The organism is Pseudomonas sp. GM80, from assembly GCF_000282515.1.
GTDB lineage: Bacteria > Pseudomonadota > Gammaproteobacteria > Pseudomonadales > Pseudomonadaceae > Aquipseudomonas.
This window is the reverse complement of sequence record NZ_AKJD01000167.1, coordinates 1-56,167: the sequence shown is the minus strand read 5'-3', so window position 1 is coordinate 56,167 and position 56,167 is coordinate 1. Positions and strand designations below refer to the sequence as shown.

The window sequence follows — 56,167 nt, the reverse complement described above, 5'->3', positions numbered from 1 at the left end:
GAGAGAGGCCGCAGGTGTGCTGTTTGAACACGCCAACCGGTCAACTCCCTCCCAGTGAGCAACGCGCGCAAATAGATAGCGGCGTGCTCACAAAATTCATTGTTTTTGATGGCTGGCGCTGCGGCTGACCGTTCGTCAGGCATGCGCTGCAATCAATTGAACATTGGTTCCTGGCTTCCTGACAGATAAGTCTGAGCAGACGAGATTTTTCTTCGTTTCGCTAACGGGAGAACACCATGAAAGCGATCGTCTACGACGGCCCGCACGGTGGCACCCTGAACCATGTCGTGCCCATAGCCTGAGTCATTCATGCCTTTGCCGGCAGCCTAACAGCCGGCAAGTTTCTTTCACCGTGGACGCTGGCTCACCGAGCGGAGTTACCCAAATGAATGACCTTCCAGTAATCAGCGCTACTTCCAGGCCGTTGCCGTTCGAGCCGTCCTTCGAGCAGATTGCCGACGACGAAGCCCAGACCAGCGAAGAGCTGGTCAAAGCGCTGCACGCCATTTCAGAGACCACGTTCAAGGACAATGCACACGCCACTCGCAGCGTCCATGCCAAGGCTCATGGCCTGCTGCGAGGGCGCATTACCGTGCTCGACAACTTGCCCGCCGCACTGGCCCAAGGGGCATTCGCCACGCCAGGGACATTACCGGTGGTTCTGCGTTTCTCGACCAATCCCGGTGACATCCTCGATGACAAGGTGTCGACCCCAAGAGGGTTGGCGCTAAAGATCATTGGAGTCGAAGGCCCTCGTTTGCCGGGCAGCGAAGGAGCGGTGACTCAGGATTTTGTGATGATCAACGCCAAAGCCTTCACGTCCGCCACCCCCAAGGCATTTCTCAAGTCACTCAAGCTGTTGGCGAAAACCACGGACAAGGCGCCGGGTTTAAAGAAGGCTTTTTCTGCATTGCTTCGTGGTGTGGAGGCAACAATTGAAGCCGTCGGCGGCGAAAGTGGTACGTTGAAGAGTCTGGGCGGCCACCCGCAAACGCATATCCTTGGCGAGAGTTTCAGCACCGTCGTACCGGTGCTTTATGGCCCTTACTACGCAAAAGTGGCCGTTTTGCCGGTGGCACCCTCGCTGACAGAATTGACTCATCAGCACGTGGATTTTGGCGACAATCCCGATGGTCTGCGAGAAGCTGTAAAGGCCTATTTTGATCAGCACTCCGGAATCTGGGAGATGCAAGTGCAACTCGCCACCGACCTCGAAAAAATGCCCATCGAGGATGCCTCGGTCGAGTGGCCGGAGGCGCTCAGTCCTTATATCACCGTGGCGCGAATCGAGGTCGAGCCACAAACCGCGTGGAGTCGCGAAAACATTCAGGAGATTGACGATGGCATGGCGTTCAGTCCATGGCAGGGTCTCGCGGCTCATCGGCCGTTAGGTGGAGTCATGCGCGTGCGCAAACCCGCCTATGAAATGTCTGCCGGATTTCGCGGGGAACACAATGGCTGTCCGATTCATGAGCCGCGTTGAATTAAAGTCGGGCAGTCGCGAAGCGTTATGAGCGTAGCGACCTTCCCTAAACACAGCGAGTCATCACCGCGCCCCGTTGGAAAGATCTCCCTCAGCGATCATGCGCTTCAAACGTTCACGCTCCCGTTCACCGGGTAGCACGCCGGTTGTCGTTGCTTTCAGCACGAGGATGCCGTCTGCGTTGATAACGCTGACTTCGGCTTTCGCATGACCGCGTTCATCAATGTGAGTAATGAGCCAATCGCAGGTTATCTGCTCGCCGGGGTACACCGGGCGTTTGAATTCGAAACTCATGCCGGTTGCCAGCCAGCCGATCTGCCCACCGATTTGCGTGATCAGACTGGCCGTCAAAAGCCCGTGGGCGATGGGCGATTTGAATCCGCGCAGTTGTGCGTAATCCGCGTCGCAGTGAACCGGGTTGTAGTCCCGGGAGATCTGCGAAAATTGCAGGATATCGTCTGCGCAAAAGCAGCGAACCACGGTGAAGCGGTCCCCGACGTTGAGGCCTTCGGCAGCGCGTTCTCTTGGGCTTTTCATGGAAGATTCCAGTGGGCAGTGGACAGAGAATAGATCAGACACGCCACTGTCCGATCAGCAACACCAGCGCAATGACAATCATGATCAAGCCAGACAACCGACAGACCCAACGCGCAGCGGCAGGACGTGCCCGAAGAACGACTTGCGAACCGAAACCGACCAGCAAATACACCACGCCACAACTGATGGTGTGCACCAGGCCGAGGGCAATCATTTGCAGCGGCACGGGCCACGGCGCAGCGGTATCGGTGAACAGTGGCAACAGCGCGAGAAACAGCAGAAAGACTTTCGGATTGAGTCCGCTGACGCACAAGCCCTTGAAGGCCCAACGGGCCCACGAATCGCTTGCCTGACCCTCGTCGGCGTGTGGCGCGGCAGGGCGGGCAAGCAGGTTGGCGCCCAGCCAGAGCAGGTAGCCGGCGCCGGCCACGGTGAGCGCGGACAAGGCCAGCGGATGCCTGGCGACCAAGGTGCCGACGCCAGCGGTGACGATCAGGGTTGCGAGCAAGTGGCCGGATAACAGCCCGGCGACGGCGGGCAAGACCACGCGATGCTTCAGGCCGGCGGAGATCGCGTAAGCCCAATCGGCGCCCGGCGTGATGACGAACAGGATCGACACCGCCCAGAACGCGGCGAACACACTGAGGCTCATGACGTCACCCTAGACGGTGGATAGCAGGTTGTTTTTTTCATCATTGCGTCCTGAAACAGATTTTTGGATACAGGAAGAATAATGAAAGTCCGCTAGAATCTTCTCTCGAAGATGGTCGTAAAGACGCTGCTGATTGGAAGGTTTTACTGCGTGGATAGAATTGATCGGAAGATTCTTGCTGAGCTGCAAAAGGATGGACGCCTGTCGGTCACCGAACTGGCTGACCGAGTGGGCTTGAGTCTCTCGCCGTGCCATCGCCGTGTGCGGGCGCTGGAAGAGTCGGGGGTGTTGCTGGGTTATCGTGCGCAACTGGACCCGGCAGCGCTCGGCCTCAACTTCTCCGCCATGGTTTTTGTCACCCTGCGCGAAGGCGACCGGCAAGCGGTCGAGGCGTTTGAGACGGCGCTGGTCGACATCCCCCAAGTGGTCGATGCGCAACGATTGTTCGGTGAGCCGGATTACTTGCTGCACGTCATCACTGAGGATTTGCCGGCGTTCCAGCGCCTGTACGACGACAGTCTCTCGACGCTGCCGAATGTCCAGCGCCTGACCTCAACGCTGGTGATGAAACGGGTGGTGCAGGATCGTCCGTTGCCGTTGTGATGGCGCCGCGTTTCGGGTCAGCGCCGGTAGCGATTACCCGGCCGTTCCAGGCCCAAATGATCGCGCAAGGTGCTGCCGCTGTATTCCTCGCGGAACAGCCCGCGCTGCTGCAGTAAAGGCACCACGCCGTCGACGAAGTCATCCAGACCTTCCGGCAGGAACGGCGGCATGATGTTGAAGCCGTCGGCAGCCTGGCCGACGAACCATTCTTCAAGGGTGTCGGCGATGGTTTTCGGCGTGCCGATCACAGTGTGATGGCCGCGCGCACCGGCAACTTTCAGGTACAACTGGCGAATCGTCAGGTTTTCCCGGCGCGCCAGATCGATGAACAACGCCTGACGGCTCTGCATCGAATTGCTCGGCGGCAGCTCCGGCAACGGGCCGTCCAGATCATATTCGGACAGGTCGAAACCACCGGCCATGCCCGCGAGCATCGCCAGCCCGACACGCGGCTCGACCAGATCCTGTAGCTGTTGGTATTTATCTTCCGCCTCGCTTTGAGTGCGGCCGATTACCGGTGAAATCCCCGGCATGACTTTCAACTGATCAGGGCGGCGCCCATAGCCGGCCAGGCGACCTTTGACGTCGGCATAAAAGGCCTGGGCATTGCTGAGTGTTTGTTGCGCGGTGAACACCACTTCGGCGGTGCGCGCGGCGAGTGCCTTGCCAGGTTCCGAGGAGCCCGCCTGAATCAGCACCGGGTAACCCTGCGGCGTGCGCGGAATGTTCAGTGGCCCGCGCACCCGGTAGGTTTCGCCGTGGTGATTGAGCACATGCAGTTTGTCCGGCTGGAAAAACACGCCACTGGTTTTGTCGCGGACGAAGGCATCGTCTTCAAAACTGTCCCACAGCCCGGTCACCACATCGATGAACTCTTCGGCGCGCTGATAACGATCACCATGCTCGAAATGCTTCTCGCGGCCAAAATTCAGCGCTTCCAGATCGGTCGCCGAGGTCACCAGATTCCAGCCACTGCGCCCGCCACTCAGGTGGTCGAGGGAGGCGAACTTGCGCGCCAGTAAATAGGGTTCGTTGTAGCTGGTAGAAACCGTCGACACCAGACCGATGCGCTCGGTCACCGCTGCCAGCCCCGAGAGCAGCACCAGTGGATCGAAGACATCGCCAGCGGTGGTGAACTGGCCCAGTTCCGGCGAGCCCATCAAGGCCAGGTTGTCGGCGAAAAATATCGCATCGAACTTGCCGCGTTCGGCGGTGGTGGCGAGTTTTTTGAAGTGCTGGAAATCCAGTCCGCCGCCAGCCCAGGCACGCGGATGGCGCCAAGCGGCAAGGTGGTGGCCGCTGCTCATGAGAAACGCGCCCAGGCTCATTTTTGCTGTTGTCATAGTGTCCTCAGAAGTCATAGCGCAAGGTCACGCCGGCAGTGCGCGGCTGGCCTGGCGAGGCGGTGTAAAGACCGTTGGAACCACTGCCAACGGCCAGGTAATACTCGCGATCGAAGGCGTTTTTCACCCACAGCGAGGCGTCCAGCAACCCGTCGCCGTAGTCGACGCGCGCGCCCAGCGAGAAGTTGGCGAGGCCGTAACCGTCGATCTTCGCCAGATCAGAGTTGTCGAGGGTGCCTTCGCTGGCCGAGCGATAGGCGTAGCTGCCGGTGGCGTAGGGTTCAATGCCATCGATGCGCGGCCATTTGTATTCACCGTTGACGTTGCCGATCCAGCGCGAGGCGCCGGCCACACGCTGGCCGCTGAGGTCGCAATTGGTTTGCCCTGGATTTTCCGAAGGGCAGGGCGCGTCTTTGAATGACAGGTAAGTGACGTCGTTGAACGAGCCGTTGACGTTCAACGTCAGGCCGCGCACCGGTACGGTGGTCGCTTCGAACTCGACGCCGCGCGAGCGCACGGTGCCGGCGTTGGTCAGCAACTGGTAACCGGTCAATGAACCGGGCGGCTGGTAGTAAGTGGTGGCTTGATAGCCGTTCACGCCGGTCCAGAACAGGTTCGCGTTGAGCTGCAAGCGCTGGTCGAACAACTGGCTTTTGATCCCCAGTTCTGCATCGTTCGCCCGCTCCGGGCCGACCAATAACGACTCTGCGCCAGCGCTCGGCGCCGAGCCGACCGCAAGGTTGACGCCGCCGGATTTCTCACCGTGGGACAGCGAGGTGTAGCCCAACACATCGTCGCTGAAGTGGTAGCTCAAGCTGGCCAGAAACGATGGCGCCGCGTTGTACAGGTGCAGGTCACCGGTGTCGTAGGCGCCGACCTGGCTGGCGCGCACGGCGTTGCCATCGACCACCCCCGGAATGACGACCGGCGTACCACCGCCGATGGGGGCGAAGCGCTTCACGTTGGCTTCTTTTTCTTCGTAGGTGCCGCGTATGCCGGCGCTGAAATCCAGGCGCTGCGTCATGTGCCAGGTGCCTTGGGCGAACAGCGCGTAGCTCTCGGTGTCGATCTTGCCGTTGACCTTGCTGTTGACGTTGTTCAGCGCATTGAGATTGGTACCGATCAGGTTGAGGTCCGCCAGCGGCCCGAGATTGGTGAAGATGCGGTTGCCGAGGTCTTGCTTGAACGCGTAGGCGCCAACCACGTAATCAAAGAACTCGCCTTTAGGCGAAGCCAGACGCACCTCTTGGGAGAACTGACGGTCGTGGACTTCGTAGCCGAAGTCGTTGATCACCGGGACTTCGAGCTGGTCGGCATCGTTGGCCGGGTTGAAGTGCCAGCTGCGGTAAGCGCTGATCGAGGTCAACGTATAGCCGCCGGCAAGGTTCCAGTTGGCTTCAACGGAACTCGCATTCTGGTGCACGCTGACGTTCTGCCGGCCGTCGATGTTGCTTTCGCCCACCTGCGGATTCGCGCCAACGAGTGCCGCGCGGCGCCAAAACACGGGCCCCGCGCCGTAAATCACGCTGCTGCCGCTGCTGGAGTTTTCGCTGTTGTATTCGTTGATCCAGCGCAGGCTGAAATCGTCGTTGGGTTTGAACAGCAATTGCCCGCGCAGGCCTTCGCGCTCACCGCCGAGCAGCGTTCGGTCGTCATGGTGATTGTTCAGATAGCCGTCATCGCGTGTGCGATAGAACGACAAGCGCCCGGCGAGGGTATCGGTCAGCGGCCCGGAGACCGTGCCTTTGCCCTGAAAGTAGCCGTCCTGCCCGCCCGACACTTCGAGGCTGCGCTCGGGGGTGAACGTCGGGCCACGGGTGGTGATGTTGAGCACGCCGGCCGTGGTGTTTTTGCCGAACAACGTGCCTTGCGGCCCGCGCAGCAGTTCCAGTTGCTCGACATCGAGCATGTCAAACGCGGCCATGCCGGGGCGACCTAGATAAACGTTGTCCAGATAAATCCCGGCACTGCCTTCGAGGCCATCGCTGGCCGGGTTGTTACCAATGCCGCGTACCGCAAGGCTGGAAACACGGGCGTGAACATAGGCGACGTTGACGCTGGGCAAGGCCTGTTGCAGATCCTGAATCTTGTAGATGCGCTGGCTTTCCAGGTTGGCGCCGCTGAGGGTGGTGATCGGCGTCGGCACGTCTTGCGACTGTTCTTCGCGACGGCGTGCGGTCACGGTGACCTGTTCAAGCCTGGGCGCCAAGTTGTCGGCCTGAGCTGACGTCGCTGCAGACGATTCACTTTCTTCAGCGGCGAAGCTCTGGGTCGAACAGAGGACACCGGGCAGCGCCAGCCATAAGGAAAAGCTCAGGGGCTTGAGGCGATGGGCCGTGGTGGCCGAATAACGTAAAAGCATGGACGCAGAGCTCCTTTTATTGCCGCGCGACGCTATCGGTCGGGCTCGGTAGGCGTGCCATGCTAGAGCGTGTGAAGGAGAGAAAAGGGGCCTGCGCGGACAACCTGTGGTCCGCCGCAGACAAGTGACTCAAACCGCGATCGACAGTGCTCGCTCAGCCGCGAAAACAGTGGGCCGTGGCACGTAACGTTGAGGTTGCAACGGCAGATCATCACGGCGCCATTTACCGGGACTTGCGCCGGTCCAGCGACGGAACGCGCGATTGAAACTGCTCGGCTCATTGAAGCCCAATCGGTAGCAGACTTCGTTGATTGAACAGTCGGTCTGGCGCAGGTAACTGAACGCCAGTTGCCGCCGGCAATCGTCGAGCAACGTCTTGAAGCTGCTGTCGTGCTTGAGCAAGTGCCGATGCAGATTGCGTACGCTCATGCCGAGTTCATCGGCAACCCGACTTTGCTGAACCTCGCCTAACGGCAGGTAACGGATAATCGCCGCGCGAACCCGTTCTGGCAGATTCAGGCGTCGTTGCCGTTCGAGATAGTCGTTGAGCACGCCGTCGAGTCCCTGAGCCACGGCGTGATTGGCTGTGTTCAGCGGTGCATCCAGCCAGCGGTTGCTGTACTCAATGGCGTTTTCGCCGGCGTCGAAGCGGATCGGGCAACCGAGCAAACGCGTCCAGCGCTGCGGATCTTCTGGAGCAGGGCGCGCCAATCGCACACCGTCCACGATGGGCAGATCCACCCAGGTTTGCCGGGTGAAGCGCACCGCGCAGGCAATCGACGCTTCGGTGGCGATTTGCTCCACTTCCGCGCCGTCGGCCACGCCGTAAACCATGCGCGTGGTGTGCGGCCCGCGCACCAGGCTCATTGCCGCCGACGTGGTGATCACCGGGGCGTAACGCACGCCCCGTTGCAACGCTTCAATCACCGTCGAGCTGCTTTGCGCGGCGAAAAACAACCCGTGAAAGTCGGTCGGATAACTGTACTGCGCCACTTGCAGGCCGAAGCATTCGTCAGCACTGATACGCCGCGCCGCCCGCCAGAACGCACTCATGGCGGGGAGGGCGATGCGCTGATCGGGGTCATGCAGATGACAGCGACTGATACCGGCCTCGTGCAGCAACGGGGCGGCGTCGATGCCCCGTGCTTCCAGCGTGCGGGCGATGACTTGGGCCCAGGTGGCAATGGTATCGGTGCTTGGCATGGTGATTCTCCGGCGTGCTCGGTTATCCGTCCTCGGGGTGACTCAGGCGAGGCCTTCGGCGCTCAGTGTGTGCACCACCGATTCTCGGGCGCGGAAGCGACCGAGCGCAGCTTGCAGCGCAGGGAAATCGTTGAGCACACCGACGCGCGCGCTCCAGCCGAGGAACACGCCGAGGTAGGCGTCCGCCACGGTGAAACGATCGCCGACCAGATACTCGGTCTGCGCCAGTCGTGCTTCGATCGGCTTCAGTGCGTTGGTCAGCTGTTCCAGTGCTCGCTGGCGAATGCCGGGGAATGCTGTTTCATCGGCGCTGTAACGCTCGGGCCGATTGATCGGGCGAAACGCGGCGACGTGTACTTCGGTCGCGACGTAACCGAGCCAGCCCTGAATCTGCGCGCGCTCGACCGAACCTGCCGGGGCGAACAATTGTGTGCCGGGTTTGAGATCGGCGAGGTACGGCATGATTGCGGTGTTCTCGGTGAGGAGCGTCTGGTTATCCAGCAACAGCGCCGGCACGCGACCGGTCGGGTTGATCTGGCGATACGGCGAGTTCGGGTCGCCGAAGGTCACGCGCTCGACGCTGATCGGCAGTTGCAGTTCGTGAATCACGACATGGGCGGCGAACGAGCAGGCACCGGGAAAAATGAACAGGGTGGTCATGGGCATTCCTTGTTTTAGCGGCTGGCTTGTGGGGTTTGCGAAGCGGTGTCGGTCTGTTGCAATGCGGCCTCGATGAAGCGCGGTTCGGCCCAGCTCTTCACGTCGAACCCTTTGCGGATCAGCTTCGCGTTGAGCGCCAGATCGACGCTGCGCTGCAAGTTGTCGAGGAAGGGTGCGTCGAGTTGCGGGGCGAAAATTTTCACCAGCGATTGATCTTTGGCATCGGTGGTGAGGATGTCTGCCGGGAAGCTGGCGAGCTTGGAAACGAGGTTGATGTAGTCCTGTTTATGCTCGTCGTTGCGCAACCAGGTGATGGCGGGTTGTTGCGCCTTGATCAGGCGCGCGACCAGTTCCGGGTGCGCATCGACGAAAGCGCCACGCCCCAACAGCACGGCTTGCATGCTACCGGCGCCATCAAGGTCGACGGTGGTCAGCGGCAGCTCGGCGAGGCCGCGCGCCTTCAGCGCAATCACCCCGGCGCCGGACCAGGTGGCGTCAATCTGCTTGGCGGCCAGTGCCGCGTTGGCGGCGTTGTAATCGAGGTTGACCACTTTGTAGTCGCTTTCTTTCAAGCCCTGATGCGCCAGTGCCGAGGCAAACGAAAGCTGCGTGGCAGTCCCGCGAAAGATCGCCACGCGTTTGCCTTTCAGTGCTTCGAGTGTGGTGATGCCCGAGCCGGGCTGCACCGCGAGGTAGAGTTTGACGTCACGCGCGGTTGCACTGAGCAGGCGCGTGTCGAGGCCACCGGCCTTGCCGATGATCGCCGGCAAATCGCCGAGGTACGCGAAGTCTTCCTGATTGTTGGCCAGTGCTTCGTTAATCGCCGGCCCCGCGCCTTTGAAGAAGTCCCAGCGGACCTTGATGCCGTCTTTCTCAAACTCCTTTTCCAGTGCCTGGCGATCGCGCAGCACATCGACAATCCCGGCGCCGCTGGGCGTCGGGCCCGCGCTGATGTCCGGCACGGCGATACGGATTTCCTTGACCGCATCGGCCATGACGGCACTGCTGACCAGGACGGCAGCGAGGGAAAGCGCCGCTGTGGCGAGGGAGATTGTGCTTGACGACGTCGTTCGAATCACGCGGATGCTCCTGCAAATTCCAGCGAGGTGCCGGATCGGAGGCGCAGATATAGCGGCGTGTGGTTGGAGAAATAAAATACTTAAAAATATGCGCTTTATTCGATTGCGGAATATAAGCGGTGGGGCAAAGCCTGCGCGTGCAATGCTTTGCGGGCATAAAAATTATGCGGGGCTGGCAGGCGCCGAAAAGTCCTTACCAGCGGGCTGAGCGGATGGCTGAAGTCCGCCCGGTATGACGCAGCAGGGGGGATCAGCTCTGCGCAGAATCCTGCGACTCGGGCGTTTCTTCAGTCGCCTGTTTCGCCCGGTCAGCCTTGCTGATGTATTTAGGTTTTTTCGGTGCCAGTTTGGCGCTGGCCTTTTTGGCCTTTTCCTTGAACAACTGCTTCAGCTTTTTTTGACGATTCATGGGTTCTGCTCGGTTTGAAATTGTTGAATTAAGGCTGCGATTTGCGCATGAAGCCTACGGGTTGAGGTAGGGCTTGACGGTGTCTTCGAGCAGGTCCACCAGCGCCGGGTCCATGAACGGGTAATCGTCGGGGATGTCCAGCGAGTAGATGCGCTTGTGCTCAAGCAGACGGGCGTATTCGGCCTGCAGGCGATTGAGGTGTTTGCGTTCCATGACGAAGATGAAATCGGCCCAGCGAATATCCGCCGGGCCGATCGTTTTGCGTGCGTTCGGGCTTGTGCCGGCGGAGCGGGCATTGAAGCCCTCACGGCGGCGCCAGATGGCCTCTGCCGTGGGGCTGCGCCACTGGTTGCGGCTGCAGACAAACAGAAGATTGGTCACGCTTGATCCAACAATTGGCGAGTGGAGCGAATGGGGTAGCTCATGCCGAGTTGGCGTGCCCTGATCAACTTGTCGCCACGGGTGTACATCAGCTTCCAGTTCTTGGGCGGCTTGAACTTCAGCGGATCGGCCGCTTTGCCATTGCCGTGTTTACGGGCCTGCTGACGTCGCCAGGCGCGGGTTCTGTTCATGGTCATTTCCTCGTGAATACCGGGTTCAGCAGCCGCGGTAATACGAGTTGTGGCTATGGTAAGCGTGAATCGGTGCAGTGGCTAGGCGGCGATGGCGAATATTGATCAGCGCAAGGCGTACACGTTGGCTTCGATCAGCGTGCCGTCGGCCAGCGTCACGGCGGTCACAACCCGCTGGTACTCGGCGCCTTCAAACGCGTCGAGGTCGGCCCAATGGGCAGGGAAGTTCTGCGATGAAAATACGAAACCCTCGATTACGTCGCCATCATCCGCAATTACCAGCCCCGGAAAGCCCATCTCGGCGCCCCAGCCCGCCTGCGTCAGTCGACCTCTGAGCGAGGCCGGCTGCCAGGTGCCACCGACGTTCTGCATGACATGCTCATTCGGCCGCCCCGGGCCCAGGGTTCCATAAACGAATAGACGCTCCACGTTAGCTCCTTGCGATCAAAAGAGTGGAATCCTGACGCATGGCGCGGGGCGCGGCAACGGCAAATCCTCACATCGCGATAAAGTCTCGAACGGCCTTGATCGTCGGCGCCGGCGCTTCCTCCATCAGCCAGTGTCCCGCTGCCGGAATCACCACCTCCGTGACGTTGTCCGCAGCGTTGCGCATCACGATCGCTTGGTTATTGCCGAAGGACTTCTCACCGCCGATGGCCAGCACCGGCATGGGCAGTTTTTGCTGCAGCACAGGTGCGTTGTCGATGGCGTCCTGGCGGATGCTGCGGAACTGCGCAAACGCTGCATGCATGGCACCTGGCCGGGCATAGAGTCTGGCGTAGTGTTGGCGAGTGCCTTCGTCGATTTTAGCGGGGGTGCCGGCGAACTCGTTCCAGAAACGGTCGAGGTAAATCCGCTCGCGTCCGGCCACCAGACGCTCCATGTCCGCACCGCCGAAATCGAAATGCCAGAGCATCGGCGAGCGAACAATGTCGTTCCACGGCGTGATGCCGGGAACGGGCGCATCCATCACCACCAGCCGATCGGTGAGCTGCGGATAGCGCGCTGCATAGGCGAAGGCGACCATGGTGCCGATGTCATGGCCGATGACCACCGAATGTTCGATCTTCAGCGCCGCCAAAACGGCGCGAATGTCCGCCGCCTGAGTCTTCTTGTCGTAACCGTCTTGCGGGATCGACGACAACCCCATGCCGCGTAGATCGGGCACCACCACCGTGTGATCACGCGCCAGATCCGCCGCGAGCGGCGCCCACATATCACCGGTATCGCCAAAACCATGCAACAGCACCACGGCCGGGCCTTTGCCGCCGACACGCACATGCATCGTCGCCCCGTCGGCCTTGATCTCCTGCGTGTGGAAGGTCGCGGGGAAGGGCGTCACGTCGGCGTGGGCCGGCAGGCTCAGGGCGAGCAAGGTGAGAGCGGCAAGCAGTGGGCGCGTCATGTCGATGGTTCCAGGGCGGGGGGCGGTGGAATGAGCGTAGACGCCTGCGCGAATTCCGACAGGGCTGTCAGATCCACACGTCATTATCGGCGGTGCGTTCGCCCCCCTCATCGCCCGTGTTCAACACACCCCGAGGCTCGATCATCATCACGCGGGCCTCACCTTCGGCGGCCGTGCGGTGCTCAACGCCACGCGGCACGACATACAGCTCGCCCGGTTTTACGTAGACACAGCCTTCGCGCAGGTCAATGCGCAGCGTGCCCTCGATCACCAGAAACGCCTCGTCGGTGTCGGCGTGGGTGTGCCAGATGAATTCACCTTCGATGCGCACGACTTTGAACTGGTAGTCGTTCATTTCGGCGACGACGCGCGGGCTCCACTGTCGATCGATCAGCGCGGCTTTGTGCGCCAGGTTGACGGGTTGCAGGTCGGGGGTGGCGGGGGTGGTGTGCATGACGAATCCTCTAAGAGTCGGGAATCGTCAGCCTAGCGAAGGGGTGGGTTGCGTGGCTTGTACGATCCTGCAAGTGGACGGTGCGCGCGCATGCGCTCCAGCCAGCGCGATGGCGATACGCCGTAACAGCGGGTGAAGTGGCGGGTCATGTGGCTTTGATCATGGAAGCCTGCGGCCAGTGCGGCGTCGACCAGGCTGAAGCCGTCGAGCGCCAGGGCGCGGACTTGATCCAGACGGCGCAGGGTCACGAATCGATAGGGGCTGGTGCCAAACAGCACCCGGAAGTCGCGCGACAGGCTCCAGCGCTCGCGGCCGCTGGCGTGTTCAAGCATCTCCAGGGTAATCCCCAGGTCGAGGTGCGCCAGGATGAATTCCCGGGCCCGCTCGGCCGCCCGGTAGTCCAGCAGTTTGCGCCCGCGCGGTTTGCCGGCGACGGCTCTCATGGCGGTGGCCAGATCAAACAGCGCGTCCTGTTCTTCCAGCGCGTCGAGCGGATGGTCCATGGCCTGGACAAACGTTGCGCTGGCCCGGTACAGGCGCGGATCGCTCGACAAACCGCCGGCAATGTAGGGCAGTGGCTCGCCGCCGAGGACCTGTTGAATCAGGGCCGGATCGATGTAGGCCATGCGATAGCGAAAGCCCGCCGCTGTGCCGGCGCTGCCGTCGTGCAGTTCATCGGGGTGCAGGATCAGCGTGTTGCCGGGTACGCCGTGACGCAGCGAGCCCTTGTAATGAAAGCTTTGCACCCCCGCCAGCGTGCGGCCGATGGAGTAGGTGTCGTGCCGGTGCGGGTCATAGCCATGCCCACCGAACCAGGCCTCGATTCGCTCTACCTGACCGGGTTGGGCATTGCGGATGACCCAGTCGGTGGCGGGGGAAGATTCGCGTCGATCCATTGTTTCAATGTCCGGTAGGGAAGGGCTGCACGGGAGGCCAGCGCCGAGCTGCCAATCAGTGATTGTGCCACCTGCACGCCTTGCCGATTGAACGAGCAGTCAGCTGTCGTGGTGCCAATCTCGATCATCCCACCATTGGGACATGCCCCAGAGTCCGGCGTAGAAGACAAGCAGTCCGAGGATGACCCACACGATTCGGCTTCTGCGGGTCATGACAAGCGCAGGCCCATCTCGATGGCGCGCTGCTCGAAGCCGAACTCCGCGTAAATCCGTATGGCGCGTTCGTTGAACGGCCAGACTGTCAGCCGCAAATCCTGGGCGTCGTGTTCGATGGCCCAGTCCTTGACGCGTTGCATCAGCCCGCGACCGATGCCTTTGCCCCAGAACGGCTCGGCGACACACACCGAGCCAATGCGCACGACATTCTGCGGCTGCATCAGCGGCCCGGCGCTGGCCGACAGGTTGGCGGTAATGAACGCGGCGGCTTGACCATCGACAGTGGCGAGAAACGCCACTTGACCGGGTTTCTCGAAAATACCGGACCAGTGCGGTAAGTCACGGGAATAGTCTTCAGTGGCGGCTGCGTAGATGTCGGGGCGGGCGTCGTGGTGCACCGAATTGAGCAGTTGGCCCAACTCACACATCGTCAGTGCATCTTGCGCCGTGGCGATTCGGTAAATGATGGTGGCTTCCATGGCGGATAACGCTCCTTGAAGTTGGGGTGATCGTCGAGCGGTGTCTCAGCCAGGACAAATGGTTCGTTCGCCCAGGCGTTCAACCAATCGGACGAGATAGCCATCCGGGTCCTGGACGATGAATTCGCGCTGGCCGACCTCGACACTGTCAGCCCGATACCAGGTGTCCTTGCAGGCACGGAAAAGGCCGAACCCTGCCTGCTCCAGATTGTTGAGGATGGGAGCAACTGCCACCACGTCGATCTGCAGGTTGATGCCCCGCCCAAACGGCTTGCTCAGCGCTGCAGTCAACCACTGCTCGGCGCTCGGATCAACCTGTTCAAGCATCACTTGCGCGCCATTCAGGTCGAGGTAGGCAAAGCCATCTTCGGCGCGTTGGTAGGCGATATTGAATCCCAGGCAAGCCACCCAGAATGCCAGGCTGGCTTGCAGGTCGCTGACCATCAGTTCCGGAACCAGTGTGTTGCGTTCGAGCATGAGTAGACTTCCGTTTCAAAGTTAATCGCCCGTCGCGAGGTACGCGTCTTGGGTGTCATGCAGTACGTGTGCCGTGTCGAGTGCGTGGCGGACGATGCGCAGTTCTTCGCCCGTGAAGCGTTTTCTGCCGATTTGCTGATACATGCCGCCGGGGTCGCTGTGCAAGGAGAAAAAACCGAAAATCTGCTCCTCGGTGACCTCAAGAATCAACTCCATAAACGCTTCGTGTCTGGCGCTCGCGTTCAGGTAGGTCAAGCCGTCGACGACAGCACTGCCACACGCGGTCAGCTCCTGCCACGCCAGCGCATTGTGCTGCAAATGCCATGCGCCTGAGCCCTCCGGCAGTGCGCGCAGCGTCGAGAGCAGGTTCTCGCGGGACAGAACACTGAGTTCAAAGCGATGTTTGCCCATGCTCAGATGCATCGAGGACGCTGAAGATGGCACCGGCCTGACGACGCGGGCTTGCAACAAGTAGCTATGGGCGATTTCCGAGGGTTGTTCACTCCAGCCATTCAAGTCCGAGACGGGCGGGCACCAGATGAGCTGCAGGGTTTCACCGATGTGCAGCGTGTCGTGGTGGTCGAAATACGCGAAGGTTGTTTGACCCGCGCGCGGCACAATGTCCGCGAGGTGGATAATCGGCGCGCTGTAGTCAATGCCTTGGTCGAGAGACCAGAACATCGGGCAGTAGATTTTCATCGTCGAACACTCGGGTTACTGCGGGGAGTCCGATTGAAGCGCCGCCCAATGCCTCATCTCTTCAGCAATGAAATGGTTGACCAGATCGCTGTACATTTTCTCGATGGCATCCGGGTTCAAGCCCTCGGCCTCAGCCCATTCACGACGGGTCGCCAGCATGGCGTTGAAGCGCTCCGGCGCACGCACCGACGTTGCCGAAGTCTTGAATTTCGAGGCCGCCAGCACGTACTGAAAGCGCTGGCCCAGCAACTCGATGACCTGGTGATCGAGTCGATCGATTTCTCGGCGAATGTCCTGCATGTTGGCGCAGTCGGCGGGGGGGATTGGCTTGATGACGTCCATGTGCATTCTCTTTAAAAGTGCGCAAGTGTAAATCAAACACTTGTCGATTTTTCCAGGAATCGTTGCGGACGGCACGGCACCAGCGCCGCTGCGAGCACTCCATCGACGATCTCTTCGCTGACCAGACGACCCACCGTCGCCGCCAAAGTAACGCCGGGATGCATGACGCAGACGTAGGCGCCGTCGATGCCGGGCAGATAACCGACAATGGGCACGCCGTCTTCAGGCATGGGCCTGAGTCCGATGCACGCGATGTCCGGCTCGATGGCGGTGATCGCGCCAAGTTCGTGCTGAATGGCTTTGGCGGTTTGCAGCGCGATGGCCATCGGTTGATGGTCGGGCGCATCGCTCACGTAATCTTCTGCGGCAAGCAATGTTCCATCGGCGCCTTGACGCACTTCCATGGCAGGGCTGGAGATGATGCCGTTGATCAGATCCGCCTGAGCCTTGTAGCGGATGAACAGCGCAGGGGAGGCTGCCAGTGGCAGGCTGATGTTGAGCATTGCTGCCAGAGCGCGGATGCCGGTGCCCGCTGCGAGAATCACCGTATCGGCAGCGATGCTGCCCGTTGCGGTCTCGACGCCGGTCACGGTGGCATTGTGCGTTGTGAAACCCGACACCGGGGTCTGCGTCAGTAATTTCGCGCCAAGCGCCTGAGCGGCGGCGATCAGCACATGGGTCGCCTGTACCGCGTCCAGCGCACCTTCTTCGGCTTTGTACAAAGCCTGCTGCGTGGGATGTTTGAGGTTGGGCTCAAGGCGCTGAATCTCGGCGCGCGATAATAGCGATACTGACGCCGAGGCGCCGCAAGCCTTTATCACGTCTGCAGAATAAGACAGCGCACCGGTCCAGCGAATGTTCAGCGCTGGCAGCTGTGTTTCGAGACGGTGGTACGCGTCGATCGCCGTGCCACGCAGCAATGCGATCGGGTCGTGCCCGAGGTGGGTGGTGTTGATCCATGCAAATGAACGCCCGGTGACACCGCTCGCGATCTCACCGGCCTCGATCACCGTAACCTGCGCGCCTTTCGCCGCCAGGTGATACGCCAGCGAGGCGCCGACGATGCCGGCGCCAATCACCACGATGCGCTTGTTTGCTCCCTTGCCCATGCCCACCACCTCCGTGTTGTCGACCGATGACGGTACTACAACCGGAGTTCAGGGTGGTTGGCAATATCAGGCAGAAGTGTGGCTGACATGCTTGGGCCCGGCCAATGCCCACGCAATCAAGCCGAACAGCGGTACAAACACGATCAATACGATCCACACGCCCTTGTTACTCGATTTCCCCTCGCTCTTGCGCACCCGATTGATGGCCCAAAGCTCGATAAGCAGAAGAACTGCCGCCAGTACGATCCACACGGTTTCGATATGCATTGGCTACCTCCTGATGGTCTATGCGTTAGGTGGCGTGTGGCGGGGCGGGTTCATTTATTTTTATCGAGCGCTGCGAGTTTGCGCGCCAGATCGAGCGCAACCCGCCCGCTGTTCAGCGTGGGCAGCAAGTGGGTAAAGGGGATGTCGATCAGGCGGTTCTCGCGCACGGCGCGCAGTTGCGACAGCACCGGATCGTGGCTCAGCAGATAGCGTTTGCGGCGGGCCGGTGACCATTCGGCGTCGGCCAGCAGGATCACGTCCGGGTCGCTGGCGAGCAGGGTTTCGCGGCTCACCGTCACCCGGTACAGGTTAATCTCGGCGAAGACATTGCGGGCGCCGGCAGCGGCCAACAGCGGGGTGACGAAGCCGCGCTGGCCTTCGCTGTCGAGGCCTTTGACTTCGCTGTCGAGATAGAACACCGACAGCGGTTTTTCCGTGCCGACCAGCGCGCGCACGCTGGCGAGGTCCGCGTCCATGGCGTCGATCAGTTGCCGAGCCTGCTGCTGTTTGTCGAGTAACTGGCCCAGGGTCAGCAGGTCGTTGCGCACATGCCCGAAGTAATCCAGTGAATGCCCGGCGCAGGCCGACTCCAGCAAGTACGAGCCGACGCCGTTGCGCGCCAGCCCCGAGCGCGATGTCACGCCGTGACCAAACGCGGTGGCGAAGCCGCCGATCACCAGGTCCGGCCGCTGCGCGTACAACACTTCGCTGGCCGGGTACTGACGGGCGATCACCGGCACGCCGAAGTACTCAGCCGGACGCTGGCCGGCATCGGTGTCGTCCAGATACGCCACGCCAACCAGCGCAGGGCCGGCCCCCAGCGCCAGAACGATGTCCGCCGCGTGCTGATTGAGCGCGACGATCCGTGACGGCGGCGCGGCGTTCCAGGTTTCGCCGCAGTTGCGGTAACTGTCGGCCAATACCGGTGCTGCGCCGAGCAGGGCTGCCAGGCATAACCCAAGCGTTTTCATGGCCGCGCCCTGATCAGCAAATCCTCGACCACTTCACCCCCGACCAGATGCACCTCGACCAACCGCTGCACGTCAGCCTTGCTGTGCACGCCATACCAGCACGTCTCCGGGTACACCGTCAGCACCGGCCCCAAATTGCACGGGAACTGGCAATGCGTGCGGGTCAGCAACACGCCGCCCGGCGTCTCGATGCGGTCATGTTCCAGCAAGTGCCGGCGCAGGGTTTTCCATAACTGCTGGGCACCGCGCTGGGTGCAGCGCGGGCCGGTGCAGATGAACACGTGGCGGGCATGCGCCGGCACGTGCGACCAGTCCGGGTGCGTGTCGACGCCGTCGATGGTTTTGATCTGACTCATCAGAAGCGATACGTGTAGCGCACTTCGGAGGTGAACGGCCGCCCGAGGTTGTCGACGTTGCTCGAACGGCTGGTGACGTAATTGCGGTCGAACAGGTTTTCCACCAACAGGCTGACGCGGTGCTGATGGGCGCTGTCGAGGTAGCGATAGGCGTCGGCATCCACCACCGAATAATGACCGTACTCGACCTGCTTCGAACTGGTGATGTCGCGGATATAACGGATCGCCCCGCCAGCGCCCCACAGGCGATTTTCCGACTCATAACCCACGCGCGAGCGGGCGAAGAAGCTCGGAATGTCATTGATGGTCACGCCCGTGCGCGACTCGGTGAGGTTGCGGGTCATGTCCGCCTGCACACTCCATTGGTCATTGAGCGCCAGTTTGGCGTCGGCCTCGAAACCGCGCATGCGGATCTGCCCTTCACCGTTGACCCACTGAATGTCGTCGAGGGTAATCAGGTCGTCGATCTTGCGTTTGAACAGGGTCACGCTGGCGCTGAATTCGCGGTCGAGCAAAAAGCCTTTGTAGTCGAGGCCCAGCTCGGCATTGCGGCTTTTTTCCGGTTTGAGGTTGCGGTTGCCAAGCTCGTCGCCCGGTTCGTTGACGAACAGTTGCTCGGCATTCGGCAGCTTGTAGGCGCTGCCGTATTGACCGCGCAGCGACCAGTTGTCGTTGAGGTCATACAGCGAAGTGAGCATGCCGACCGTGGCGCTGTCGCCGCCGCCCATGGCTTCGTGACGGACGCCGATGCTGGGATGCCAGTCGGGCAGGGCGTCGATCTGCGGGCGCAATTGCGTATAGATCGCGTGAGCCTCGGCCTTGTCGTTGTCAATGATCAGCACATCGTCCTGACCCTTGAACCATTGGTTGTCGCTGCCGAACACCAGCACATGGCCGCCGGGCAGTTCAGCCTTGCCTTCGGCCTGCACGCCCCAGTCAGTGAAACCCCAGTAGTCGTTGTGATTGATGACTTTGGTGGCGCCGCCCGCGACATTGTTGACGCGGGTGTAACGCGTATCCCAATCGTTGATGTGGCCTTTGACGAAGTAGCTGAAGCGCTCGTTGAGGCTCTGTTCGAACGTCGCGGTAGCGATCTGCTGCACACGGTCGTTGGTGGTGTTGTGATTGTCCACCGGGCGGGCGAAATCGAGGTTGGCGTCGGCGTATTGATAAAACAGCTCCAGCCGCGAATCGTCGCCGAACGACTGGATCGCCTTGCCACCGAACGTGGTGACTTCGTAGGCACGGTTTTTCTCGGTGACGTTTTTCAGGTCGCGGTTGCGATACGGTTGATAACCGTCGGAGACGTTGTGGCTGACGTACGCCAGCAAACCCAGATCGCCAAAACCGTTGGTGAAAATGTTCTCCACTCGCGCGTCTTCGGTGGTGCCGCCGAAGGTATCGACGCCCAGGTTCACTTCGCCCATGGCTTGGCGCGACTGCGGGCTGCGGGTGACGATGTTGATCACCCCCGACACCGCTTGTGTGCCGAACAACAGGCTCTGCCCACCCTTGAGCACTTCGATGCGCTCGATCGCGTTGGCCGGCAGGGTGTCAAGATAGAGGCCGCCGTACAGGCGATTGTTCAGGCGCACGCCGTCGAGCAGGATCAGCGTGTCGTCATTGCGCCCGCCCAGCTGCGAATAAGTGCCGTAGTCGAACGGGCCGTTTTTCGGCGCGACGTAGAGGCCGGGAATGAACATCTGCATGACCCGGCTGACGTCGGCACTCGGCCCGGCGCGTTCGATCTGTTCGCGGCTGACGATTTCGACTTTGCTGCCGTAATGCGCCATGTCGGCGACGGTGGTGGACTCCACCGACGGGGCGGAAACGATTTGCTGATTGAGTTCCAGCGCCGTGTCGTCGGCCAGCAACAGAGGGCTGAACAGGCAGCCAAACAGAAGGGTTGGAGCAGAGGTGTTGAAAGGTCGAATCATTGTCTTCTCGAAAAGGATCTTCGCAGAAGAGCATGCAGGAGAAGGCATCGCGCACAGCCAATACCGGCCCATGCCCGCCCACCGCAGGATTTTGCCAAACAGACATTTCGGGCCGGTCTCCGGGCTCGCGCGTATCGAGGCTTTCACCTTCCCATGGCCGTCTGGCCACAGTGGTTTGTTGAAAGCATCACGCGCCTACCGTTGCGGGGGCAGCACCGGACTTGTTCGATTCGAACGTACCGGTTTCCCGTTTCACCCCATGCACGGCGGCATGGGACACCTGAAACAGGGCGGCATCTGAACATTCGAAAGACCGTTCGTCAACTTCTGCGCACCTTCGGCAACTACTACGGTGATCCACGCAACTTCATGGTCTCGGTCAAGGCGCGCTTCTGACCTCAGGCCACACCCTCCAGCGCCGCATGGTCGATGACCACGTTGGCGCGCATTCGATAAAAGCGCAGAAACTCCTCGGCCGGCATCGGTTTGCCGAACAGCCAGCCCTGGCCGTAATGCACGCCGTGGTCGCGCAGGTAATCGCGTTGCGCCGCGGTTTCGATGCCTTCTGCGACGATCTTCAGGCGCAAGCTTTTGGCCATTTCGATGATGTGCCCGGTCACGGAACCGGTCGCCGCATCCTGATCGATGTTGTCGACGAACGACTTGTCGATCTTCAGCACGTCCAGCGGCAACTGCTGCACATGCTGAAGGCTGGAAAACCCGGTGCCGAAGTCGTCGATGGCCGCCAGATAACCGAGCGAGCGCGCCTGATTGACGGTGGCGCGGGCGGCGTCGATATCGACAAAACCGCGTTCGGTGGCTTCCAGCCAGATCTGCTTCTGCTGCACGCCGGCGTTGCGGACAGCCGCTTCCAGACCCGGCAGGAAACGACCGCTGCTGACATCCCTGGCCGCCAGATTGATCGCCACGTGCAGTTGCCGTTCCTTGACCAGCAGCGGACCGAGGTCGCGCATCACCGCATCGATCACCTGATCGGTGATCGGCAAAATCAGGCCACTGTCCTCGACCAGCGGAATGAACGCATCGGGGCGCACCAGCGTACCGTCCGGATGGCGCCAGCGCACCAGTGCTTCGGCGCCGACACAGGCGCCATCGCTGAGGTTGACGATCGGTTGGTAGTGCACGATGAACTCGCGATTGCGCACCGCCAGTTTCAGCTCAGCCAGCGGCGACAAGCGCTGCCGGGTGCGGCGGATGATCAGCAACACCAACACGCCGGCGAGCAAGCCGCCAATCGGCAACAGCAGCATTTCCCGACGAACCAGCCCCTGCATCAATTCATGGCGCGACAGCGTGGCGATGGCTACCCAGTCGCCGTTGTGCACGAGGGTGTACAGATAACCGTCTTCAAGGCCTGCGTGAGGGCCGGAGTGCACTCGACTCAGAAAATGCTCGGCCCCCGGGCGCGAGGCGCTGACCAGTTGGCCGGTCGCGGTCGCGACCGCCAGATGCAGATCGTCTTCGAGCATCACCTGGAGGAATTGCTCAGGGTCGACCAGCACATTGAACGCTGCATATTGCAGGGCCATCATCGGTTTGGCCGGGACGATGCGTGACTGCACACCGAGCGACACGCGCACGCCATCGGCGCTGGTGAAGTCTTCGCGCCAAGGGACGGCGTGATGGCCGACCGGCCCCCAGGAACCGCAGGCGTAAATCTCTTCTTCGACATAGCCGACTGACTTCACCGAGAAGGTGTTGATGGTCAGCAGGCGCATCTCATCGATGCTCTCGGGCGTGCACGGTACCAGGTGGGAACCGGCGATGGCTTTCAGCGCCCCGGCGGCTTCGTTGAACGTGCCATTGGCGCGGCTGGAGGCCACGGCGGCGAGGGTTTCCAGACGCTGTTGAGCAGACGCCAGATTGAGCATCCAGGCGAGGTAGCCCATCAGAATCACTGGCAGCAAGACACACGGAAACCCCAGGAGAATGCTCCCCCAGACGATGCGTTTTTTGTTCATTTGTCGCCACCTTGGCCACAGGCCTGTGACGTGCGCACAGCACGGCTGTATCCAGCAAAGACAGAGTACGGCGGCAGCGGTTTACCGATATTGCTGCAGATCAATGTCGGTGATGAATGGACTGAGCCTCGGTCGGTTTTGCTCCTTCTTTGGAAATAACTACTAAGGTCTATAGCTGTGATCAGCAGGCAACATTCAAGTGGCGCCGAGCGTGGCCCGTTCGCCGTGGATAACACCGGACAAGGAGGTTTTCATGCAACGTGTTTGCGAGCACTCCATCGGCGGGTTTGCCCCGCATTTGCTGCGCAGTGCCGTGGTGGTCGCCATGGCCAATGCGCTGATGCTGACAGACGCGCAGGCCGCCTGCGGACCGCTGGCGGCGGGTGCCTATAACGTCTCGCAAACCTGTATGCCCGCTGCGAATGTCGATGCGGCGATCAGCACTCAAGCGGGGACGAGCATTACCACCACGGCGGGGTCGTCACTGCTCAGCCGCAGCAACAACGCCAACACCACGCTGACCCTCAGCGGCACGACCATCGACAGCACTCCGCCCACGGCCGCGAACGCGGTGTTTGCCAACGTGATTGGCAGCACCGGCAACGCTGACCTGTCCGTCGATGGCGGTACCAACACGGTCAACGTCGGCGGGAGTGGGCTCGACGCCCTGGCAATCACCAACGCCGGCAGCGGGTCGTCGACGTTCTCGGTCAGTTCAGGCACCACGCTGAATATTCTCAACAGCGTGGTCGGCAACGAGCACGATGGCATCGACATCAACGCCAGCGGCGGCGGTGCGATCAACCTCAGCCATCAAGGCAGCGGGCAAATCACCTTGCTTGGCGGTAACGGCATCTGGACCAAGGCCACCGGCAGTGGCGAGAGCAACGTCAATGTGGGTGCCGGGGTGAGTATTCTGGTGAACAACGACGATGCGCTGTCTGCCGGGCTGCCGATCATCGACGATACCTTGCCGACTGCCGGCATCGGCAATCACGCCGGGGTTCACACCCGAGCGGTCAACGGCAACACCATCGTGGTGAGCGCCGCCAGCGTGCAAGCCATCGGCATGAACGCCTTCGGCCTCTTCACCGAAGGTGGCGCCGGCAATACCCGCCTGACCAATAACGGCACCCTCAGCACCAATGGCCTCAACGGTTTCGGCATTCGTTCCTTTTCCACGGTCGGCAGTATCGCCGTCGTCAACAACGGTGCGATCACCACTACCGGCGGTGCCGCCCACGGTATCTACGCCAACGACAACGTCGGTGGCAGCGGGTCGATCAGCATCGACAACAACGCGCCGATCACGGTGGGCAGCACCGCGAATACCGCCGGTTCAAGGGCGATCTACATCATCAAGCGCGGTACCGGCGATGCGACGGTCACCGGCAGCGGCAATCTCACCGTACTGGGCAGCCCCAACACCACGCGGGCTTACGGCATCATCGTCAGCGCTGAAAACAACAACGTGCTGATCGATTATTCCGGCGACATTTTTGCCAGTGGTTTTGGTGCGGGCGGCATTCGGGTCGACTCGACCGGTGGCAACGTGCGGGTCAACTATTCCGGCGACCGCATCGAAACACTGCACAGCAACGCCAACGGCATTTATGTCTCGACCCAGGCGCCGACGGGCACGGTCGACGTCAACGCTGGCGGTACGATTATTACCCATTCCGATGCCGGCTCAGGCGACGGCACCGGCATCGGTTCGTTTGGCATACAGGCGCTGACTTTGGGGGGCAATGTCGGCGTCACGTTTACCGGGCCGCTGATCGATGTCAACGGCGCTGGCGCGGCGATTCTGGTGGGCAATGCGTTCAACGCCGGCAGCGGCGTCGGCACGCTGAACGTCAGTAACAGCGGTGAGCTGATCGCGCGCGGCGATCAGCAGCGCGGTATTCGCACGTTGTCGGTCAGCGGCAGCCAAACCATCGTCAACAGCGGGGCGATCCAGACGCTTGGCGCCAGCAACAGTCAGGGGATTCTTGCGCAAGCTTCAGGCGCGGCGAGCCTTTCGCTGACCAACAGCGGGGCGATTACCAGCAAGGGCAGCGGCTCGTCAGCCATCGACGCGCTGACCGAGGGCGGCACGGTCAGCGTCAGCAACACCGCGACCCTGCAAGGTGGGCGCGCAGACAGCAGCGGCGTGGCCCTCGGCGGTGCGACGCAAACGTTGAACAACGCCGGCACGATCGGCGCGCTCAGCGATGTCGCGGTACGCGCCGATGCGACCACGCCGGGCACGGCGTTTTCGCTGAACAACACCGGGCAGATGACCGGTTCGGTGAATGCGGTGAGCGCCAGTAGTAACGTCAGCAACAGCGGCACCTGGACGCTGCGCAACTTTGTCGACAGTCGCGGTAGCGGCACGCGTGATACCTGGGGTGTCGCCACCGGTGATCTCGGTTCGGCCGGCAACAACAGCATTGATAACAGCGGGGTCATTCGCTTGGCGGCGCAACCGGCGCAACCGGCGCCGGGCATCGCCAGCTTCACTGCCAGCGGTGCCTATTTGCCCTTGGGCCAGGCAGCCAATACGCCGACACCGGGCGGGGCGGTGCAGGGGCAATTGCTCGGGGTGAGCCGTTTCACCCACAGCGGCACCCTCGACCTGGCCGCTGGCGGGAACATGGTCGGCAATGTCTTGCTGATCAGCGGTGCGAACACGGCCGGCACCGACGGTGGCGGGGTCTTCGTGTCCAACGGCGGCAGCCTGTTGCTCAACACCACATTGAACGGCGGCGGGGTGAACAGTCGCTCGGACATGCTGGTCGTCGACTCGACCACCACCGGCAGCGGCGGCGCCACCGGATTGGCAGTGAGCAATGTCGGCGGGCAGGGTGAGTTGACTCAGGGCAACGGCATCGCTGTCGTCGAACTGCTCAATAAAACCGAGGCGGCCAGCGACCCCAACGCGTTCCGTCTGGCCCGCCGGGTGGTCGCCGGGCCGTATGAGTATCGCCTGCAACAAGGTGCCGAGGACGGTAGCGCCAAGGACACCTGGTACCTGCGCTCGGATGCGCCGATCCCGGATGATCCGCCAGGCCCTGATCCCGAGCCAACGCCTGCGCACGTGCCCAATTACCGGCCGGAAGTGTCGTTGTACGGCGCGGTTCCGGCGCTGGCGCTGGTCTACGGCCGGACGATGGTCGACACCCTGCACGAGCGCGTCGGCGAAGAACGCCTGAATGCCGGCGATCCGTTGCCCAAGGACGATGAATCCACGCTGGCGCCGTCCATGGGCTGGGGGCGGGTGATCTATCGCAGTGGCAAACAGGATGGCGACACTAAAAACGCCTTGGGCAACACGCCCGAATACAACTACGACCTGACGGCTTTTCAGGTCGGCACTGACCTTTATCGCAAGGTCAGAACCGATGGCAGTCACGAGCAGGCCGGGATTTCCCTGTCGGCCGGCACGATCGACGCCGGCGTCAGCCACTACACCCGTCGCGCCGCCGGCGAAGACACCTTGCGGGCTTACGGCGTGGGCGCCTACTGGACGCACTTCGGCCCGTCCGGCTGGTACCTGGACGGTGTGCTGCAGGTCAACCGTTTCGACATCGAGGCCAAACCCAACGACCTCGGCAAACTGAAAACCCGTGGCTGGGGCTACACCGCGTCGCTGGAAAACGGCTACCCGTTCGAGGTCGACAAGGACTGGTACGTCGAACCGCAATTGCAGGCGATCTACAGCTACGTCGACCTCGACAGCAGCGACGACGTCGGCGCGAAAATCCGTTTTCGCGACGTCGACTCACTGATCGGCCGGGCCGGCGTGCGCATCGCCAAGGACTGGGACACCGAAGGCGTCGACAAGAGCGCACGGCGCACCAACGCGTGGATACGGCCGAGTGTCTGGCACGAATTCAAGGGCCAGCCGAAGACCGAGTTTTCCTCCGAGTCGGGTTACATCCCGTTCGAATCGGACATTCAGGGCACGTGGGGCGAGGTCAACGTGGGCGTGGATTACCAGGCCAATCGACGCACCACGTTTACCGCGTCGGCGGGATATCGCCAGGGCTTTGATGGCGACAGCCACGGGTATGACGCGATGCTCGGGTTCAAGATCAATTTTTAGGTACCCCCGACAACCCCGCGCAGTAATGCAAAACCCTGTAGGAGTGAGCCTGCTCGCGATGCGGTGGGTCAGTCGGCATCGTCGGCACAGGTCATCCGCTATCGCGGGCAAGCCCGGCTCCCACAGGATTCTCTGGTGGACATAGCCCAGCGCAGCACTGCAAAACACTGCGGGGATGGGCCTGCTCGCGATGCGGTGGGTCAGCCAATATCGTCGGCACAGGTCATCCGCTATCGCGGGCAAGCTCACTCCTACAGGTTTCTCGGGTGTAGACAAAACTGGACAACACGGCAAAACACTGCGGGGATGGGCCTGTTTGCGATGCGGTGGGTCAGCCGATATCGTCGGCACAGGTAATCCGCTATCGCGGGCAAGCCCGGCTCCCACAGTGTTCTCTAGTGCGCACAACCCTGCGCAGCACTGCAAAACCCTGTAGGAGTGAGCCTGCTCGCGATGCGATGGGTCAGCCGGTATCGTCGGCACAGGTAATCCGCTATCGCGGGCAAGCCCGGCTCCTACAGGTTTCTCGGGTGTAGACAAAACTGGGCAACACGGCAAAACACTGACCGCGCGGTCGGCGTGATCGGAATGGCTTGCTGGCGCGCGGCCCTATATTCTTCCGGCGTGTAATCGAATTGTTTAGGGAAGCATTGCATGCCGTTCAGGGTCATGGTCGTCGGTGGATATGGAAATTTCGGCAGCATCGTCTGCAGGCATTTGGCGCAGATGCCGGGTGTGCAATTGCTGCTCTCGGGCCGTGACCGGCTGAAGTTGCAGCGCAAGGTCGATGAACTCAACAGCCACGCCGGCACGGTCGCCGAAGGCTGGTGTGGCGATGCCATGGGCGCCGAGTTCAGAGCGGCGTTGCGCGCGATGGACATTCAGTTGGTCATCCACACCGGCGGGCCGTTTCAGGGGCAATCCTATGCGGTCGCCGAGAACTGCATCGCGGCGGGCGTGAACTACTGCGATCTGTCTGACTGCCGCACATTCGTCAATGGCATTGGCGTGCTCGATGCCCAGGCGAAACAGGCGGGCGTGGCGATTCTCAGCGGCTGCAGTTCGGTGCCGACGCTGTCGTCGGCGATCATCGATCAGCAGCGCTCGCGTTTCTCGCGCATCGACGTGATCGAACACGGCATTTCGTCGTCGGCGAAAATGCCCGGCCTGTCGACGATTGAAGGGGTGTTCGCCTACGCTGGCAAACCGATCAAGCAACTGAAAAACGGTCAAGTGCATGAGGTATTGGGCTGGCAGGATCTGACTTTGCGCAAGATGCCGCAGATGGGCACGCGTCTGTTGGCCAACGTCGATGTCCCGGACATGGACATTTTCGCCAGCCGCTATGGCGCGCAAACCCTCAGCTTCAAGGCTGGCGCCGGGCTAAAAATGGGCAGCCTCGCCAGCTATCTGCTGGCGCAGGCCTTGCGGCTGGGGCTAGTGCGTGACCATGCGCTGTGGGCGGCGCGATTGCACCGTCTCGGTACGCGTTTCGAACGGTTCGGCGATGGCAAAAGCGCGATGTACATCGATGTGCACGGCGTCGGTCTTGAGGCACAACCGTTGTCGATGACCGTGCAACTGACCGCCCTGAATGACAAGGGCCCGGAGATCCCCAGCTGCGCCGCTGTCGCCCTGGCCGCGAAAATGGCTCTGGGCTATGAGCCACAGGCTGGCGCACGACCGTGCGTGGGCGAAATCACCGTCGACGAATACATGGCCGCCATCAACGATCCGGACAACCTGAGCCTGTCCGTGCAGTTCTCTGACGGGCAGCGCTGAGCATGCTGTATCTGTGCTTGAAGTACCTGCACGTGATCGCCGCGATATTTTTGTTCGGCTTCGGCATGGGCTCGTTCCTCTACCTGATCGCCGCCAGTCGCACAGCCAACCCGGCAGTCATCGCGCACGTCGCGAGAATGGTCGTGCGTTTCGATACCTGGATTACCACGCCGGCAGGGTTTGCCCAGATCATCACGGGTTACCTATTGCTGAGGGTGTCGGGGCTGCCGATGAGCACGGAATGGGTGCTCACCTCGCTGATCATCTTCTTCAGCGTGGGCTCGCTGTGGCTGCCGGTCCTGGTGCTGCAAAAGAGGCTGTGCGGGATGGCGTTGACTGCTGACGCGGCTGGCGAGGGGCTGAATGACGACTTCCGCGCCGTGTACCAGAAATGGTTCTGGATGGGCGTTGTCGGGTTTGCCGGGATGTTTGTGATTGTGCTGATGATGGTGACGAAACTGTCGCCGGCGCAGTGGCTCAGTCTGCTGGGGTAGCGCTGGGTGGCGCGGCCATTTTCAAGAAGCGCTGCTCATGATCAGGACTCGGCAAGAGGCAGGTGTCGTACCGGCCGAACAACCGATAGCGATTGCGCGCAATCCGGTCGTACGCCCAATCGCGCAGCGTGCGCGGCACGATGCGCAGCCACCGGATGGGTTGCCAGCGGCCAGGCAATTGGCCGATGACTTCAAAAAACGCATCCGAACGCTCCCAGTAATGCCGGTCGCGGATCACCGCCATGGTGTCGAACTGATCCACCGGCAAACCGGCCCACGCCAGCAGCGCCTGACCCTCGGGCGACTGCACGGTCGCGAGGCGCACGCGGCGCTGGCGGTCATGCCGGATCAGAAAACGCGCCCAGCCATTGCACAGCTTGCACACGCCATCGAACAGCACGACCGTCTCGCCCGGTTTGAGCAGTGGCGCAGGGGCAGGGCGGGTTTGCGAGGCTGGCATCAGTGTGGGTCCGGATGAGACGGGTTATTCGCGATCATAACCGACCGTCTTCAACTGTAGTCGAATGTGAACAACACCAACCCTTCGACCGGTTCATAGAACATCACGATCAAGTCGGCACCGGCCGAGCGGTAATGCCAGCCCGGCACACTGGCCACGTGATAGAAACGATGGCCGGCCGGGCTCAGCGGATAGACGTTCGAGTCGCCCTCATCGACGTTGGTGTCGACGATGTCCATGGGGAATTCCACCGATTCCACCCAGTTCGCCCGACCATCCACGTCGCCGCCCAACTGCTGCACAAACTCGATCGGGTGAGTGCTGTCCCAGTCCATGCGCGCCAGTCTGCCGCTGCGTTTGAAACCCTCAGCAGCGGCGGCAAAAGCGCTGTGCTGTTCGGCGTAATGTTGCTGCAGATCAGCCCTGGCACCGGGATGCGGATCGGCCAGCTCGGCGTTGCCTTCGTGCAGGAAAAAGTAGCGCGGATCGCCGCACAGACGATAGCGCCCTTGTTCGATCTGAAAGCCGATCCAGTTGGTTTTCAGCAGGTCGCCGTGATAGCCATTCCACTCGGTCAGCTCGCCGACAAAGCACTCGTAGGGTTCCAGCGGGCTGAGCATGTGCGCCACCCCCGACCACTGTGGATTGACCTTGCTCAGGTCAATGCTGAACAGGGCGTGCAAGTGGTGCGCCAGCTCCGATTGATCCGCGACAAACACGTCTTCGGCGTTGGGGAACGGCAGCAGGCCTTCGGGGATTTGGGTGTAGTCGGGGGTTTGGATTTCGCTCATTCGATACAGTCCTTTGTGGTGTTGGCGTGGCAATGTTGACGGTGTGCTCAGTGTGAGTCGGTTTTTTTAGCGACGCAGCCTGGCGAATCGGATTCAATTTGGATCATGCCGACAGAAGCGGAAGGGCCTCCGTCGTAATCCCAACTCACCGGACCACCCACACTCACCAGATCGTAGATGTTGCTTTCGCCCAACACTTTGTAAGTGCGGCGATCATACAAACGGAAGAACGCCGGGAATTCCCAAGAGCCAGGCCAAGTCTCAGACACCGTATCGTCGGGGTGGGTGTTGGAATGAAAAAAGCCGGGCAATACCCAGTACGGCCTGAATTGCTGGAGCCAATAGCAACCGTTTGGGCTGAACTGCGGTTCATGGGACGGCTCGGCCAGGGCTTTTTCCCACCATTGCGACGCCATCCACAACGCACCCCACGAGGTGACGCAGAACAGCAACGCCGCGAGGATGGATTTTTCCCGACGCAGATGGCGGGCGCTGACAATCCGTTGCATGAAGACATCCTGTCGCAAAAGTCGGCAATTGTGCAGGTTCCGGATCGACAGGCAAAGGGGGGGGCAGACCAAAAGCTCCCATACTGTAGGAGCTGCGGAACGCTGCGATCTTTTGATGTTGATGTTGGGGGGCAAAAGATCGCAGCCTCGTTGCACTCGTCAGCTCCTACAGGGGAGCGGTGGGATGGGGGCTACCCCTTTGGGGGTACTCACTCTGAGTGATAGGAAGTTTTGCCACGATCCGCATACTGGTCAGACACGGCGTTATTCACCTGAAGGTCTGACGATGCGATTAGAACTTGTACAAATGGCGGCGCGCGATGGCGATAGCGCTTACAACCTGGAGCGCGTTCTGCGAGCGATCGCCGACAGCGCGCCGGGCAGCGATATCGTGATGTTCCCCGAGTCGTCCATCACCGGTTTTCTCGACCACGACAACATTGCCCGACTCGCCGAGCCGGTGGACGGCGCGAGTGTCCAGACGATTTGCGCCGCCGCGCGGCAGCACGATGTCGCGGTGGTTGTCGGGTTGATCGAACGCGAGGGCGAGCGCTTCTACAACACCACGTTGCTGATCACCCCCGAGGGCGTGGCGCTGACTTACCGCAAGACCCACCTGTGGGTCGGCGAGCCCGGGCTGGTGTACCCCGGCGATCGTTTTACCACGGTGCAGTGGCGCGGAGTGCGCATCGGTCTGTTGATCTGCTACGACATCGAGTTCCCGGAAAGCGCCTGCGCACTGGCGGCGCTCGGCGCGCAGTTGATCCTGATCACCGACGGCAATATGGAACCTTACGGCCACCTGCACCACACCGCCGTCGCCGCGCGCGCCCAGGAAAACCAGGTGTTTGCCGCCATGGTCAACCGCGTGGGCGAAGGTGTTGGCGAAGTGTTCGCGGGCGGTAGCAGCGTCGTCGATCCGTTCGGCAGACGCCTGTTTGAAGCTGGCGCGCAAGAATCCCGGCACGTTGTGGACCTGGACCTGACACAGATCGCACCGTCGCGCGCGCTCTATGACTACCGCGCAGAAAAGCGCCTGAAACTGGCCGCTGCGGTCACTGAACACCCGGACGGTCGTCGCGAGCTGTTGATTCCCTGAGCGCTGAAACCGGTCTCGCTTTCCAAATAAAAACAACATCGCGGCGGACTGCCAATCGATGGCCGATTCGCCAGGAGCTCCCCATGAAACTCAAGCGTTTGCTGCACCTTGGCTTGTTCACTGTCTGCGGGTTGGGCGCAGCAGTCAGTTGGGCCCAGGGCCCCACGGTCAACTTCTACAACTGGTACGACTTCATCGCCCCCGAAGCCCCCAAAGACTACGAGAAGGAAACCAGCACACCGGTGCTGCTCGACACCTTCGACAGCGCGGAAGTCATGCAAAGCAAATTGATGGTCGGGCGCAGCGGCTACGATGTCGTCGTGGTTACCAACAGTGCGCTGCCCAACCTGATCAAGGCTGGCGTGCTGGCAGAACTCGATAACAGCCAGTTGAGCAACCGCTCAAATCTTGACCCCGACATCCTCGCCAAAGTGGCGCAGAACGACCCCGGAAATCGCTATTCGATTCCTTATTTGTGGGGCACCACGGGGATCGGCTACGACGTTGACCAGATGAAAAAAATCTTCGGCGACGAGACACCAGCGGACTCCTGGGACTTGATCTTCAAGGAAGAAAACATCAAGAAGCTCAGCCAGTGCGGCGTCGCCATGCTCGATTCGCCCGGCGAAATCATTCCGATCGCCTTGCACTACCTCGGCTTGCCGCCCGACAGCAGCAACCCGGATGACTACGCCAAAGCCGAAGCGCTGCTGCTGAAAATCCGCCCCTACATCACCTATTTCGACTCGTCGCGGTTCATCACCGATCTGGCCAACGGCAATATCTGCGCAGTGGTGGCGTGGTCCGGCGGCGTGTTCGACGCCAAGACCAACGCCGAGCGCGCCAAGAACGGTCGGAACCTGGCCTATCGCATCCCGCGTGAAGGCTCCTCGGTGTGGATGGAAACGCTGGTGCTGCTCAAGGATGCGCCGCACCCGCAGCAGGGCCTGAACTTCATCAACTACATGATGCGCCCCGAGGTCATCGCCAAGAGCTCGAACTACCTGGGCTACCCCAACGGCAACAAAAGTTCGCTGGCCTACGTTGAGGAAAGTTTGCGCAACAACCCGGACGTCTACCCGCCGGCCGCGACCCTGGCGACGCTGTTTCCTGCGCAGCCGTTGCCGCTGAAGATCGAGCGCATTCGTACGCGGGTCTGGAGCAAAGTCAAAAGCGGCACCTGAGCCCGCGGGAAAAAACTGCTTGCCTCATGGCAAGCAGCGCGCGGAGATCCATTGACGGCTGTAGGCCAACACGCTCTGCGCGATGGCCGTCGGGAAGTGGATAAAACCGTGGGGGCAGGACGGCAGCATGTGCATCTCGACGGGTGCCGATACTGCCCAGCGTTTGGCGATCTCTAGGGTGTCGTCCCGCAGTGGGTCCAGCTCACCGGCAAACAACAACGCCGGCGGGAAACCGCTGAAATTGCCATACAGCGGTGACAGCGGCGGCTGGCGACGCTCTTGGTCACTCAGCCCCGGCGTCAGCAGGCGCAGCGCTGGCACGATGCCTGGGCCATCGAGCAGCAAGGTTTCAGCAGGCGCCGTGCGCACGCTTGGCGTGCCGGTCAGATCGTAGAGGCCGTAATAGAGCAGCGCGCCGCTGATGCGTTGCAGCAGTTCGGGCGATGTTTGCAGCGCCAACAACGTCGCGGCCGCCAGATGCGCCCCGGCCGATTCGCCGACCACCACCACGGGCAAATCGGCAAACGCAGGGTCACGCAGCAACCCGCGCGTGGCGTGCAGGCAATCTTCCAGCAGGCCTTCAATCGGTGTCGACACGGCGAGCCGGTAATCGATCGACACCACCACGACCTCGCAGCTGTCGACGATGGCAAGGTTGAAGTTGTCGTTCATCTGCGCGTTGCCGATCACCCAGCCGCCGCCATGAAAATCCAGCACAACGCCTTTGGCTTTGCCCTTGGGCCGGATGATCCGCACGGCGACGGGAACGGCGCCGCCCTCGATCATCTTTCGTTCAGCGCTCAGGCCATGCTTGGGCAGGGGGCTGGGGCTAACCAACTGACTGGCGCGCAACAGCGCCTGAATCAGCCGTGGCGTGGTGCGATTGCGGATGCGAAAACGCGGCAACCAGGCGAGCTTCTTGTTGAACTCGCGCACCTGTGCCAACTCCCGTTCGCCCTGCGGCCAAGGTGCCGGGTTGCTCCCTGTAAAGTCGGTCATCAGCGGTTCTTGAGCAAAATGGAAAAATTCAACGCGGCGGCCACACACAACCACGCCAGATAGGGAAACAGGATCAAGCCTGTAATCACGTCAAGTTGCAACGCCACGACCACCATGGCCGCCACCACCAGCCACAACAACGCCAGAATGACCATCGCGGCCAAGACTTGGTGGGCGCCAAAAAACACCGGCGTCCACAAGGTGTTAAGCGCAATCTGCGCGGCCCATAACGCCAGCACCACTTGGCTCCCCGGGATCAGGGTCAAGCGGTAACCGGCCCAGGCCAGCAGCAGGTAAATCAGCGTCCAGGCCACGGGAAACGCCCAGTTCGGCGGGGTGAAGCGCGGTTTGACGAGGCCCTCGTACCAGGCGCCCGGTTTGAACATGACACCGGTGGTCGCCGCTGCGGCGCAGGCCAGAAGGAAAATGAAAAAGGTCATCGCCAGTCCTTAGCTGAAGTCAGCTGTTGGGGGAAGCCAAGCCGTGTCGGCCGTTAAACAGATGACGCCCCGTGACGCAAAAAGTTTTGCCGTGAGCGACGACTGTTTTTACGCCGGGCGTTGCAGTTGAACTAAAATCTGACTGACTCGTCAGGATATTAACTCCATCACACACGGGTGACCCCATGCACAATTTTCTGCTCGAATATCTGTTCAACGGCGAGCCGCGCCGCCACGTACTCGAAGTCAAACAGGCGCACCTCGCCGAACACGAGGCCGCGCTGCACCTGCTGGAACTGCACGTCGGCGACGCCGAAAACGGCCTGGTCATGCCCCCGGCGGACGCCACGCCGGAGCAGATTGTGCAGCAGGCGGAGGTCGTCGGGATCACGCAGGTTCGGATGGTCAAGCAAACGGTGTGAGGCCTTGCCGCAAGCCGTCGTTGGTTTGCGGCGTCACGCACGAACGGTGCGAGGCGGGCGGTTGTACACGCATGAGTTGAGGTTCGAGAGCATCGCCCTCTACAAAAGCTCGGGTATCAGGAAAACCATCGCATCACCGAGGATGGTTTTGCCCGGGTATTCATGCGCAAAGCGCTGCCCTGTATCGCGTAAATGCGGGTGATCTGTGTCTATCGGTGCTTTTTCCGGGTTGCTACGGTCGCATTCCCTGAATTTCGATGAGGCAACCATGGATCTCACCGCCATCCCTTTTGGTACCACCGATTGGTCAACCATCGAGCCCGTGGCGCACGCCGGCGAGACCGGCACAGCTTATTGGCGCACCTGCCAGTTCGGCTCGACGCGAGTGCGGATGGTCGAATACAGCCCCGGTTACCTGGCCGATCACTGGTGCTGGCGAGGGCACATTCTGTTGTGCCTGGAGGGACAGTTGCAGACAGAGCTGGAAGACGGCCGACAGTTCACCCTGACGGCGGGCATGAGCTACCAAGTAGGCAATGATGCCGAAGGCCATCGTTCGTCCACCGCCACCGGGGCAACATTATTCATCGTGGACTAACCAAAAACCCGACCTGTAGGAGCTGCGGCACGCTGCGATCTTTTGATCTTGATGGGAAAAATCAAAAGATCGCAGCCTCGTTGCACTCGACAGCTCCTACAGGGTTTTGGGTTCGGCGCGCGCCCTGTCTGTTCAGGATCAACGTGCCCCGGTATCGCCTCGGGTGCGTTTATTCAATGACGGGATACCACGTTGCGTAGTTGTCATTGAAGGCGTTCAGCAAGGGGAATGCTTCGTTGCGATCACCCTCTACGACGGCGTTCTTGCGCTCGAAGGCTTCGCTCATGTGCTTTTGGCAAAGATCTTTAGGCACATAACACAGGCCATGCCAACGATGACGCCAGGCCAGCAACTGCCGATCATTTTCAACGATGTACACCGTTTTGCTCAGCGACTTGCGCAGGCGAGGGGCCGAGTCGCCTTTGAGCGACCTTGGCACACGAACCTCCTGCCCAAACACGTCCCACCCGGCCCACTGGCTGTAGAAGCGCAAGCGCGTGTCGTTGTTGACCGAGAGAAATTCGTAGTAGGCAATGCCTGGCTTGGGTTGGGCGATTTCGCAATAACGGCGCATCAGCGTCGTAGAAATATTGGCGATCATGTCATCAGAAAGGTGGTTAACCACCTTCTGAAAATGATGGAGATTGTTAAAGCCGAACTCTTTGCTGAGATGGGTCAGTCGCTGGCAATACGTGTACTCGCCGATCACAGAAACTTTGGCAAGCAACTTCAAATCATCCAGGCACTGCGCGGCATTCGAAGGGTTCATAGCATCACTCCTTTAGCCAAATCGAAGACGTGCCTCGACCAGCATGCTGCTTGCAGTGGCTAAACAAGTGGGGAAGTTCACTTGGATTTTTCGTATTTCCCATCGCAGCAGGGAGGCTACTTGTGCCTTCGCGAGATGAAATCATAAAGCGCCTGCGCAAGTAAACCGTCAGGCGAGCTGCAATCGCCAAGACTGCCAGCCGAGGCATAAAAAAACCGCGCCTACTCGCTAGACGCGGTTTTCGCTTAAGCCCTTCAGGCACTCACAGCGCCCACATTCGCACCAGCGCAAACTCCAAGTCGACAGTGATGCACTCGCGGCCAGCGACCCATTCGTCCTCGCGAAGGCGCCGGCCGGTATTGGTCTCACGCTCACCTTTGGCGATCACCAGAATAAACAGCCGGGTAGGGCACTCGAACGCATTCAATCGTTCAACATCCGCCCGCACCGACCAGTCGCCGTCCAGGCACTTGGCGTATGAAATGTCGCCCAGGCATTTGACTTCCGCGACCATCGACGGCTTGCCGTCTTCACTCAGTGCATACAGATCCGCTTTGCGTCGATCGCCGATTGGCAGGTCCGTCCAGATTTCCAACTCATCGTTGAACCAGGCATGAAGGCTGATCTGGGCTTGAATCCAGTGTTCCCGACAGCTGCTGAGTTGCAGGACCTGCTCAAGACTTTTTTCCATGTCGTGAAAGGCTCGTCCGAATAAGTCGAGCCATTGGGTGGTATTCATTCTGCACTCCCTGTGTCATCAAAATTGAGGCGCGATTATGGACGAGAACAATCCCCAACACCTCATCCGGTAGGAGCAAGGCTTGCCCGCGAAGGCGTTTAATCAGCCAGCATCGCCATTGCCTGATTCACCGCCTTCGCGGGCAAGCCTTGCTCCTACAGACAGCGTGTGCCCATGGCTCCGCCATCCCTGGCGCACAGCCATCCCACCTCCAACATGGACAAATCACGCACCCCACGGCCCAATCGCGCAGCCATTTCGCTTCAAAGCAAAACTGTCATATTCAGTATCACTTGCTTACCCATAGTGACCAGCCCAACGCTTATTCAATGAGGCTGCACTGTGTTTCAACGTCTTCTGTGTTCGCTGTCCGTACTGAGCCTGTCCATCGCCGCCGCCCATGCTGCCGAGTCCGTGCCGCTCGACACGCCGCGCTTGCAAGGCATCGACAACTTCCGTGACATCGCCGGCATCACCACCGCGTACACCACGGCGCACGACGGCACGATGCGCAGCGGCGTGTTCTACCGCTCCAACGCGCTGACCCCGACGGCATCCGACTTGGCGACCCTCAACAGCCTCGGCATCAAAGCCATCTACGACCTGCGCACCCCCAGCGAAATCGCCGCCACCCCCGACACCCTGATCAGCGGCGCGACCTACCAGAACATCGACATCATCGGCAGCACCACCTCTGGCTCGAACATCACCAACATTTCCTTCAAAAGCGCCGCCGACGCCATCGCCATGATGGAGCAGACCAACCGCGCCTTCGTCAGCGACGCCGGCATGCGCAGCCAGTTCGGCAACCTGTTCAACGCACTCGCCAGCGTCGACGCCGCGCAACTGTTCCACTGCACCGCCGGCAAAGACCGCACCGGCTGGACCGCCGCCGTGTTGCAGAGCATCGCTGGCGTCGATAACGCGACCATCATGGCCAACTACCTCGCCACCAACGACTACACCGCCGCCCGCGTCGCCGCCACGTTGAAGGCGATGCCGCCGAGCATGGCTGCCGTCTACGGCCCACTGCTCGGCGTGCAGGCCAGCTACCTGCAAGCCGGCCTCGACGAAGTCACCGCGCAATACGGCACCATGGACAACTACCTCAAACAAGGCCTCGGTTTGTCGCAGGAAACCATCTACGTCCTGCGCGGCAAACTCGTCGAATACAACAGCCTGCCGGGTCAGGCCGGGCTGATCGGCAACGCCGCTGCCGGTGCCGAACTGCTACGCCAATTGCAGAACACCGAGCTGTCCGGCACCTACAGCGCCTACAACTACTACCTGCAATCGGCGATCGACGCCGGCACCCTCGGCGGAGTCGAATCCCAAGTCGGCGGCCAGGTACACGCCGACGCCGTCAGCTACCTGCTGCGCCAAAACGCGATGATCGAACAAGCCGCCGCACCGTTCGCCAGCGGCAGCGACCTCAAAGTCGGCCAATATCGCCTCTGGACCACCGCGCTCGCCGGCTACCTCGGCACCGACGGCTCGGCCCATGCCGAAAGCAGCAACGAACACAGCCAAGGCCTGATGGTCGGCGTCACCCAACGCTTCAGCGAACGACTCAGTGCACGCGGCGGTTTCGGCTACAGCAAAGGCACCGTCGGCGGTGCGGGTGGCGAAGCCGACACCGACTTCACCTTCCTCAACGTCGGCGCCCGCTACGGCTTTACCAGCCTGGAACAAGGCCTGTTCCTCGACGCCAACGCCAGCGCCGGCTACATCGACTACGACAGCAAACGCGACCTGGGCGGCGGCCTCGGCACCGCGAAGGGCAACACCCACGGCAACCTCACCGGCGCCACGTTGGCCCTCGGCTACCGCGCCCCGGTCAACGGCATGACCTTCGAACCAAGCCTCGGCTTGCGCGTCAGCCACCTCGACCTCAACGGCTTCAAAGAGAAGGGCAGCGAACTCTCGCTCGACGTCGACGACAACACCGCCACCCGCCGCAGCGCCGTCGCCAACCTAAACGTAGGTTTCGCGCCCGTGGCGATGGGCAGTTGGCAACTGGTGCCGGGCGTACAAGTGGGCTATGAGCGCACACTGGGCGACAACGAAGTCGACAGCCAAAGCCACCTGCTGGGGCTCGACATTGAACAACGCGCCGCTTTCGACAATCGCGACCAATTCAGCGGCGGGGTAAACGTCATGGCCAGCCTCGGCGCCCTCAGCCTGGGCGCAGAAGTGGGCGCCAATGGCGGCGGCGACAGCCACGGCTTCAACGGCGGCCTGAAGGCCAGCTACGCGTTCTGAAACACACCAGGGTAAAGGACGACCCCACTCCAAAAAACACCAAAGGTTTTGTGATTTGCCATTAATCCCTGGCACAGCAAAAATCCCTGTGGGAGCTGGCTTGCCAGCGATTTGGCCAGCACAGCCAACCTCTTCATTACCTGACCCACTGCCATCGCTGGCAAGCCAGCCCCACAGGTTTCGTGAAATGCCATCAATCTAAATCACCCCACAAATCCCTGTGAGAGCTAGCCCTGCTAGCGATGGCGCCCGAACAGACAACATCACCCCCAACAGACTCACCACGCCGCCCACGCAAATCCGCAGGACTCACCCCATAAGCTTCCCGAGTGCCCGCGAAGATCTAAACGATAGAGTCGACGTCAAAATGACGAATAGCACCAATGACATGTCCATGCTGACGACGCGTCCGCTCAACGAGCAGGCATGGAAATGCTGATTGAACACTGCCTTTTCCCACGCTTCTATAGGCTTTACCGTCAAGGAGGGCCTTCCTTGTTTTCAGTACAACCAGGATAAATGGTGCAGCTCTTCCCATCCGGCATGATGAAGCTGCTGAAGTCCTTGTCGTTGCCATAGCAAAATGCGTACGGATCCTTGAACCCTTTACCCATACAGCGTTTCCAGCCATTAGGCACTTTGACCCAAGTGTCCTTCATGTAAGGTCGCTCTTCCTCGGCGAGATTGATTTTCAACCGTACGGTCTTACCTGGCAGTTGATCCAGGGTAAACGCGGCAGAAGGCTTGCCGGGTATTGGCTTGCCAGCCTGATCGTATGTTTTACAGTCGAGAATTTTGGTCAGTCGACGCAAACCACCCACCGTACGGAACATCCACTGGCATTGGCCAGAAAACTCGCTCTCGCCGGTAGTGTTGAAGACGCCTTTGTCCATGCTCAAGAGATCCTCGCGCACGGAAATTCCCGCCGAGTCTCTTCCCATGTCTCCGAAATCATCACCATAGGTAGCGTTGATTTCGAGGTCTATCTGATAGATCACCAACTCACAGCCTTTACTGACTCGGCGTATTTCAATCTGCGAATCCGGTTTATATGCCTTCCGCCACTCACGGTTGAATTGCGGATTCAGATTGTCGCGCTTAGCCAAGTCGCACTTTTGGCCTTTAGCGGGCACGTACCATACCGTCGCGACGTATGCGAAATTCTTCGGCAGATCTGCGGTGAAAGTGAAGGTGTTCGACTTGTCGGGCGCCGTGGTCGTGCAGCCAACCAACAGCGTCATGCAACTCGTGAAAGTCAGAGCTAGAACTGCACTCTTCATAAGGTCTCTCCTTGAACGACAAATTTCCTGTGCAAGTCTCGCGCTGCCAGCAGAGTGATCTTCATTAATGCGATCGAAGTGCGATGCTGCCGTCTCGGCGTTAGGAAGGAAGCTGATAGTTAGATGCCTGCAAACGCGATCGACGAGGAAGTGAAACGGCTCTGGCTCCTTCCAGCCCAGCAAGCCTGGCTAGCATCTCGGTGTGCTCGATTATCAGAACGCGACGGATATTAACAAACTCTACAGACGCGCTAGCCGCCTCAGATTGAGGAATGTTCAGCCACGCAGGACTGGCTGTTTCTGGCTGCTCACCAAGATGGACGTTTCCAGTGAATGGTGATGGCTATCGGATAAATCCCCTCACCAAAAACTGCATTCCAAACACCCGACAATCTCACCCCCGAGCCCGAAACTCCGCCGGACTCACCCCATAAGCCCCCTGAAAATACTGACAAAACCGCCCCACATTACTAAACCCAAACCTTAACGCCACCTCCGTCACCGACCCCGCATCCCGCTGCTTCAACACCTCATAAGCCCGCTCCAGCCGCACCTGCCGCTGATACCCCACAATCGACATCCCGACAAACCGCCGAAACCCCTCCTGCAACGCCCGCTGACTGACATTGCTCAAGCGCGCCAGATCCACGCCACTGACCAATTGCTCCGGATGCGCCTGAATAAACTCCACCGCCAACTTCACATGTCGCGGCGCAACCGTCGCCGTCGGCCGCCGCAACGCTTCGGAAAAGTTATGCGGCCACGCCTCCAGCACCGCATCAATCAACATCTCCCGCAACCGCGACGGCATCAACGTCCCGCTGTTGATCAACAAATCAAACTCCGTCCCCGTCGCCAGATCAATCAACGCCTTGATCCCCTGAAACGCCGCCGAATCCAGATTCACGCTCGGCTCAAACACAATCCTTTCCAGAATCGGTTTACCCAACAGCGCCGCCAATCGCTCAGTGAGCTGATGCCGATTGATCGACATCCCGTGATGCGCGTGAACATCAAAAAAGCGCATCGAGCGGATGTCAGCCTTATCGATCGCCAAACCAACCTGGCAAACGCCGATGGACTCGGTCGCGTGGTTGAACACAATCTTGCCGGCCGTGGGGATGACGAACGTGATCTCATCCTGTGGGTCGGGAAAGGCAACGGTGAAATCCCCGCGATAATGCATCCGCCGAAAACTCACCCCCTCATGCCGCCCATAAACCCCACCAATGATGATGTTCGCCGGCAGCGGCGGATTGTCGGCATAGCGATTACCGAACAACTTCGAAAAAAGTGCACCGAAGTCGTCCGAACGGAGATTGTCGGAGCGCAGGATGATTTGCTGGCGAACGGGAGACGGAAACACCTTGGCGGCACCTTCGGTTGTGGGCTCTAGTACAGGGGGGTGGGGCAGGGCGCCGAGAAGACTAGCAGAGGAAATATGACGCGTTTGTGACAGCCTGAAACATGCCGTAACACCGCCGCACCACGTTTAAGCAAAGGACACTCGGCAGGCCATTGCCGACATGGCAACCTGCTCGCCACTGTACTCAGCGAGCAAACACAGGCCCCGCGCCAAGCCCCAGGCCCTGTTTGACCCGCCCTGAAAGCCCAAAAAACATTGGAGCGGCAATGCAAGCCAACACGCAAACACTCCCCATCACCCTGACCCCGGAACTCGACTTCGACCAAAACGCCGCCAGCGCTTTCGGCGAATCGCTGACCGGCGAATACACCCAAGCCACGCCATTCCCGCACATCGTCATCGACAACTTCCTGCACGCCGACGTCATCGCCAGCATCCGCGAACACTTCCCGGTCGAACCGACCAGCAACGAACAAATCTACGAGCGCGGCTACAAAGGCCAACTCAAACGCCAGATCAGCCCCAACGCCTGCAGCCCGTACCTGAAGAACGTCTTCAACACCTTCAACTCCGCACCGATGCTCGAATTCCTCGAAAAACTCACCGGCATTCAAGGGCTGATTCCAGATCCTTATTTTGCGGGCGGCGGATTACACGAAACCAAAACCGGCGGCTTCCTGGGCGTGCACTCGGATTTTCGGCTGAACAAAAAGCTCAACGTTGAGCGACGGTTGAACGTGATCATTTACCTGACCGAGGACTGGCAGGAGGCGTACGGCGGCAACCTGGAGCTTTGGGATGTGGGGATGAAGAAATGCCTGAAGAAGGTGCTACCGGTTTATAACCGGTGTGTGATTTTTAATACGGACAAGGACAGTAACCACGGGCATCCGGAGCCGTTGACTACGCCGGAAGGGGTTACGCGGCGGTCGATTGCGCTTTATTACTACACGGCGAGTGGGGTGGGTGGGGAGCCGGGGCAGAGGAATAAAACGCACTATAAGCCGCGGCCGAAGGATCGGTGGAGCGTGACGTACTACGTGGAAAAACTGTTTAGGAAGAAGGGGTGAGTGGCCGCTAGTTCAAGGACGCGGCCATATCTGTTATGCGGGGGAGTAGCTCCCGCTAGGCCTCCTTTCGGCCATTTTCGGTCAGTCGGGACAGACTAAATTTTGACTGATCTGAAGAGGGCTCCGCAGCGATTTTAGGCGAAGCTACGAATGCGTTCGAGCTAGGGCCGGGGCTCAGTCGTGACCGGATTCACCATAGTCGTTATTCGCAGCCATGCACCCCTCGCGAGCTCCCAAGTGACTTCTTCGTTCGTTTTTCGATGGCTTATGGCCGTGCGGCTGGCATGCTCAGGTTTTCACGATAGTAAGGACGCGCGACATGCTCGGGGCTTTATTCAAGGTTTTAAGTTCATGGCCTTTCAAAGCCACAATCAAGCTAGCCAAAGGAAAAATGCACGGTGGTCTGATCAGTGCTTTTGCAGCCATGCAGGCGCCAATTCCCCCCAAAATCATTGGCGAAATCGACGCAATGTGGGCCCATGCCGAGCAGTTTTTTCCTTCATTCCCCGACTGGATCATGGAGCACGATGAAAAGGCTTTGGCTGCTAACGCCTTGGTATTTTGGGCGGTAGAGTTGGTGGACACAGACAAGAAATATGCTGCTGTACTGCTCTCGGCAGCAGGTTTTTGCGTTTATGACGTTGATCAAGCCAAGTTTACCAACGATCCTCGGTTTAACCTCATGATGCGCGGTGCTGCAACGGTTGCTCAGGGTAAGGGGTTGGATTTTTACAGCAATCTCTTGGAAACGGATGAGCCGTTTTAACCAAGCGTCTATTATTCGTAGACGCAGCAACTTTTTGGCATTGCTTTGCGCACACTCACGGCTAAAAATCTGGCATTGATTTTGACTGCTCATTAAAGAAAGGAAAGGATCTCTATGTATTTTCTTCTGTCGTTATTCGCGGCGATCGTTCTTGCTATCCCTACATATGGCGCATCGCTCTTAGTTTTTTTTCTAGTAAAAAACTGGTTCGATACTAAAGCGGCAAATCACATTCTCAACGTGATTTCCAGAAGCGTCAAAACCCAGGAGAGCCAAGAGCTTTACCACATCAACAAAGCTGCCATCAGGAAAGCGTTCACCATGCTTTCTGCAAAATACGAAGAAGAAACCAGCCATGGGCTCACATTTTTTTCGGGCATGGTTAAGCACCCTATGCACACCGACACCATTAGTGTCTTTGTTGTGTATTCGCCTAGGAATGGAACAAAGAACAAAATAGAAATAAGCACTAAGGTATTTCAACCTCTGACTACCGCGTCATTAGAGGACGGCTCATTCTTGGCTGCTTTGTTAAAGCCCCGCTCGACCTTTTGATAGCTCCAAGAACTCTCGACTACAACAAAAGCTCTTTCCAGTAGGCTTTTTGTGCGCAATTTAACGAAAGTGTCGTTATGCGCAGTCTCGTTCGCCTACCTTGACTCGGCTTCGCAGCTAGATAGCGCCGGCTGCGAGATCGAATAATTGGGACATAAATCCCTTAGCTGTTCGCTGGATGAAAGTCCGCCGGCTATGACCGGCCGGTATGAGTCGATTTCGGTCAGTTGCGACAGGCAGAAATCGGCCAAAAGCGTACACTTAGCCCACCGACTTCTGTCCCTAGAACAGCATGAGTAGTAACCATAATCAGCTGACAGCTGCGCGTTGCCACCGGTGGCGATAGGCGAGCAATGTTGCCAAAGTAGTATTCCTACCACCCACCAGCTAACCTGCAAATCTTAGGAAATCAGTCATGGACGCCCCGAGATGCAGCCACCCAAGAAATACTCTGTTGTTTTGGTCGATTTAGATGGGGGGCACACGCTCTATCCGATGAAGGAATGGTGCCGTCAGAATCCTAATGAAGCACCACCTATCGATCCAAACACGAATTCTCAGCAGCTTCGTCGTGCATTCACTCGAATGGGATGGGTCACTGAAGAAACTGAAACACAGGTTCTGGTCCTGCATCCCGGCACACCTAAAACAGCTATTCAAGCCATCGAAGACGAAGACCTGACTCTTGGAGACGAAGACACGCCAGATTCAGATCGAGAGACAGTTTTTGAGCTGGAATGGCAGCTACGCGACTTCATATCTCACAACATCGAATCACTGAAACTGGAAGATAAATCCCTTCGCCTCTATGTCGACACTCTAGGTCGTGATGGAGTTGAATACCCTACCGATGTTGGGCCAATCGACATACTCGCACTTGATTCAGATGACGCGTTCGTGATTTTTGAACTGAAACGTGGACGTGTGGCAGATCGTGCCATTGGTCAGATCAGCCGCTACATGGGCTGGATCAAGAAGAACCTTGCGCACGGGAAGATGGTGAAGGGCGTCATCGTCGCGAAATCCATCAGCTCAAACCTACGTCACGCTATCGTGGCAGTTCCTAATGTCTCGCTTTTTGAGTATGAAGTAGCGTTCAGCCTGAACCAAATCTTTGAAGCAGATGAACCAATGTCACATGAAATATGAGGAGTGAATAGCTCCAACTTTTGTAGACCAGCAATTGGCCGCTACTGGACGTTAGATGCCGTGCGTGGGTTACCGCTATAGGCTCAAGACATTTTCGACGCAGCGGTACTGGCCTAATGCCAATGCTAATAAGATAAATGATTTACCCTGACTATCGGGTTACGTTGGGCGTGGGCGTTTTCTGCCAAGGATAAGGAGTGACAGGTATGGCAAAGCAGCTTAGTGAAGCATCCCTGCGCAAGGTCGCCCGTGAAGAGCTGGAGGTCCTTGAAGGGATTATTGATTACGCCGAGCATATGATCCGTGAAGGCGATTTGGCTTACCGGAATCTTAAGCGCAACGCCTACGGCAAGGCACTGGTGATCGAGCGTGAGAAAGAGGGGGTTGCTACATTCCGGCTGGGTATTGACTCGCTGGTGTACCCCAAAGCCAGCTCGGGCTATGCCACTCCGCACTCACCGGTGGGCCGTCTTTGCGCCGTGGCAGGAGTCGGTTTTGAGAGCTTTTCCAAAGCCTGGGGTGATTACCGGGTCACTGAGGCCCGCCAGTTTCGTCGCCATGATTTGGAAGAACTGGAGCGTCATGCACGCAACTTTCTGGCGGTGGGCGTGGAGAATGCTAACGGCCAGGGAAAGGTCATGGATCTGCGAGCCTTTTTGACAACGGCTAATTTAGCAGGCAAGCAAACCACCTTGCCGAGTAAAAAGCCTGCAAAGACCGAGAGTGTGGAGAAGCCTGTCGCCGTTTTGCTCCCCACTGGCAAGGAGCTGCTCGAACCTGCGAAGGGAACAACCAACGAAGCCGGGCTGCTAAACACACCGGTGACAGAGGTTCTTGTTGTTACACACCCACCAGAAGATGGGCAGCCGGCAGACGTGCCAGTAGAGCTGACACCGTCCGTGCCTGCCGCACTGCGGCTGCAGATTCTCGATGACGAGGAAGAAGATTCGGCACTGGCGATTACCGATCTCGATGATGTGGACGATGAAGTTGGCGGCGAGCTAATTGAGCGGATGAGCCTGGATGAGCACTTTTTTCTGAATCGAACCCCGAATCAGGACAAGATCATTTCCCGGGAGCCGGTTGGGCCGATGTGGGTCGAGGGCGTTGCGGGCTCTGGCAAGACCTCGGCGGCGCTCGGGCGGACCAAGATGCTCTGTGACTTCAACTCGAATGAAGTTACGGATCGTGAGACGTTCCGGTCCATTCTCGGCGACGATTTCGACTACTGGGAAGGGGAGTTTGCCGGCAAGTTCTCCCAGGACGGCAGCGTCGGCTTTGTGCGCACTGCCGAGCTGATCCAGTACCTCAAGCAAACCTGCAGCCGTCTAGGTATGCCCGGTTTACCGGTGCTTGAGTATCACGAGTTGCGCTCCAAGCTGCGCAGCTATCGCCATCTGGAGTCTTCGGGCGGTACTGGCAAACGCTTCAAACACAGCAGCGACGAGGGGCATTCTCTGACCACCACGCTGGCTTGGCTCAATGCCGCCCGGCTTGCGCTGGCGCGGGTGATTGCCGCCGACTTGCAGAAACTGCTGGTTGAGGTCGAAAGTGAGCAACTGCAACGGTTTACTGCCCAGCAGCGCAGTCAGTTTGCCGCTGCCCGCCAAGCGCTTGCAGCCAGCGTTAATGAACTGGTGCAAGAGCTGCTCTCGCCTTTGGCTGCGGAGCGAACCTTGTATCGGTTGGGGGCCAAATTGTTGGAGAGGATTCAGGCGCTGGCTCAGCGAATCCTGGGTCCGGCAACCCTGAGTATTCATGTAGGGGAGTACATGGCCTATGGCGAGGGCATTCCGGAGCTGGCGCAAAGGCTGGCAGAGTTACCTGTCGATTTGTTCCAGCAACCCAATCAGGTTTTGGTGCTGTACAGGGCAAGTGTTGTTGAGGGGGCCGAGGCATTGCCCTGTGTATCGAGCAGTTGTTACCAGTTCCTCTCGGCGGATAACCAGCCCTTGTCCTTCAATGATGCTGTACAGGCCTCACTCTCGGGCACGAGCGTCCGCGCTCTGCTGCCATCGTTAGTGAGTGGTGACGGGTATGAGACCAAATTCATGCCTGTCAATGAGCTGTTCATTGTGCTTGGTACGCCCAAGTCCCTGCTCTACCTGGACGGTGAGGTGCTGAAGTGGTTGAGGGTCAGCAGTGGTATCGGTAGTCAGGTGTTGCCTGGTGAGGATGAACAGGCCCGTACTTCGGTGCTTAAGATATTCCGGCAGGCGGCGTTGGACCATCTGGCCAAGCCGCTGAAGAACTTCGCGGAGCTGTATGCAAAGGCGCTGTATGAATACGCCGACAGCTTCCCTGATGCGGCCATTGCATGGCAGGTACTGGAGCGTCTTGAAGAGCAACGCCTGTGCGATTCGGATATCGACTTGCTGCTGTGCCTGGCTCACGACCTCAGTGCCGGAGTAACAGCAAAGCTCCCCGCTAGCCTGCGCGAGGCCCCTTTCTATCAGAGCGTGTTTGTCGATGAAGTGCAGGATTTCAGCGAGCAGCAGATCTACTTGATGACCTCCCAGGCTGATCCGCGTTACAGCGCAATCACTGTGGTCGGAGACCGTTCGCAGCAGTTGCTGCGCAACGAGGAAATTCACATCGCGGATTGCTTCCCTATTGGCAAGCGTCCAGAGTTTGTGGCGCTGGATGAGAACCTGCGGCAGAAAGGGCAGCCGGATCTCGCTGCGCTAAGTGCGGTACTGCGGCAGTTGTTCGAGCGCGGAGCCGATACGGATGTACAGCAGCTGGACGCTGCCCTTCTGCATGATCAGGTCAGCGAGCAAGGCGCTTACACGCTGCATGGCTTTGCTCGGCGTGAAGAAGAGTTCAGGTATCTATGCGAGACGATCGCCGCTATCCCTGAAAATCAGTCGGTTGCTGTGGTGTTGCCCGACCAGGAAACCGCCCGGTCTCTGCATGCTTTATGTGCGCAGGAGCTGGAGGGCAGCTTCCGCAAGATGAGCGTATCGGAACAGATTGATCTGTCGAAAAAGTACCTTGTGCACTTCACGTCGGTACTGCATGTGAAGGGGCTGGAGTTCGATGTCGTGCTGTTGCCAATGATCGACCTTTACGACCTTGGTCAGCCGGTATTCCGCAACCGGTTGTATGTGGGTTGTACGCGAGCGAGACAGCAGTTGCTGATGAGTCGGCTGCGCTAGTAAATAACTAAGGATTGAATGAACGATGGAAGCCAACAGCCGTCCTCTGCTGCGAATCTTCGAACCCACGGTGTGCTACCAGATTCCGCTGTTCCAGCGGCCCTATGTATGGAAGCGTGAGGATAATTGGCAGCCGCTCTGGGAGGACTTCGAGCGCCTGCTCGATGTGATGCTGGCTGGTGAGAAGCTGCGCCCGCATTTCCTCGGTGCCGTGGTGCTTGAGCAACTGCGTAATGACACGGGGTCGGTGCAGGGCCGTCAGGTCATTGATGGGCAGCAGCGCTTCACCACCTTGCAGTTGCTGCTGATCGCCGCCCGCGACCTTTGCCGCAGCCGGGGTAGCGAGCGCTTCGCCGGGCGCTTCGAGTCGATGGTCTCCAACAGTGACACGATGGTCGATGACCCGTCAGAGGTGCCCAAATTGTTGCCAACCAATGCCGATCGCCTTGCGTTTGCCTTGGTACATGGCGCGGGCAGCCCGGATGCGTTGTTGAAGCAGGCGAGCAAAAAGGGCGTGGACTTCAGCTACGATCAGGGCATCGTCGGCGCCTACCTGTACTTTTATGGGCAGTTCGAGGAGTGGTTACGGCCGGAGGCTGTAGAAGCCGAAGAGTCGCTGGAGAAACAGCTGGATGCGCTTTGGGCCGTGGTTCGCAATGGCTTGCAGTTGGTGGTGATTGATCTCGGCGAAGACGACGAATCGCAAGTGATCTTTGAGACGCTCAATGCACGTGGTACGCAGTTGCTGCCGGCGGACCTGATCAAGAACTTTCTGTTCCGGCGCGCTCAAAGCGAAGGCGGTGATATCGATACGCTGTACGAAGAGCATTGGGCGGAGTTCGATGGCGAGTTCTGGCGTGAAGAGGTGAAGCAGGGGCGGGAAAACCGTCCACGCATTGACATCTTCATCCGCCATTTCCTGACCCTGGCGATGCGCCGCGATATTCGTGTCGGCCACATCTTTAACGAATACAAGAACTACGTGCAGCACACCGCCGACTGGGGCTCTTGTTTCGTCGAACCGGCCAACTCTGCCAGTGAGCATATGGCGCTGCTCAAGACCTACGCCGAGCATTTTCGCCAGTTCTCTTCGCCCACGGCAGGATCTCGTCTGTCGCGTTTTCTGGCGCGCCTCGTGGTGATCGATACTTCGACGGTTTATCCGTTGCTGCTGCTATGTAGCCAGCGACTGCGTCCGCAGCAGCAAACCGAGTTCGAGGCGATCCTGACGGTGCTTGAGTCCTATCTGTTCCGTCGGATGATCTGTGGCCTGACCACCAAGAACTACAACCGACTATTCCTCGATCTGATTCGTCATCTCGAGCGGGAAAAGCAGATTACGGCCCAGGTGGTCGGTGCATTCCTGCTCTCCAGCGAAGGGGAAAGTGTGCGCTTCCCGAAAGACGGCGAGCTGAGCAATGCGCTACTCGACTACCCGCTGTACCAGTGGTGGCCGCAGTACCGTGTGCGGGCGGTGCTCGAGGCCCTTGAGCGGGCGCTGGCGCATGCCAAAAGCGAGGCTGTCAGCCTACCGACGGGGTTGACTATCGAGCATATTCTGCCTGTGAAGTGGCAGGAGTACTGGCCGCTGCCCGCGGAGGTGCAGAATGATCCCCAGATTAAGGTGGAATTCAGCCAGCGTCGTGATCGAATCAAGCATACGCTAGGCAATCTGACACTGGTGACCAGCAGCCTGAACCCTGCATTGTCCAACTCCGCTTGGGCAGCCAAGAAACCGGAACTCTTGAAATGGAGCAAGCTGAATCTCAGCCGTGACCTGCATGACCATGAAGAATGGTCGGAGCAGGAAATACTCGCCAGGGGAGCGGCGCTGGCGATGTCTGCGATTCAGATCTGGCCATATCCTGACGTTGATCAGTAGCAACTAGAACGGAAGCATTGTACGCAACCTGCGTTCGGAGGCACTTTACTGGGGGACAGCCTCTGACCGAATGCAGTCGTTCGTTGTTTGGGTAGGAGGCACATCCGGCTAAACGTGAACTGAACCGTGTAGCAATTACAGCCTTAGCATGTTCGAAGCTCTATGGGAGATGAGTGTTTCGCTCTGATTAAACGCAACGCCGCAGGCACGTTTAAATTACACAAACCGTTACGCCACAAAGGCTACAACGCCTTGCGCCGTTGCCTACGCGTACGCCAGAATCCGCCGGCATACACGACTATGGATCGGGCTATATCGTTTCCCCGTCACTGCAAAACAGTGATCGGGTTTGGTAGCCCGTTTCTCGACAACCGTAAGGCACAACCTTAAGTGGTCTCCATTTGGAGGCTCCGTTTTTATGGTGGCCATGCGTGGGGCTCCTTCGTGGAGCGCCGGGGTTTTCTCTGTCTTGACCGGTCTACCAACCCACGTGTGGCCGCCACCCTTCGTTTGGTAGCGAAAGTGACGGCTCTTCATTCTTTCAAGAAAGAGGTGCTGTTATGTTCAAAGTTACTCCAAACCCACCGGACGCCGATCCGATCCCGTACGACCCAACCCTCGAACCTCAAAAGATAAGAGAGGCGACCGACCGCGCCATCAACTTTTATCTCAACCCCGGCTCGCTGAAGCTCTCAATTCCATCCCGCAAAACCAGCAAGATCTTCCTCATCGATCCCGCCGTGGACGAAGAAACTCTACTCCTCGAAGCCTGCGAGTCGTTGGCCGCCGCCAGTGACATGGCACGTGACATGAGCGATGTCGTCGACAACTCCCAACGCCGGACCATGCTGATGCTGCATCAGGTGATCATGCTGAGTGAGTTGATGGTGAATCGAGTTCTGGATGGTCGCCGCTTGCCGAACTAAGCGCTGCGTCATTGACGGCTAGGCCGCGAACTCTGTGTAGGAGCTGCCGTAGGCTGCGATCTGTTGATTTTGTTTTTGATTGTTGAAGAGCAGATCAAGGGATCGCAGCCTGCGGCAGCTCCTACATGGTGGGTATTCATATTTTTTTTGGAGTGCCTTGATGGGTGCTTGTGGAGTTTCAGTTGATGTCCGAAACCACTAACAGTCCGCCGGTGACAGATCCGGCGCCGCCGTATGAATCATTCGATTCGAAGAAGCTTCATGCGGCGGCGGAGCGGGCGCTTGATCATTATCTTGCGCCTGAGAAGATCATGGCGACGCCATACAGCCCCAGCACTTTGTTCATGGTCAACCCGCAATCCGACACGGAAACGTTGCTGGTCAATGCCTGTGAGTCTTTGGCTTCGGCGACGGTGATGCTCGGTGATTTTGCCGGGATGCTGGAAGGGCCGAACCGCAATACGTTGTTGGGGATTGCGCAGGTCGTGATGTTGGGGGAGTTGGCGGTGAACAAGGCGTTGGATAACGTCGAGTTGAAGCAGCCGGCCTAGTGCTTGTGCCTGGCTGATTCGGGATAAACGGCCAGGGAGCGAGCTCCCTGGCCACAAGATCAACGCGCCTGTCGTAGGTTCTGGCGCTGGCAAGTTTCAAAGTGTGATTCTCCAAGTGATCGCATCAGCTCGATGTCGATCAGCGAAGGGCGCTGAGGCAGTCATTTGCAGCTGCCGAAAATCACCTTAACGTTGAGCGTCCGGGTGGCTCGGATCAATGCGTGGATCGGCACATTTCCATCCCGCGTGTGAACCTCCGGATGAACGCTCATCAACCACGTTGAACTCTCGTGTCGACGCATCCGTCCTCTGCTCTGAGGGGCTCAGGGCAATGTTGCTGCGCAGTCCCGTTAACGTTTTCAGGGAAATCTTCGGGGTGCGTGTCATGAATGCTTTCAAGAATCAGCTGACGCCTGAGCAAGAATCAAGATTGCATGCCTTGGATGCCTGGCACCGTGCGCTGGACAATCGGGCGCTGCGTATGGACTGCCCCGATGCCTACCACGACGAACTGTTGCGCCAATCTGATGAGATGGATCGGTTGGGGCTGTTGACGCTGAGCGAATGGCGCGACCTGCGAAGGGATGCGGACGAAGCGTATCGGCGGGCGGTCGCCGGTGAGGATTATCACTGAGGTCGCTGCGCTCATCTGGCGCGCGGTTTTTCATCTGATACAAAGGGGCTCATACCATGGCTAACCAGAAACCCGTGCAGCGCAGTCCATCTGCTCTGCAGATGTTCGATGCTACCCGCGTGGCTTTTGATCGGGACGCGCAGCGTGTCTCCAGGCTGTTCCTGCGGTCGCTATCCGGTTCCACTGAAAACACCGACTCGAGAAAATAGGAGGTCGCATGCCCGAGCCGTTAACCTCATCAGGCACGCCATTTCGTTCCTGGGTCTCCCGGGTCTCAGGCTCCGGGTGGGGCGGGCTGGCATTCTGGTCAATTCTGATTGGGGTGACAGTCTTTCTATTGATCAGCGGATATGGCGCCTTCGTCGGTGCCAATCAACAGAATCTGCACTTCGCATTTCTTGGCGGCATGTCTGGCTTCGCGGCGACGGCGTTGGGCGCTGTGGTCGCGATTGCGTTGCGCGATATCGCCGCCCGAACGCAGGACATCATGCTCGGCTTCGCCGCCGGAATGATGTTGGCCGCCAGTTCGTTTTCGCTGATTTTGCCCGGCATTGAAGCCGCTCAGGCGCTTTGCGACAACCAGTTGCTTGCCGCCTGCGTGGTGGTTGCAGGGTTGGCATTGGGCGTAGCGCTGATGGTCGGTCTGGATCGATTCGTGCCTCATGAACACGAGAAAAGCGGTCGCCGTGGCCCCGAAGCGCAGCGCTTCAATCGTGTCTGGCTGTTCGTCCTCGCCATCACGCTGCACAACCTGCCGGAAGGCATGGCCATTGGCGTGAGCTTCGCCAACGGCGATATGAAGGTCGGACTCCCGCTGACCACTGCGATCGCCATTCAAGACATTCCCGAAGGCCTGGCTGTGGCGTTGGCGTTACGCGTGACCGGCATCTCTGCACTGCGCGCGGCACTTATCGCGGTGGGCTCGGGCTTGATGGAACCGATTGGCGCCATCGTCGGATTGGGCATTTCCAGCAGTTTTGCATTGGGCTATCCGATTGCTCTCGGGTTGGCAGCCGGCGCCATGATTTTCGTGGTGTCCCATGAGGTGATTCCCGAGACCCACAGGAACGGACACGAGACGCCGGCGACTCTGGGTTTGATGCTCGGTTTCGGGGTGATGATGTTCCTCGACACTGCTTTGGGTTAGTGACGAGGCTACGTCGCCACCCTCAATGCGATTCAGGCTTTATGAAGGGCTACCTGTGTTTTAAACACATCGCTGGCGCAACACTCAGGCCATCGGCCGTGGCCGTTGATCGATAAGCCAGAAAGGAAAACGACGAGATCCCTCGTTAAATGCCCGAGCAATCTCGTCGTTGCTGCGTAACACCCACGCTAAGTAGCCAGAACCGCTGCGCTATCGTCGATCTCCGGTACAGCGACATGAGGACTGCCGGGAGTCAGGATCACCTTGCGGCAATCTTCCTCTCGTTTATCGAAAATCCTGTAACCCTCAGCAGCCTGTTCCAGCGACATGCGGTGGCTGATGATGACTTCGGGGGAGAGGCGACCTGTCTCGATGTGCCCCAGCAGCTCAGGCAGAAACCGCTGCACATGGGTCTGGCCCATTTTGAAGGTCAGGCCCTTGTCGAACGCGTCGCCAAACAGAAAACCGTGGATGAAGCCGGAATACACGCCCGGCACGCTCACGGTGCCGCCGCGCCTTACCGCAGCAATGCATTGGCGCAGGGCTTTGCCGCTGCTGCCCTCCAGTTTCAGTGTGGCGAGCACTGTTTCGGTGGTGCTGCCTTTCGCTTCAAAACCCACCGCATCGACGGCGCCATCGACGCCGCGCATTCCTTTGGTCTGGCGAATGATGGTGTCGGCCGGATCATCATCCTCATCGAAGTTGATCGGGATCACGCCATAGGTTTTTTGCGCGTAGGCCAGACGGTAGGGGTGGTGATCGACCATGAAAATCTGCTCGGCGCCGAGCATCCGCGCGCACGCGGCACTCAACAAACCGACAGGCCCGGCACCGTAGATGGCGAGGCTTGAACCCTGGCCAATCCCTGCATTGGTGACCGCTTGCCAAGCGGTAGGCAGGATGTCGGAAAGGAACAGAACCTTTTCATCCGACAACGTCCCCGGCACCTTGAAAGGCCCAGTGTTGGCCTTGGGTACGCGCACGTATTCCGCTTGGCCACCCGGCACTCCACCGTACATATGGCTGTAACCGAAGAGCGCAGCGCCGGATGGAATCGCCTTTTTGTTGAGGATCGCTCCGCGACCGGTATTGGTTGTTTCACAGGCTGCGAACAAGTCCATCTGACAGAAAAAACAGCTGCCACAGGCAATGACGAAAGGGATCACCACTCGGTCGCCGGGTTGCACGGCGGTCACCGCTGAACCTGTCTCTTCGACGATCCCCATGAACTCATGGCCGAAGATATCGCCATGCTCGACGGTTGGAATCTTTCCCCGATAGAGGTGCAGGTCAGATCCACAGATCGCCGTCGCGGTGACGCGCAGAATGAGGTCGTCGTTTTCTTCGATCACCGGGTCAGGAACCGTGTCGACTTTGACGCTGTGCGCGCCGTGGTAGGTGAGTGCTCTCATGACGTCTTACCTGCTTCAGCGGAATGGTAAGTGGGAGAGGAGGAACCTCGAACGGAAGTTCAGAGTGTTGGCGGCGCAAATGACTAGCGGTCGGCAATGCGGGCGCTCTTATCATTTTTTAAACCTATTGGAGCGCAAGCAGGTCGACTGCTGGAGTCTGTCATTTTGGTAGTCGGAGGTTACGTATGATCGGTGTTGTGATACCTGCCCATAATGAAGAGCGGCACATCACTGCCTGCCTGACGTCTGTGCTGTTCGCCGCTGAACATCCTGCATTGGCCGGGCAGCCAGTTTGCGTAGTCGTGGTTTTAGACGATTGCACTGATCAGACCGCACAGATTGTTGCAGCGCACGGTGTCGACGGGGTCGAGGTGCGTTTTCAGAACGTGGGCAAGGCGAGAGCCACCGGTGCAGATCACTTGCTCGCCGCTGGGGCGAAATGGCTTGCCTTCACCGATGCCGACACCGTTGTGCCACCCGATTGGTTGGCACGGCAGATTGAATTCAACGCTGATGCCGTCTGTGGGACAGTCGAGGTGGATAGTTGGAATGACCATGGTGATTGGGTTCGCTCAGCGTACATGGAGCATTATCAGTTCATCGAGAATCACCGGCACATCCACGGCGCCAATCTGGGCCTGAGTGCCGAGGCCTATCGGAACGCCGGCGGCTTTCAGCACCTTACTGCACACGAAGACGTCCATTTGGTTGCGGACCTGAAGAGGATTGGCGCGCATATCGTCTGGACGGCAACGAATCCTGTGATCACCAGCGCCCGCAAGGATTACAAATGTCGCGGAGGGTTTGGCGAATACTTGGCTAATCTGGGGGTGTCGCTGGGATTGCCTGCGGTTGATTCACAGGTGAGCGGGGGCATTTCTGTTTGAACTGAAGTTGTAGCAAGGGAACGCCATGACAACACACACTTTGACCGTACAAGGTTTGCAGTTGAACGTTTCGATCTGCGGACAAGGCGCGCCGCTGCTGCTCCTCAATGGCCTGGGTGGCTTGATCCGTACTTTCGATACGTTGCGCGCTGAACTGGGCGATTACACGACCGTTACGCTGGACGTGCCTGGCGTTGGCAAATCGCACATGCCTCGCTGGCCGATGCGGCTGGCACGCCCTGCCGACCTGATCGCC

56 protein-coding genes, 2 pseudogenes and 1 riboswitch (1 of these 59 cut by a window edge) are annotated in these 56,167 nt (G+C 59.5%); of the genes and pseudogenes, 24 read left to right on the top strand and 34 right to left on the bottom strand.

What is annotated here, in order from left to right:
- Positions 1-58, top strand: partial view of a hypothetical protein gene (locus PMI37_RS23375; RefSeq protein ID WP_008085638.1) — the end only. The gene continues 404 nt to the left of window position 1, outside the view; the window shows 58 of its 462 coding nt (coding positions 405-462); its start codon lies off the left edge, out of view; its stop codon occupies positions 56-58.
- 327 nt (positions 59-385) lie between these two features.
- Entirely contained in the window at positions 386-1,483 is a 1,098-nt protein-coding gene (locus tag PMI37_RS23370; protein WP_008085637.1) for a catalase family protein, read from the top strand.
- 63 nt (positions 1,484-1,546) lie between these two features.
- Here the strand turns inward: PMI37_RS23370 and PMI37_RS23365 are convergent, their stop codons facing one another.
- Both PMI37_RS23365 and PMI37_RS23360 read right to left on the bottom strand, forming a co-directional pair.
- Positions 1,547-2,020, bottom strand: a complete 474-nt coding sequence (locus PMI37_RS23365) for a MaoC family dehydratase (RefSeq protein ID WP_008085635.1) — start codon at positions 2,018-2,020, stop codon at positions 1,547-1,549.
- Positions 2,021-2,054: 34 nt separating this feature from the next.
- Entirely contained in the window at positions 2,055-2,672 is a 618-nt protein-coding gene (locus PMI37_RS23360) for a LysE family translocator (RefSeq protein WP_008085633.1), read from the bottom strand.
- Between the two features lie 150 nt (positions 2,673-2,822).
- Here PMI37_RS23360 and PMI37_RS23355 point away from each other — a divergent pair, with 150 nt between their 5' ends.
- The gene (locus PMI37_RS23355; RefSeq protein ID WP_045123253.1) at positions 2,823-3,275 is read left to right on the top strand and encodes an Lrp/AsnC family transcriptional regulator; all 453 of its coding nucleotides are present in this window, start codon (positions 2,823-2,825) and stop codon (positions 3,273-3,275) included.
- Positions 3,276-3,292: 17 nt separating this feature from the next.
- On the opposite strand, the gene PMI37_RS23350 is transcribed toward PMI37_RS23355, so the two are convergent.
- The 22 genes from PMI37_RS23350 to PMI37_RS23250 form a co-directional block, all read right to left on the bottom strand.
- Positions 3,293-4,618 (bottom strand): LLM class flavin-dependent oxidoreductase, encoded by a 1,326-nt coding sequence (locus tag PMI37_RS23350; RefSeq protein WP_008085630.1) that lies wholly within the window; start codon positions 4,616-4,618, stop codon positions 3,293-3,295.
- A gap of 7 nt (positions 4,619-4,625) precedes the next feature.
- A complete protein-coding gene (locus PMI37_RS23345) occupies positions 4,626-6,980 on the bottom strand; it encodes a TonB-dependent receptor (RefSeq protein WP_008085628.1) in 2,355 nt (784 codons plus the stop codon).
- 129 nt (positions 6,981-7,109) lie between these two features.
- Positions 7,110-8,183, bottom strand: coding sequence for an AraC family transcriptional regulator (locus PMI37_RS23340; protein ID WP_008085626.1), 1,074 nt, complete (start codon positions 8,181-8,183; stop codon positions 7,110-7,112).
- A gap of 42 nt (positions 8,184-8,225) precedes the next feature.
- Positions 8,226-8,843 carry a glutathione S-transferase C-terminal domain-containing protein gene (locus tag PMI37_RS23335; protein WP_008085624.1) on the bottom strand — a complete coding sequence of 206 codons (618 nt, stop codon included), beginning with the start codon at positions 8,841-8,843 and terminating at the stop codon, positions 8,226-8,228.
- A gap of 14 nt (positions 8,844-8,857) precedes the next feature.
- A complete protein-coding gene (locus PMI37_RS23330) occupies positions 8,858-9,838 on the bottom strand; it encodes an ABC transporter substrate-binding protein (RefSeq protein ID WP_157173112.1) in 981 nt (326 codons plus the stop codon).
- 334 nt (positions 9,839-10,172) lie between these two features.
- Positions 10,173-10,331 carry a DUF2986 domain-containing protein gene (locus PMI37_RS31465; RefSeq protein ID WP_008085620.1) on the bottom strand — a complete coding sequence of 53 codons (159 nt, stop codon included), beginning with the start codon at positions 10,329-10,331 and terminating at the stop codon, positions 10,173-10,175.
- Between the two features lie 54 nt (positions 10,332-10,385).
- A complete protein-coding gene (locus PMI37_RS23325; protein ID WP_008085617.1) occupies positions 10,386-10,712 on the bottom strand; it encodes a low molecular weight protein tyrosine phosphatase family protein in 327 nt (108 codons plus the stop codon).
- Positions 10,709-10,903 carry a hypothetical protein gene (locus PMI37_RS23320; RefSeq protein ID WP_008085616.1) on the bottom strand — a complete coding sequence of 65 codons (195 nt, stop codon included), beginning with the start codon at positions 10,901-10,903 and terminating at the stop codon, positions 10,709-10,711. Before PMI37_RS23320 ends, PMI37_RS23325 begins: the two co-directional genes overlap by 4 nt.
- Positions 10,904-11,008: 105 nt before the next feature.
- Positions 11,009-11,332 (bottom strand): gamma-glutamylcyclotransferase family protein, encoded by a 324-nt coding sequence (locus tag PMI37_RS23315; RefSeq protein WP_008085613.1) that lies wholly within the window; start codon positions 11,330-11,332, stop codon positions 11,009-11,011.
- Between the two features lie 67 nt (positions 11,333-11,399).
- Positions 11,400-12,308: an alpha/beta fold hydrolase gene (locus PMI37_RS23310; protein WP_008085611.1), complete on the bottom strand. Its 909-nt coding sequence runs from the start codon at positions 12,306-12,308 to the stop codon at positions 11,400-11,402.
- A gap of 67 nt (positions 12,309-12,375) precedes the next feature.
- Positions 12,376-12,762 (bottom strand): cupin domain-containing protein, encoded by a 387-nt coding sequence (locus PMI37_RS23305; RefSeq protein WP_008085609.1) that lies wholly within the window; start codon positions 12,760-12,762, stop codon positions 12,376-12,378.
- Positions 12,763-12,794: 32 nt separating this feature from the next.
- Positions 12,795-13,658, bottom strand: coding sequence for an AraC family transcriptional regulator (locus PMI37_RS23300; RefSeq protein ID WP_008085608.1), 864 nt, complete (start codon positions 13,656-13,658; stop codon positions 12,795-12,797).
- Positions 13,659-13,867: 209 nt separating this feature from the next.
- Positions 13,868-14,353 (bottom strand): GNAT family N-acetyltransferase, encoded by a 486-nt coding sequence (locus PMI37_RS23295; protein WP_008085607.1) that lies wholly within the window; start codon positions 14,351-14,353, stop codon positions 13,868-13,870.
- 45 nt (positions 14,354-14,398) lie between these two features.
- Positions 14,399-14,830, bottom strand: coding sequence for a bleomycin resistance protein (locus PMI37_RS23290; protein ID WP_008085605.1), 432 nt, complete (start codon positions 14,828-14,830; stop codon positions 14,399-14,401).
- Between the two features lie 21 nt (positions 14,831-14,851).
- Complete coding sequence (locus tag PMI37_RS23285) at positions 14,852-15,529, bottom strand: hypothetical protein (protein WP_008085603.1); 678 nt, start codon at positions 15,527-15,529, stop codon at positions 14,852-14,854.
- Between the two features lie 15 nt (positions 15,530-15,544).
- Positions 15,545-15,871: an isochorismate lyase gene (locus PMI37_RS23280; RefSeq protein WP_008085601.1), complete on the bottom strand. Its 327-nt coding sequence runs from the start codon at positions 15,869-15,871 to the stop codon at positions 15,545-15,547.
- A 32-nt stretch (positions 15,872-15,903) separates the two neighbouring features.
- Positions 15,904-16,980: an NAD(P)/FAD-dependent oxidoreductase gene (locus PMI37_RS23275; protein ID WP_008085599.1), complete on the bottom strand. Its 1,077-nt coding sequence runs from the start codon at positions 16,978-16,980 to the stop codon at positions 15,904-15,906.
- A gap of 66 nt (positions 16,981-17,046) precedes the next feature.
- Positions 17,047-17,247: a PLD nuclease N-terminal domain-containing protein gene (locus PMI37_RS23270; RefSeq protein WP_008085597.1), complete on the bottom strand. Its 201-nt coding sequence runs from the start codon at positions 17,245-17,247 to the stop codon at positions 17,047-17,049.
- 50 nt (positions 17,248-17,297) lie between these two features.
- On the bottom strand, positions 17,298-18,218 hold the full coding sequence (locus PMI37_RS23265) for an ABC transporter substrate-binding protein (protein ID WP_008085595.1): 921 nt from the start codon (positions 18,216-18,218) through the stop codon (positions 17,298-17,300).
- Positions 18,215-18,574: a (2Fe-2S) ferredoxin domain-containing protein gene (locus tag PMI37_RS23260; protein WP_008085592.1), complete on the bottom strand. Its 360-nt coding sequence runs from the start codon at positions 18,572-18,574 to the stop codon at positions 18,215-18,217. Before PMI37_RS23260 ends, PMI37_RS23265 begins: the two co-directional genes overlap by 4 nt.
- The gene (locus PMI37_RS23255) at positions 18,574-20,511 is read right to left on the bottom strand and encodes a TonB-dependent receptor plug domain-containing protein (protein WP_008085590.1); all 1,938 of its coding nucleotides are present in this window, start codon (positions 20,509-20,511) and stop codon (positions 18,574-18,576) included. Before PMI37_RS23255 ends, PMI37_RS23260 begins: the two co-directional genes overlap by 1 nt.
- A gap of 93 nt (positions 20,512-20,604) precedes the next feature.
- Positions 20,605-20,810: riboswitch (cobalamin riboswitch) on the bottom strand.
- A gap of 99 nt (positions 20,811-20,909) precedes the next feature.
- Positions 20,910-22,493 carry an EAL domain-containing protein gene (locus PMI37_RS23250; protein WP_008085589.1) on the bottom strand — a complete coding sequence of 528 codons (1,584 nt, stop codon included), beginning with the start codon at positions 22,491-22,493 and terminating at the stop codon, positions 20,910-20,912.
- Positions 22,494-22,746: 253 nt separating this feature from the next.
- Here PMI37_RS23250 and PMI37_RS23245 point away from each other — a divergent pair, with 253 nt between their 5' ends.
- The 3 genes from PMI37_RS23245 (at position 22,747) to PMI37_RS23235 (ending at position 28,856) form a co-directional block, all read left to right on the top strand.
- Positions 22,747-26,580: an autotransporter outer membrane beta-barrel domain-containing protein gene (locus tag PMI37_RS23245; protein ID WP_008085586.1), complete on the top strand. Its 3,834-nt coding sequence runs from the start codon at positions 22,747-22,749 to the stop codon at positions 26,578-26,580.
- 654 nt (positions 26,581-27,234) lie between these two features.
- Positions 27,235-28,362, top strand: coding sequence for a saccharopine dehydrogenase family protein (locus tag PMI37_RS23240; protein WP_008085584.1), 1,128 nt, complete (start codon positions 27,235-27,237; stop codon positions 28,360-28,362).
- 2 nt (positions 28,363-28,364) lie between these two features.
- The gene (locus PMI37_RS23235) at positions 28,365-28,856 is read left to right on the top strand and encodes a DUF2269 family protein (RefSeq protein WP_008085582.1); all 492 of its coding nucleotides are present in this window, start codon (positions 28,365-28,367) and stop codon (positions 28,854-28,856) included.
- Here the strand turns inward: PMI37_RS23235 and PMI37_RS23230 are convergent.
- Genes PMI37_RS23230 through PMI37_RS23220 form a run of 3 tightly spaced genes read right to left on the bottom strand, consistent with a single transcriptional unit; the run spans position 28,840 to position 30,616 of the window.
- Positions 28,840-29,316: a thiol-disulfide oxidoreductase DCC family protein gene (locus PMI37_RS23230; protein WP_008085580.1), complete on the bottom strand. Its 477-nt coding sequence runs from the start codon at positions 29,314-29,316 to the stop codon at positions 28,840-28,842. The genes PMI37_RS23235 and PMI37_RS23230 overlap by 17 nt on opposite strands.
- Positions 29,317-29,366: 50 nt before the next feature.
- A complete protein-coding gene (locus PMI37_RS23225) occupies positions 29,367-30,107 on the bottom strand; it encodes a hypothetical protein (RefSeq protein ID WP_008085579.1) in 741 nt (246 codons plus the stop codon).
- 47 nt (positions 30,108-30,154) lie between these two features.
- The gene (locus PMI37_RS23220) at positions 30,155-30,616 is read right to left on the bottom strand and encodes a hypothetical protein (RefSeq protein WP_008085578.1); all 462 of its coding nucleotides are present in this window, start codon (positions 30,614-30,616) and stop codon (positions 30,155-30,157) included.
- A gap of 286 nt (positions 30,617-30,902) precedes the next feature.
- Between PMI37_RS23220 and PMI37_RS23215 the strand changes: the two genes are divergently transcribed.
- Positions 30,903-31,715 carry a carbon-nitrogen hydrolase family protein gene (locus PMI37_RS23215; protein WP_045123251.1) on the top strand — a complete coding sequence of 271 codons (813 nt, stop codon included), beginning with the start codon at positions 30,903-30,905 and terminating at the stop codon, positions 31,713-31,715.
- An 83-nt stretch (positions 31,716-31,798) separates the two neighbouring features.
- On the top strand, positions 31,799-32,899 hold the full coding sequence (locus PMI37_RS23210; protein ID WP_008085576.1) for a polyamine ABC transporter substrate-binding protein: 1,101 nt from the start codon (positions 31,799-31,801) through the stop codon (positions 32,897-32,899).
- 24 nt (positions 32,900-32,923) lie between these two features.
- On the opposite strand, the gene PMI37_RS23205 is transcribed toward PMI37_RS23210, so the two are convergent.
- On the bottom strand, positions 32,924-33,898 hold the full coding sequence (locus PMI37_RS23205; protein ID WP_008085575.1) for an alpha/beta hydrolase fold domain-containing protein: 975 nt from the start codon (positions 33,896-33,898) through the stop codon (positions 32,924-32,926).
- Positions 33,898-34,338 (bottom strand): tryptophan-rich sensory protein TspO, encoded by a 441-nt coding sequence (gene tspO / locus PMI37_RS23200; protein ID WP_008085574.1) that lies wholly within the window; start codon positions 34,336-34,338, stop codon positions 33,898-33,900. Before tspO ends, PMI37_RS23205 begins: the two co-directional genes overlap by 1 nt.
- Before the next feature lie 185 nt (positions 34,339-34,523).
- Here tspO and PMI37_RS23195 point away from each other — a divergent pair, with 185 nt between their 5' ends.
- From PMI37_RS23195 to PMI37_RS23190, 3 genes and pseudogenes are all read left to right on the top strand, one after another.
- Entirely contained in the window at positions 34,524-34,760 is a 237-nt protein-coding gene (locus tag PMI37_RS23195) for a hypothetical protein (protein ID WP_008085573.1), read from the top strand.
- A 58-nt stretch (positions 34,761-34,818) separates the two neighbouring features.
- A pseudogene (locus PMI37_RS32290) lies at positions 34,819-34,952 on the top strand (GNAT family N-acetyltransferase); the annotation flags it as partial.
- 76 nt (positions 34,953-35,028) lie between these two features.
- Positions 35,029-35,358, top strand: a complete 330-nt coding sequence (locus PMI37_RS23190; protein ID WP_008085570.1) for a DHCW motif cupin fold protein — start codon at positions 35,029-35,031, stop codon at positions 35,356-35,358.
- Between the two features lie 169 nt (positions 35,359-35,527).
- On the opposite strand, the gene PMI37_RS23185 is transcribed toward PMI37_RS23190, so the two are convergent.
- Positions 35,528-36,127: a hypothetical protein gene (locus tag PMI37_RS23185; protein ID WP_008085569.1), complete on the bottom strand. Its 600-nt coding sequence runs from the start codon at positions 36,125-36,127 to the stop codon at positions 35,528-35,530.
- Between the two features lie 262 nt (positions 36,128-36,389).
- Positions 36,390-36,866, bottom strand: a complete 477-nt coding sequence (locus tag PMI37_RS23180) for a hypothetical protein (RefSeq protein ID WP_008085567.1) — start codon at positions 36,864-36,866, stop codon at positions 36,390-36,392.
- 342 nt (positions 36,867-37,208) lie between these two features.
- Between PMI37_RS23180 and PMI37_RS23175 the strand changes: the two genes are divergently transcribed.
- Positions 37,209-39,128 (top strand): tyrosine-protein phosphatase, encoded by a 1,920-nt coding sequence (locus tag PMI37_RS23175; protein ID WP_008085566.1) that lies wholly within the window; start codon positions 37,209-37,211, stop codon positions 39,126-39,128.
- A 479-nt stretch (positions 39,129-39,607) separates the two neighbouring features.
- On the opposite strand, the gene PMI37_RS23165 is transcribed toward PMI37_RS23175, so the two are convergent.
- Positions 39,608-40,408: a hypothetical protein gene (locus tag PMI37_RS23165; protein ID WP_008085564.1), complete on the bottom strand. Its 801-nt coding sequence runs from the start codon at positions 40,406-40,408 to the stop codon at positions 39,608-39,610.
- A 394-nt stretch (positions 40,409-40,802) separates the two neighbouring features.
- On the bottom strand, positions 40,803-41,774 hold the full coding sequence (locus tag PMI37_RS23160) for an AraC family transcriptional regulator (protein ID WP_008085561.1): 972 nt from the start codon (positions 41,772-41,774) through the stop codon (positions 40,803-40,805).
- A gap of 266 nt (positions 41,775-42,040) precedes the next feature.
- Here PMI37_RS23160 and PMI37_RS23155 point away from each other — a divergent pair, with 266 nt between their 5' ends.
- The 10 genes from PMI37_RS23155 (at position 42,041) to PMI37_RS23110 (ending at position 53,612) form a co-directional block, all read left to right on the top strand.
- Positions 42,041-42,844 (top strand): 2OG-Fe(II) oxygenase, encoded by an 804-nt coding sequence (locus PMI37_RS23155; RefSeq protein WP_008085559.1) that lies wholly within the window; start codon positions 42,041-42,043, stop codon positions 42,842-42,844.
- 319 nt (positions 42,845-43,163) lie between these two features.
- On the top strand, positions 43,164-43,610 hold the full coding sequence (locus PMI37_RS23150) for a hypothetical protein (RefSeq protein WP_008085557.1): 447 nt from the start codon (positions 43,164-43,166) through the stop codon (positions 43,608-43,610).
- A 114-nt stretch (positions 43,611-43,724) separates the two neighbouring features.
- Positions 43,725-44,165 (top strand): hypothetical protein, encoded by a 441-nt coding sequence (locus tag PMI37_RS23145; protein WP_008085551.1) that lies wholly within the window; start codon positions 43,725-43,727, stop codon positions 44,163-44,165.
- A 429-nt stretch (positions 44,166-44,594) separates the two neighbouring features.
- Positions 44,595-45,314: an endonuclease NucS domain-containing protein gene (locus tag PMI37_RS23140; protein WP_008085550.1), complete on the top strand. Its 720-nt coding sequence runs from the start codon at positions 44,595-44,597 to the stop codon at positions 45,312-45,314.
- Between the two features lie 206 nt (positions 45,315-45,520).
- Complete coding sequence (locus tag PMI37_RS23135; protein WP_008085549.1) at positions 45,521-48,472, top strand: ATP-binding domain-containing protein; 2,952 nt, start codon at positions 45,521-45,523, stop codon at positions 48,470-48,472.
- Between the two features lie 25 nt (positions 48,473-48,497).
- A complete protein-coding gene (locus PMI37_RS23130) occupies positions 48,498-50,354 on the top strand; it encodes a DUF262 domain-containing protein (protein WP_008085548.1) in 1,857 nt (618 codons plus the stop codon).
- Between the two features lie 560 nt (positions 50,355-50,914).
- Positions 50,915-51,280 (top strand): DUF6124 family protein, encoded by a 366-nt coding sequence (locus PMI37_RS23125; protein WP_008080779.1) that lies wholly within the window; start codon positions 50,915-50,917, stop codon positions 51,278-51,280.
- A gap of 185 nt (positions 51,281-51,465) precedes the next feature.
- Positions 51,466-51,831, top strand: coding sequence for a DUF6124 family protein (locus PMI37_RS23120; protein ID WP_008085547.1), 366 nt, complete (start codon positions 51,466-51,468; stop codon positions 51,829-51,831).
- A gap of 331 nt (positions 51,832-52,162) precedes the next feature.
- Entirely contained in the window at positions 52,163-52,465 is a 303-nt protein-coding gene (locus PMI37_RS23115; RefSeq protein ID WP_008085546.1) for a hypothetical protein, read from the top strand.
- Between the two features lie 217 nt (positions 52,466-52,682).
- On the top strand, positions 52,683-53,612 hold the full coding sequence (locus PMI37_RS23110) for a ZIP family metal transporter (protein ID WP_008085543.1): 930 nt from the start codon (positions 52,683-52,685) through the stop codon (positions 53,610-53,612).
- Between the two features lie 188 nt (positions 53,613-53,800).
- Here the strand turns inward: PMI37_RS23110 and PMI37_RS23105 are convergent, their stop codons facing one another.
- Positions 53,801-55,024 carry a zinc-dependent alcohol dehydrogenase gene (locus tag PMI37_RS23105; RefSeq protein ID WP_008085542.1) on the bottom strand — a complete coding sequence of 408 codons (1,224 nt, stop codon included), beginning with the start codon at positions 55,022-55,024 and terminating at the stop codon, positions 53,801-53,803.
- A gap of 185 nt (positions 55,025-55,209) precedes the next feature.
- Here PMI37_RS23105 and PMI37_RS23100 point away from each other — a divergent pair, with 185 nt between their 5' ends.
- Both PMI37_RS23100 and PMI37_RS23095 read left to right on the top strand, forming a co-directional pair.
- Positions 55,210-55,911, top strand: coding sequence for a glycosyltransferase (locus PMI37_RS23100; protein ID WP_008085540.1), 702 nt, complete (start codon positions 55,210-55,212; stop codon positions 55,909-55,911).
- A gap of 25 nt (positions 55,912-55,936) precedes the next feature.
- Positions 55,937-56,167: pseudogene (locus PMI37_RS23095) on the top strand (alpha/beta fold hydrolase); the annotation flags it as partial.

Excerpts from the sequence above, each read along its gene's own strand:
- PMI37_RS23110 (WP_008085543.1), top strand. The coding sequence starts at position 52,683 with ATGCCCGAGCCGTTAACCTCATCAGGCACGCCATTTCGTTCCTGGGTC.
- PMI37_RS23255 (WP_008085590.1), bottom strand. The coding sequence starts at position 20,511 with ATGATTCGACCTTTCAACACCTCTGCTCCAACCCTTCTGTTTGGCTGC.
- PMI37_RS23195 (WP_008085573.1), top strand. The coding sequence starts at position 34,524 with ATGCACAATTTTCTGCTCGAATATCTGTTCAACGGCGAGCCGCGCCGC.
- PMI37_RS23105 (WP_008085542.1), bottom strand. The coding sequence starts at position 55,024 with ATGAGAGCACTCACCTACCACGGCGCGCACAGCGTCAAAGTCGACACG.
- PMI37_RS23210 (WP_008085576.1), top strand. The coding sequence starts at position 31,799 with ATGAAACTCAAGCGTTTGCTGCACCTTGGCTTGTTCACTGTCTGCGGG.
- PMI37_RS23275 (WP_008085599.1), bottom strand. The coding sequence starts at position 16,980 with ATGGGCAAGGGAGCAAACAAGCGCATCGTGGTGATTGGCGCCGGCATC.
- PMI37_RS31465 (WP_008085620.1), bottom strand. The coding sequence starts at position 10,331 with ATGAATCGTCAAAAAAAGCTGAAGCAGTTGTTCAAGGAAAAGGCCAAA.
- PMI37_RS23285 (WP_008085603.1), bottom strand. The coding sequence starts at position 15,529 with ATGAAAATCTACTGCCCGATGTTCTGGTCTCTCGACCAAGGCATTGAC.
- tspO (WP_008085574.1), bottom strand. The coding sequence starts at position 34,338 with ATGACCTTTTTCATTTTCCTTCTGGCCTGCGCCGCAGCGGCGACCACC.
- PMI37_RS23190 (WP_008085570.1), top strand. The coding sequence starts at position 35,029 with ATGGATCTCACCGCCATCCCTTTTGGTACCACCGATTGGTCAACCATC.
- PMI37_RS23280 (WP_008085601.1), bottom strand. The coding sequence starts at position 15,871 with ATGGACGTCATCAAGCCAATCCCCCCCGCCGACTGCGCCAACATGCAG.
- PMI37_RS23345 (WP_008085628.1), bottom strand. The coding sequence starts at position 6,980 with ATGCTTTTACGTTATTCGGCCACCACGGCCCATCGCCTCAAGCCCCTG.
- PMI37_RS23320 (WP_008085616.1), bottom strand. The coding sequence starts at position 10,903 with ATGAACAGAACCCGCGCCTGGCGACGTCAGCAGGCCCGTAAACACGGC.
- PMI37_RS23365 (WP_008085635.1), bottom strand. The coding sequence starts at position 2,020 with ATGAAAAGCCCAAGAGAACGCGCTGCCGAAGGCCTCAACGTCGGGGAC.
- PMI37_RS23265 (WP_008085595.1), bottom strand. The coding sequence starts at position 18,218 with ATGAAAACGCTTGGGTTATGCCTGGCAGCCCTGCTCGGCGCAGCACCG.
- PMI37_RS23130 (WP_008085548.1), top strand. The coding sequence starts at position 48,498 with ATGGAAGCCAACAGCCGTCCTCTGCTGCGAATCTTCGAACCCACGGTG.
- PMI37_RS23150 (WP_008085557.1), top strand. The coding sequence starts at position 43,164 with ATGCTCGGGGCTTTATTCAAGGTTTTAAGTTCATGGCCTTTCAAAGCC.
- PMI37_RS23100 (WP_008085540.1), top strand. The coding sequence starts at position 55,210 with ATGATCGGTGTTGTGATACCTGCCCATAATGAAGAGCGGCACATCACT.
- PMI37_RS23185 (WP_008085569.1), bottom strand. The coding sequence starts at position 36,127 with ATGAACCCTTCGAATGCCGCGCAGTGCCTGGATGATTTGAAGTTGCTT.
- PMI37_RS23290 (WP_008085605.1), bottom strand. The coding sequence starts at position 14,830 with ATGCTCGAACGCAACACACTGGTTCCGGAACTGATGGTCAGCGACCTG.
- PMI37_RS23310 (WP_008085611.1), bottom strand. The coding sequence starts at position 12,308 with ATGACGCGCCCACTGCTTGCCGCTCTCACCTTGCTCGCCCTGAGCCTG.
- PMI37_RS23245 (WP_008085586.1), top strand. The coding sequence starts at position 22,747 with ATGCAACGTGTTTGCGAGCACTCCATCGGCGGGTTTGCCCCGCATTTG.
- PMI37_RS23135 (WP_008085549.1), top strand. The coding sequence starts at position 45,521 with ATGGCAAAGCAGCTTAGTGAAGCATCCCTGCGCAAGGTCGCCCGTGAA.
- PMI37_RS23350 (WP_008085630.1), bottom strand. The coding sequence starts at position 4,618 with ATGACAACAGCAAAAATGAGCCTGGGCGCGTTTCTCATGAGCAGCGGC.
- PMI37_RS23305 (WP_008085609.1), bottom strand. The coding sequence starts at position 12,762 with ATGCACACCACCCCCGCCACCCCCGACCTGCAACCCGTCAACCTGGCG.
- PMI37_RS23370 (WP_008085637.1), top strand. The coding sequence starts at position 386 with ATGAATGACCTTCCAGTAATCAGCGCTACTTCCAGGCCGTTGCCGTTC.
- PMI37_RS23220 (WP_008085578.1), bottom strand. The coding sequence starts at position 30,616 with ATGCAACGGATTGTCAGCGCCCGCCATCTGCGTCGGGAAAAATCCATC.
- PMI37_RS23145 (WP_008085551.1), top strand. The coding sequence starts at position 43,725 with ATGTATTTTCTTCTGTCGTTATTCGCGGCGATCGTTCTTGCTATCCCT.
- PMI37_RS23235 (WP_008085582.1), top strand. The coding sequence starts at position 28,365 with ATGCTGTATCTGTGCTTGAAGTACCTGCACGTGATCGCCGCGATATTT.
- PMI37_RS23120 (WP_008085547.1), top strand. The coding sequence starts at position 51,466 with ATGTCCGAAACCACTAACAGTCCGCCGGTGACAGATCCGGCGCCGCCG.
- PMI37_RS23300 (WP_008085608.1), bottom strand. The coding sequence starts at position 13,658 with ATGGATCGACGCGAATCTTCCCCCGCCACCGACTGGGTCATCCGCAAT.
- PMI37_RS23270 (WP_008085597.1), bottom strand. The coding sequence starts at position 17,247 with ATGCATATCGAAACCGTGTGGATCGTACTGGCGGCAGTTCTTCTGCTT.
- PMI37_RS23205 (WP_008085575.1), bottom strand. The coding sequence starts at position 33,898 with ATGACCGACTTTACAGGGAGCAACCCGGCACCTTGGCCGCAGGGCGAA.
- PMI37_RS23360 (WP_008085633.1), bottom strand. The coding sequence starts at position 2,672 with ATGAGCCTCAGTGTGTTCGCCGCGTTCTGGGCGGTGTCGATCCTGTTC.
- PMI37_RS23250 (WP_008085589.1), bottom strand. The coding sequence starts at position 22,493 with ATGAACAAAAAACGCATCGTCTGGGGGAGCATTCTCCTGGGGTTTCCG.
- PMI37_RS23240 (WP_008085584.1), top strand. The coding sequence starts at position 27,235 with ATGCCGTTCAGGGTCATGGTCGTCGGTGGATATGGAAATTTCGGCAGC.
- PMI37_RS23260 (WP_008085592.1), bottom strand. The coding sequence starts at position 18,574 with ATGAGTCAGATCAAAACCATCGACGGCGTCGACACGCACCCGGACTGG.
- PMI37_RS23155 (WP_008085559.1), top strand. The coding sequence starts at position 42,041 with ATGCAAGCCAACACGCAAACACTCCCCATCACCCTGACCCCGGAACTC.
- PMI37_RS23165 (WP_008085564.1), bottom strand. The coding sequence starts at position 40,408 with ATGAAGAGTGCAGTTCTAGCTCTGACTTTCACGAGTTGCATGACGCTG.
- PMI37_RS23225 (WP_008085579.1), bottom strand. The coding sequence starts at position 30,107 with ATGAGCGAAATCCAAACCCCCGACTACACCCAAATCCCCGAAGGCCTG.
- PMI37_RS23180 (WP_008085567.1), bottom strand. The coding sequence starts at position 36,866 with ATGAATACCACCCAATGGCTCGACTTATTCGGACGAGCCTTTCACGAC.
- PMI37_RS23295 (WP_008085607.1), bottom strand. The coding sequence starts at position 14,353 with ATGGAAGCCACCATCATTTACCGAATCGCCACGGCGCAAGATGCACTG.
- PMI37_RS23330 (WP_157173112.1), bottom strand. The coding sequence starts at position 9,838 with ATGGCCGATGCGGTCAAGGAAATCCGTATCGCCGTGCCGGACATCAGC.
- PMI37_RS23140 (WP_008085550.1), top strand. The coding sequence starts at position 44,595 with ATGCAGCCACCCAAGAAATACTCTGTTGTTTTGGTCGATTTAGATGGG.
- PMI37_RS23230 (WP_008085580.1), bottom strand. The coding sequence starts at position 29,316 with ATGCCAGCCTCGCAAACCCGCCCTGCCCCTGCGCCACTGCTCAAACCG.
- PMI37_RS23335 (WP_008085624.1), bottom strand. The coding sequence starts at position 8,843 with ATGACCACCCTGTTCATTTTTCCCGGTGCCTGCTCGTTCGCCGCCCAT.
- PMI37_RS23115 (WP_008085546.1), top strand. The coding sequence starts at position 52,163 with ATGTTGCTGCGCAGTCCCGTTAACGTTTTCAGGGAAATCTTCGGGGTG.
- PMI37_RS23340 (WP_008085626.1), bottom strand. The coding sequence starts at position 8,183 with ATGCCAAGCACCGATACCATTGCCACCTGGGCCCAAGTCATCGCCCGC.
- PMI37_RS23215 (WP_045123251.1), top strand. The coding sequence starts at position 30,903 with ATGCGATTAGAACTTGTACAAATGGCGGCGCGCGATGGCGATAGCGCT.
- PMI37_RS23125 (WP_008080779.1), top strand. The coding sequence starts at position 50,915 with ATGTTCAAAGTTACTCCAAACCCACCGGACGCCGATCCGATCCCGTAC.